Source organism: Kitasatospora sp. NPDC058184 (assembly GCF_042883725.1).
Taxonomy (GTDB): Bacteria; Actinomycetota; Actinomycetes; order Streptomycetales; family Streptomycetaceae; genus Kitasatospora.
In genome coordinates, this window is record NZ_JBHVVE010000007.1 from 371,354 (window position 1) to 426,099 (window position 54,746).

53 protein-coding genes (2 of these 53 running past the window's edge) are annotated in these 54,746 nt (G+C 74.0%); 31 read left to right on the plus strand and 22 right to left on the minus strand.

Going from position 1 to position 54,746, the window contains the following annotated elements:
- Positions 1-227, plus strand: partial view of an alpha/beta hydrolase family protein gene (locus tag ACFVXH_RS16580; RefSeq protein WP_387824129.1) — the 3' portion only. 1,057 nt of this gene lie to the left of the window's left edge; only the last 227 of its 1,284 coding nucleotides appear in the window; its start codon lies beyond the left edge, outside the window; the stop codon is at positions 225-227.
- A gap of 34 nt (positions 228-261) precedes the next feature.
- Here the strand turns inward: ACFVXH_RS16580 and ACFVXH_RS16585 are convergent, their stop codons facing one another.
- Positions 262-675: a helix-turn-helix domain-containing protein gene (locus ACFVXH_RS16585; protein ID WP_074003676.1), complete on the minus strand. Its 414-nt coding sequence runs from the start codon at positions 673-675 to the stop codon at positions 262-264.
- Between the two features lie 97 nt (positions 676-772).
- Here ACFVXH_RS16585 and ACFVXH_RS16590 point away from each other — a divergent pair, with 97 nt between their 5' ends.
- A complete protein-coding gene (locus tag ACFVXH_RS16590; protein WP_387824132.1) occupies positions 773-1,594 on the plus strand; it encodes an NAD(P)H-binding protein in 822 nt (273 codons plus the stop codon).
- 8 nt (positions 1,595-1,602) lie between these two features.
- Here the strand turns inward: ACFVXH_RS16590 and ACFVXH_RS16595 are convergent, their stop codons facing one another.
- Positions 1,603-2,361, minus strand: coding sequence for an SDR family oxidoreductase (locus tag ACFVXH_RS16595; RefSeq protein WP_049660627.1), 759 nt, complete (start codon positions 2,359-2,361; stop codon positions 1,603-1,605).
- Positions 2,362-2,553: 192 nt separating this feature from the next.
- Here ACFVXH_RS16595 and ACFVXH_RS16600 point away from each other — a divergent pair, with 192 nt between their 5' ends.
- The 4 genes from ACFVXH_RS16600 (at position 2,554) to ACFVXH_RS16615 (ending at position 6,030) form a co-directional block, all read left to right on the plus strand.
- A complete protein-coding gene (locus ACFVXH_RS16600; RefSeq protein WP_049660629.1) occupies positions 2,554-3,180 on the plus strand; it encodes a TetR/AcrR family transcriptional regulator in 627 nt (208 codons plus the stop codon).
- A 435-nt stretch (positions 3,181-3,615) separates the two neighbouring features.
- On the plus strand, positions 3,616-3,855 hold the full coding sequence (locus tag ACFVXH_RS16605) for an ABC transporter permease (RefSeq protein ID WP_234348641.1): 240 nt from the start codon (positions 3,616-3,618) through the stop codon (positions 3,853-3,855).
- Between the two features lie 18 nt (positions 3,856-3,873).
- The gene (locus ACFVXH_RS16610; protein ID WP_387824137.1) at positions 3,874-4,644 is read left to right on the plus strand and encodes a hypothetical protein; all 771 of its coding nucleotides are present in this window, start codon (positions 3,874-3,876) and stop codon (positions 4,642-4,644) included.
- Between the two features lie 6 nt (positions 4,645-4,650).
- Positions 4,651-6,030: a hypothetical protein gene (locus ACFVXH_RS16615; protein ID WP_387824140.1), complete on the plus strand. Its 1,380-nt coding sequence runs from the start codon at positions 4,651-4,653 to the stop codon at positions 6,028-6,030.
- Between the two features lie 92 nt (positions 6,031-6,122).
- Here ACFVXH_RS16615 and ACFVXH_RS16620 read toward each other — a convergent pair whose 3' ends face one another.
- The 4 genes from ACFVXH_RS16620 to ACFVXH_RS16635 all read right to left on the minus strand — a co-directional run bounded on the left by ACFVXH_RS16620 (position 6,123) and on the right by ACFVXH_RS16635 (position 9,316).
- Entirely contained in the window at positions 6,123-7,196 is a 1,074-nt protein-coding gene (locus ACFVXH_RS16620) for a M14 family metallopeptidase (RefSeq protein WP_387824143.1), read from the minus strand.
- Positions 7,197-7,210: 14 nt separating this feature from the next.
- Positions 7,211-7,540: a hypothetical protein gene (locus tag ACFVXH_RS16625; protein WP_049658719.1), complete on the minus strand. Its 330-nt coding sequence runs from the start codon at positions 7,538-7,540 to the stop codon at positions 7,211-7,213.
- Between the two features lie 94 nt (positions 7,541-7,634).
- Positions 7,635-8,357 (minus strand): TetR/AcrR family transcriptional regulator, encoded by a 723-nt coding sequence (locus tag ACFVXH_RS16630; protein ID WP_117486606.1) that lies wholly within the window; start codon positions 8,355-8,357, stop codon positions 7,635-7,637.
- A 344-nt stretch (positions 8,358-8,701) separates the two neighbouring features.
- Positions 8,702-9,316: a LysE family transporter gene (locus tag ACFVXH_RS16635; RefSeq protein ID WP_387824146.1), complete on the minus strand. Its 615-nt coding sequence runs from the start codon at positions 9,314-9,316 to the stop codon at positions 8,702-8,704.
- A gap of 203 nt (positions 9,317-9,519) precedes the next feature.
- On the opposite strand from ACFVXH_RS16635, the gene ACFVXH_RS16640 reads away from it, so the two are divergent.
- Positions 9,520-10,149, plus strand: coding sequence for a maleylpyruvate isomerase N-terminal domain-containing protein (locus ACFVXH_RS16640; RefSeq protein ID WP_387824149.1), 630 nt, complete (start codon positions 9,520-9,522; stop codon positions 10,147-10,149).
- A 110-nt stretch (positions 10,150-10,259) separates the two neighbouring features.
- Complete coding sequence (locus tag ACFVXH_RS16645) at positions 10,260-12,095, plus strand: M1 family aminopeptidase (RefSeq protein ID WP_387824152.1); 1,836 nt, start codon at positions 10,260-10,262, stop codon at positions 12,093-12,095.
- Positions 12,096-12,162: 67 nt separating this feature from the next.
- On the opposite strand, the gene ACFVXH_RS16650 is transcribed toward ACFVXH_RS16645, so the two are convergent.
- Complete coding sequence (locus ACFVXH_RS16650; RefSeq protein WP_387824155.1) at positions 12,163-13,083, minus strand: lysozyme; 921 nt, start codon at positions 13,081-13,083, stop codon at positions 12,163-12,165.
- Between the two features lie 356 nt (positions 13,084-13,439).
- On the opposite strand from ACFVXH_RS16650, the gene ACFVXH_RS16655 reads away from it, so the two are divergent.
- The 3 genes from ACFVXH_RS16655 (at position 13,440) to ACFVXH_RS16665 (ending at position 18,470) form a co-directional block, all read left to right on the plus strand.
- Entirely contained in the window at positions 13,440-14,018 is a 579-nt protein-coding gene (locus ACFVXH_RS16655) for a GNAT family N-acetyltransferase (RefSeq protein ID WP_049657166.1), read from the plus strand.
- A gap of 281 nt (positions 14,019-14,299) precedes the next feature.
- Positions 14,300-16,039, plus strand: coding sequence for a cellulose synthase catalytic subunit (locus tag ACFVXH_RS16660; protein ID WP_338016312.1), 1,740 nt, complete (start codon positions 14,300-14,302; stop codon positions 16,037-16,039).
- A gap of 136 nt (positions 16,040-16,175) precedes the next feature.
- Positions 16,176-18,470, plus strand: coding sequence for an acyltransferase family protein (locus tag ACFVXH_RS16665; RefSeq protein ID WP_387824158.1), 2,295 nt, complete (start codon positions 16,176-16,178; stop codon positions 18,468-18,470).
- Here ACFVXH_RS16665 and ACFVXH_RS16670 read toward each other — a convergent pair.
- Positions 18,461-19,072 (minus strand): hypothetical protein, encoded by a 612-nt coding sequence (locus ACFVXH_RS16670; protein ID WP_380776723.1) that lies wholly within the window; start codon positions 19,070-19,072, stop codon positions 18,461-18,463. The two genes, ACFVXH_RS16665 and ACFVXH_RS16670, sit on opposite strands and share 10 nt — an antisense overlap.
- A 126-nt stretch (positions 19,073-19,198) precedes the next feature.
- Between ACFVXH_RS16670 and ACFVXH_RS16675 the strand changes: the two genes are divergently transcribed.
- Together ACFVXH_RS16675 and ACFVXH_RS16680 are read left to right on the plus strand one after the other, a co-directional pair.
- The gene (locus ACFVXH_RS16675) at positions 19,199-19,429 is read left to right on the plus strand and encodes a hypothetical protein (RefSeq protein WP_049654693.1); all 231 of its coding nucleotides are present in this window, start codon (positions 19,199-19,201) and stop codon (positions 19,427-19,429) included.
- A 112-nt stretch (positions 19,430-19,541) separates the two neighbouring features.
- Positions 19,542-20,111 carry a hypothetical protein gene (locus ACFVXH_RS16680; protein ID WP_387824161.1) on the plus strand — a complete coding sequence of 190 codons (570 nt, stop codon included), beginning with the start codon at positions 19,542-19,544 and terminating at the stop codon, positions 20,109-20,111.
- A gap of 30 nt (positions 20,112-20,141) precedes the next feature.
- Here the strand turns inward: ACFVXH_RS16680 and ACFVXH_RS16685 are convergent, their stop codons facing one another.
- Positions 20,142-21,128, minus strand: coding sequence for a winged helix-turn-helix domain-containing protein (locus ACFVXH_RS16685; RefSeq protein WP_387824164.1), 987 nt, complete (start codon positions 21,126-21,128; stop codon positions 20,142-20,144).
- Positions 21,129-21,553: 425 nt separating this feature from the next.
- On the opposite strand from ACFVXH_RS16685, the gene ACFVXH_RS16690 reads away from it, so the two are divergent.
- Genes ACFVXH_RS16690 through pqqE form a run of 6 tightly spaced genes read left to right on the plus strand, consistent with a single transcriptional unit; the run spans position 21,554 to position 26,020 of the window.
- Positions 21,554-23,008, plus strand: a complete 1,455-nt coding sequence (locus ACFVXH_RS16690; RefSeq protein ID WP_387824167.1) for a glucose/sorbosone family PQQ-dependent dehydrogenase — start codon at positions 21,554-21,556, stop codon at positions 23,006-23,008.
- A 26-nt stretch (positions 23,009-23,034) separates the two neighbouring features.
- Positions 23,035-23,196, plus strand: coding sequence for a pyrroloquinoline quinone precursor peptide PqqA (locus ACFVXH_RS16695; protein ID WP_107418802.1), 162 nt, complete (start codon positions 23,035-23,037; stop codon positions 23,194-23,196).
- Positions 23,197-23,248: 52 nt separating this feature from the next.
- Entirely contained in the window at positions 23,249-24,061 is an 813-nt protein-coding gene (gene pqqB, locus ACFVXH_RS16700; protein ID WP_117486598.1) for a pyrroloquinoline quinone biosynthesis protein PqqB, read from the plus strand.
- Positions 24,055-24,729, plus strand: coding sequence for a pyrroloquinoline-quinone synthase PqqC (gene pqqC, locus ACFVXH_RS16705; protein ID WP_049654684.1), 675 nt, complete (start codon positions 24,055-24,057; stop codon positions 24,727-24,729). The genes pqqB and pqqC overlap by 7 nt, the downstream gene beginning before the upstream one ends.
- Positions 24,726-24,965 carry a pyrroloquinoline quinone biosynthesis peptide chaperone PqqD gene (gene pqqD / locus ACFVXH_RS16710; RefSeq protein ID WP_049654686.1) on the plus strand — a complete coding sequence of 80 codons (240 nt, stop codon included), beginning with the start codon at positions 24,726-24,728 and terminating at the stop codon, positions 24,963-24,965. Before pqqC ends, pqqD begins: the two co-directional genes overlap by 4 nt.
- Positions 24,953-26,020, plus strand: a complete 1,068-nt coding sequence (gene pqqE / locus ACFVXH_RS16715) for a pyrroloquinoline quinone biosynthesis protein PqqE (RefSeq protein WP_387824173.1) — start codon at positions 24,953-24,955, stop codon at positions 26,018-26,020. Before pqqD ends, pqqE begins: the two co-directional genes overlap by 13 nt.
- 63 nt (positions 26,021-26,083) lie before the next feature.
- Here the strand turns inward: pqqE and ACFVXH_RS16720 are convergent, their stop codons facing one another.
- The 3 genes from ACFVXH_RS16720 to ACFVXH_RS16730 form a co-directional block, all read right to left on the minus strand.
- The gene (locus ACFVXH_RS16720; RefSeq protein ID WP_387824175.1) at positions 26,084-26,680 is read right to left on the minus strand and encodes a TetR/AcrR family transcriptional regulator; all 597 of its coding nucleotides are present in this window, start codon (positions 26,678-26,680) and stop codon (positions 26,084-26,086) included.
- Positions 26,681-26,756: 76 nt separating this feature from the next.
- The gene (locus tag ACFVXH_RS16725) at positions 26,757-27,386 is read right to left on the minus strand and encodes a histidine phosphatase family protein (protein ID WP_387824178.1); all 630 of its coding nucleotides are present in this window, start codon (positions 27,384-27,386) and stop codon (positions 26,757-26,759) included.
- A 75-nt stretch (positions 27,387-27,461) separates the two neighbouring features.
- On the minus strand, positions 27,462-28,427 hold the full coding sequence (locus ACFVXH_RS16730; protein WP_387824180.1) for an oxidoreductase: 966 nt from the start codon (positions 28,425-28,427) through the stop codon (positions 27,462-27,464).
- 173 nt (positions 28,428-28,600) lie between these two features.
- On the opposite strand from ACFVXH_RS16730, the gene ACFVXH_RS16735 reads away from it, so the two are divergent.
- From ACFVXH_RS16735 to ACFVXH_RS16745, 3 genes are read left to right on the plus strand one after another with little or no spacing between them, the layout of a single operon-like run.
- Positions 28,601-29,500, plus strand: a complete 900-nt coding sequence (locus ACFVXH_RS16735) for a glycerophosphodiester phosphodiesterase (protein ID WP_387824183.1) — start codon at positions 28,601-28,603, stop codon at positions 29,498-29,500.
- 10 nt (positions 29,501-29,510) lie between these two features.
- Positions 29,511-29,906 carry a hypothetical protein gene (locus ACFVXH_RS16740; RefSeq protein WP_387824186.1) on the plus strand — a complete coding sequence of 132 codons (396 nt, stop codon included), beginning with the start codon at positions 29,511-29,513 and terminating at the stop codon, positions 29,904-29,906.
- Positions 29,907-29,921: 15 nt separating this feature from the next.
- Positions 29,922-30,944, plus strand: coding sequence for a hypothetical protein (locus ACFVXH_RS16745; protein WP_387824189.1), 1,023 nt, complete (start codon positions 29,922-29,924; stop codon positions 30,942-30,944).
- A gap of 10 nt (positions 30,945-30,954) precedes the next feature.
- Here the strand turns inward: ACFVXH_RS16745 and ACFVXH_RS16750 are convergent, their stop codons facing one another.
- A complete protein-coding gene (locus ACFVXH_RS16750) occupies positions 30,955-32,547 on the minus strand; it encodes a M4 family metallopeptidase (RefSeq protein ID WP_387824192.1) in 1,593 nt (530 codons plus the stop codon).
- A gap of 159 nt (positions 32,548-32,706) precedes the next feature.
- Between ACFVXH_RS16750 and ACFVXH_RS16755 the strand changes: the two genes are divergently transcribed.
- Both ACFVXH_RS16755 and ACFVXH_RS16760 read left to right on the plus strand, forming a co-directional pair.
- Positions 32,707-33,108 (plus strand): GNAT family N-acetyltransferase, encoded by a 402-nt coding sequence (locus ACFVXH_RS16755; protein WP_049659195.1) that lies wholly within the window; start codon positions 32,707-32,709, stop codon positions 33,106-33,108.
- A gap of 70 nt (positions 33,109-33,178) precedes the next feature.
- Positions 33,179-34,507 (plus strand): hypothetical protein, encoded by a 1,329-nt coding sequence (locus ACFVXH_RS16760; protein WP_387824195.1) that lies wholly within the window; start codon positions 33,179-33,181, stop codon positions 34,505-34,507.
- Positions 34,508-34,550: 43 nt separating this feature from the next.
- Here the strand turns inward: ACFVXH_RS16760 and ACFVXH_RS16765 are convergent, their stop codons facing one another.
- Positions 34,551-36,650: an amino acid adenylation domain-containing protein gene (locus ACFVXH_RS16765; protein WP_387824198.1), complete on the minus strand. Its 2,100-nt coding sequence runs from the start codon at positions 36,648-36,650 to the stop codon at positions 34,551-34,553.
- 202 nt (positions 36,651-36,852) lie between these two features.
- On the opposite strand from ACFVXH_RS16765, the gene ACFVXH_RS16770 reads away from it, so the two are divergent.
- From ACFVXH_RS16770 to ACFVXH_RS16790, 5 genes are all read left to right on the plus strand, one after another.
- The gene (locus ACFVXH_RS16770) at positions 36,853-37,677 is read left to right on the plus strand and encodes an ABC transporter ATP-binding protein (protein ID WP_387824201.1); all 825 of its coding nucleotides are present in this window, start codon (positions 36,853-36,855) and stop codon (positions 37,675-37,677) included.
- A gap of 175 nt (positions 37,678-37,852) precedes the next feature.
- Positions 37,853-39,001, plus strand: coding sequence for an iron uptake system protein EfeO (gene efeO / locus ACFVXH_RS16775; RefSeq protein ID WP_074003652.1), 1,149 nt, complete (start codon positions 37,853-37,855; stop codon positions 38,999-39,001).
- Between the two features lie 114 nt (positions 39,002-39,115).
- Complete coding sequence (gene efeB / locus ACFVXH_RS16780; RefSeq protein WP_387824204.1) at positions 39,116-40,417, plus strand: iron uptake transporter deferrochelatase/peroxidase subunit; 1,302 nt, start codon at positions 39,116-39,118, stop codon at positions 40,415-40,417.
- 48 nt (positions 40,418-40,465) lie between these two features.
- Positions 40,466-41,314: an iron uptake transporter permease EfeU gene (efeU, locus tag ACFVXH_RS16785; protein WP_387824206.1), complete on the plus strand. Its 849-nt coding sequence runs from the start codon at positions 40,466-40,468 to the stop codon at positions 41,312-41,314.
- Between the two features lie 252 nt (positions 41,315-41,566).
- A complete protein-coding gene (locus ACFVXH_RS16790) occupies positions 41,567-42,178 on the plus strand; it encodes a DUF4232 domain-containing protein (RefSeq protein WP_158077734.1) in 612 nt (203 codons plus the stop codon).
- 139 nt (positions 42,179-42,317) lie between these two features.
- On the opposite strand, the gene ACFVXH_RS16795 is transcribed toward ACFVXH_RS16790, so the two are convergent.
- The 3 genes from ACFVXH_RS16795 to ACFVXH_RS16805 all read right to left on the minus strand — a co-directional run bounded on the left by ACFVXH_RS16795 (position 42,318) and on the right by ACFVXH_RS16805 (position 48,052).
- Positions 42,318-44,879: an ABC transporter permease gene (locus ACFVXH_RS16795; RefSeq protein WP_387824209.1), complete on the minus strand. Its 2,562-nt coding sequence runs from the start codon at positions 44,877-44,879 to the stop codon at positions 42,318-42,320.
- A 62-nt stretch (positions 44,880-44,941) separates the two neighbouring features.
- On the minus strand, positions 44,942-45,712 hold the full coding sequence (locus ACFVXH_RS16800) for an ABC transporter ATP-binding protein (RefSeq protein WP_049655792.1): 771 nt from the start codon (positions 45,710-45,712) through the stop codon (positions 44,942-44,944).
- A 213-nt stretch (positions 45,713-45,925) separates the two neighbouring features.
- Positions 45,926-48,052 carry a restriction endonuclease gene (locus tag ACFVXH_RS16805; protein WP_387824212.1) on the minus strand — a complete coding sequence of 709 codons (2,127 nt, stop codon included), beginning with the start codon at positions 48,050-48,052 and terminating at the stop codon, positions 45,926-45,928.
- A gap of 307 nt (positions 48,053-48,359) precedes the next feature.
- Here ACFVXH_RS16805 and ACFVXH_RS16810 point away from each other — a divergent pair, with 307 nt between their 5' ends.
- A complete protein-coding gene (locus tag ACFVXH_RS16810) occupies positions 48,360-49,313 on the plus strand; it encodes a DUF2797 domain-containing protein (RefSeq protein WP_387824215.1) in 954 nt (317 codons plus the stop codon).
- A 105-nt stretch (positions 49,314-49,418) separates the two neighbouring features.
- Positions 49,419-50,363, plus strand: coding sequence for an alpha/beta fold hydrolase (locus tag ACFVXH_RS16815; protein WP_387824218.1), 945 nt, complete (start codon positions 49,419-49,421; stop codon positions 50,361-50,363).
- Between the two features lie 41 nt (positions 50,364-50,404).
- Here the strand turns inward: ACFVXH_RS16815 and ACFVXH_RS16820 are convergent, their stop codons facing one another.
- The 5 genes from ACFVXH_RS16820 to ACFVXH_RS16840 all read right to left on the minus strand — a co-directional run.
- Positions 50,405-50,773, minus strand: coding sequence for a hypothetical protein (locus ACFVXH_RS16820; protein ID WP_117486582.1), 369 nt, complete (start codon positions 50,771-50,773; stop codon positions 50,405-50,407).
- Positions 50,770-51,459: a DUF6232 family protein gene (locus ACFVXH_RS16825; RefSeq protein ID WP_387824222.1), complete on the minus strand. Its 690-nt coding sequence runs from the start codon at positions 51,457-51,459 to the stop codon at positions 50,770-50,772. The genes ACFVXH_RS16820 and ACFVXH_RS16825 overlap by 4 nt, the downstream gene beginning before the upstream one ends.
- Before the next feature lie 144 nt (positions 51,460-51,603).
- Positions 51,604-51,909, minus strand: coding sequence for a hypothetical protein (locus ACFVXH_RS16830; protein WP_074003642.1), 306 nt, complete (start codon positions 51,907-51,909; stop codon positions 51,604-51,606).
- A 338-nt stretch (positions 51,910-52,247) separates the two neighbouring features.
- The gene (locus ACFVXH_RS16835; RefSeq protein WP_387824225.1) at positions 52,248-52,985 is read right to left on the minus strand and encodes a succinate dehydrogenase/fumarate reductase iron-sulfur subunit; all 738 of its coding nucleotides are present in this window, start codon (positions 52,983-52,985) and stop codon (positions 52,248-52,250) included.
- Positions 52,982-54,746 carry the 3' portion of a fumarate reductase/succinate dehydrogenase flavoprotein subunit gene (locus ACFVXH_RS16840; RefSeq protein ID WP_387824275.1) on the minus strand. The gene runs 179 nt beyond the window's last position, so only the last 1,765 of its 1,944 coding nucleotides appear in the window; the start codon falls outside the window, past its right edge; it ends in the stop codon at positions 52,982-52,984. Before ACFVXH_RS16840 ends, ACFVXH_RS16835 begins: the two co-directional genes overlap by 4 nt.

Sequence of the window (54,746 nt, forward strand, 5' to 3'; positions counted from 1 at the left end):
ACGGCTCGTACACCGACGCCCAGCCGCTGCTCCCGCAGCTCGCCCGGCAGGGCGTGCTCGGCGCCGACCAGCTGCGCAAGGACGTCGGCGACATCCGCCCCGGCCGGGCCGAACTCGCCACCCGCAGCTACGTCGCGTCCTTCTTCGACCGCTGGCTGCGCGGCCAGGACGACCACCTGCTGGACGGGCCCTCGGCGCGCTTCCCGGAGATGGCGTACGAGCGGTAGCCGGGCCCGGCGTGCCGGGGGACACCGGACGGGGTCAGCGGATCCCGGAGCCCGGGTTGGCCCCGTCCCACCGCCGCCGGGAGTCGACGATCGCGTCGTGGTGGTCGTACGACCAGTCCGTCATCGCCCGCACCAGGTGGGTCAGGCTGTGGCCGAGCGGCGTCAGCTCGTACTCCACCTGCGGCGGGACGGTCGGGTGGACGGTCCGCGAGACCATGCCGTCCCGTTCCAGGCGGCGCACGGTCAGGGTGAGCATTCGCTGCGAGATGCCCGGCAGCGCGCGCTGCAGCTCGCGGAACCGCCGTACGCCCTGGGCGAGTTCGACGACGGTGAGGACGGACCACTTGTCGCCGAGGCGGTCCAGCAGGTCGCGGATCCCGCAGTCCACGCCGTCCTCGCACCAGACCACCGGGCGGGGGGTGGTTACCGCGGTGTGCCCTGCTGACATGGAAGTGCCTCCTTACGCCGGGCGCCCAGGCTATCGAGGATGGTCGCGAAGCCGACGAACGATCATCTGCTCGACCGACCATCCCTGGAGGAACCCCATGCTGCTCGTCACCGGAGTCAACGGAGGCCTGGGCGCGCTCGTACTGGAGCGGCTCGCCGGGCGGGAGGGCGTCGTCGCGGGCTCGCGCACACCGCAGCGGGTGCCGGCGGGCGTCCCGGCCCGGCTGGTGGACTTCGACCGCCCGCGGACACTGGCGGAGGCCTTCACCGGCGTGCGGACCCTGCTGCTGATCTCGGCCGGCGCCGCCGAGGACGACGTGGTGATCGCCCGGCACGGCGCCGCGATCGGGGCGGCGGAGCGGGCGGGCGTCGATCACGTGGTCTACACCAGCCTCTCCGGCGACGGCGACCACCTGCCCTACGCCCTCGCCCACCGCTGGACCGAGCGGCGGCTGCGCGCGTCCGCCACCCTGCGCTGGACGGTGCTGCGCAACGGCCTGTACGCCGAGTTCCTGGGCGCGATCGCCGCCCCCGGCCCGGACGGGGTGATCAGCGCCCCGCTCGGCGACGGGCGGCTCGCGGCGGTGGCCCGGGCGGACCTGGCCGAGGCGGCGGTGAACGTCGCCCTGGCGCCCGACGGGCACGCGGGCCGGACGTACGAGCTGGTGGGGGAGCGGGCGGTGGGCGGCGCGGAGGTGGCCGAGGCGCTCGGCGCCGCGTACCGGCCGGGACGGCTGACGGACGCCCGGGCGGCGGTGGCGGCCTCGGACGCGCGGGACTTCCAGGTGCCGATGGTGGTGGGCACCTACTCGGCGATCGCCCACGGCTTCCTCGCCGGCCCGGGCGGGCCGGGCGACCTCGCGGCCCTGCTCGGCCGCGCGCCCCGCCCGGCCCTGGAGGTCATCGCCGAGGGGCGGTGACCTCCGGGTCACATGCCGCCGCCCAGGGTGACCCCGCCGTCGACGACCAGGGTCTGGCCGGTGATCCAGCCGGCGTCGGGGGAGAGCAGGAAGGCGACGGCGCCGGCGATGTCCTCGGGGACGCCGAGGCGGCCGAGCGGGTAGGCCTTGGCGACCTTCTCCTCGCGGCCCTCGTACAGGGCCTCGGCGAACCTGGTCTTGACCACGGCGGGGGCGACGGCGTTGACCCGGATGCCCTGGGGGCCCAGCTCGGCGGCGAGTTCGGTGGTGAGCCGGATCAGCGCGGCCTTGCTGACGCCGTACATGCCGATCCCGAGCGAGGAGCGGATGCCCGCGATGGAGGCGACGTTGACGACCGAGCCGCCGTGCTCGCCCAGCCACGCGGCGTGCGCGCGGCGGGTCCAGGCCAGCGGGGCCAGCACGTTGACGGCGAGGATCTTGGCGGCGGCGGCCTCGTCGGTGTCGAGGACCGGCCCGTAGACCGGGTTGATGCCGGTGTTGTTGACCAGGTGGTCGAGCCGGCCGAAGGCCTCCAGGGTGCGGGCGACGGTCTCCTCCTGGTGCGCCGGGTCGTCGGCCTTGCCCGCGACGGCGATCGCGTTCTCCGGGCCGCCCAGGTCGCGGACGGCCTCGGCCAGCGGCTCCGGGTTGCGGGCGGTGAGGCAGACCCTGGCCCCGCGGTCGACCAGCTCGCGGGCGATGCCGAGGCCGATGCCCCGGCTCGATCCGGTGACGACGGCCACCCGGCCCTTGAAGGAGTGCACCACGGAGCGTCCTGCCTTTCGTGCGGGGGATCCCTGCTGTCAGCTGACTAAGCGCTTGCTCAGCATGCTGTCGGTGCGGGAGGCTGTCAACAGTCCGCCGACCGCTTGCCCGTCGCACGCCGGCCCGGGTCGGGGGTCGGGCCGAGGGGTGGCCGGCGCGAAAGCCTGTACGAGTTTCTCTGGGAGGATGACGCCATGACCAGCACCCCGCTCGCCGACCTCTGGCCGACCCTGCCCGGCGCCGACGCCCGCCCCGAAGCGGCGTACCGGCTGCTCCAGGCCGCCGTCGAGTCGTTCGCGGAGCGCGGCTTCCACGCCACCACCACCCGGGACATCGCCACGGCGGCGGGGATGAGTCCGGCCGCGCTGTACATCCACTACCAGTCGAAGGCCGCGCTGCTGGCCGAGATCAGCCGGGCCGGGCACGCCGCCACGCTGACCCTGGTCCGGGGCGCGGTGGCCGGCGGGGGCGGACCGGCCGAGCGGATGCGGGAGCTGGTCGAGCAGTTCACCGCCTGGCACGCCCGGGCCCGGACGGTCGGCCGGGTGGTCAACTACGAGCTGCACGCGCTGCCCGAGGACGCCTACGCGGTGGTCGCGGCGCTGCGGCTGGACATCGAGCGCGAGGTCAGCGCGCTGATCGAGGCGGGCGTGGCGGCGGGGGAGTTCCAGGTGGCGGAGGTGCGGACGGCGGCCCGCGCGGTCACCTCGCTGGGCATCGACGTCTCCCGCTGGTACACCGACAACTCCTCCGAGGCGCCGGAGGAGCTCGGGCGCCGCTACGGGGAGCTGGTCCTGCGGATGCTCGGCGCCCGGGTCTGAGCCGGCGCCCCGTGCCGCCCGTGCCGCCCGTGCCGCCCGTGCCGCCCGTGCCGCCCGTGCCGCTCCGGGCCCCTTGACCTGCTGCGACGAGGCGAGCAGACTCGTATACGCAGTACGTGTCCCTCGTACGTGTGCCTCGTAGACGTACGGCGCCGACGACGTTCGGTGCCACCCGGCCCCGAGAGACGGCCCCCCGCGCGGCCCCGCGCCGCGCCCCCAGCAGCACCCTCCCGCGGCGGCCACGCCCCCGACCGGCGGCGCCGACGGGAGCAGACCCCGACCCGGGCCGGTCCGGCCGGCCGTGTCGCGGGGCCCGTGCGGCCCGGCGGCACCGGGACGGCGCGCGTGGCGCGCCGGGCGCGGCCCGGGTGGAGGGAGAGGGGAGGCGCGGCAATGCCTTCCCAACAAGCCCCCGCCCATCGACGACCGAGCCCGGTGCGCCCGCGATTCTGGCTGGAGACGGCCCTCGGCGCGCTGTCCGGGCTCCTGTTCCTGCTCACCCTGGTGTGGCCGCAGTGGATCGAGACGCTGCTCGGCCTCGACCCGGACGCCGGCAGCGGCGCCGCGGAGTGGCTGGTGGTCGCGCTCGCGGCCGCCGTCACCGCCGGGTGCGCGCTCGGCGCGCGGACCGAGTGGCGCCGGGCGCACCCGGCCCCGGTCCGTGCCGCGCGGTGAGCGGATCGGAGGACCGTCATGACCGACACCGCACCCGCCGCCGCACCCCGGCTGACCGACCTCGTCCGGAGTGCGCCGCTGAGCTTCCTCGGCACCGTCACCAGGGTCGGCGGCACCTCGCTCGCCGCCCTGCCGGCCGAGGCCAGGAACGAACGGACCGCCGTGGTCCGGGTGGACCAGGTGCTGCACGCACCCGCGGCCTTCCGGCAGCTCGGCGGCAGCGAGGTCACCGTCCAACTGGCCGCCGACGCCGAGCTGTTGAAGGTCGGCGACACGGCGGCCTTCTTCACCAGGGGGATGGTCTACGGGGAGGGCCTGGGCGTGGCCGAGGTCGGCCGGCTGCCGGCCGACGCCGTCCGGCAGCACGTCTCGCTGGCCGCCACCACGGCCGACGAACTCCCCTTCTCCTCGGTGCAGCGGGAGATCCGCGACCAGGACCTGGCCGCGCACGCCGCCGAGGCGGACGCCGTCGTGGTCGCCACCGTGGTCGGCCTGGAGGACCTCGGCCTGGCCGAGTACTCCGAGCACGACCCGCACTGGTGGCGCGCCACACTCGACGTCTCGCTCGTCGAGTCCGGCGGCGCCGCCCCCGGACCGACCACCGTGCTCTACCCGGCCAGCGGGGACATCCGCTGGCGCGCGGTCCCCAAACCGACGCCCGGGCAGCTGGGCCTGTGGCTGCTGCACGCCACCGGGGGCGAGCTCGCCGCGCGGGCGCCGTACCGGCTGCTCCACCCCGAGGACTACCAGCCCGCGCAGAGGCTCGCCGTGCTGCGGGAACGGAGGTGAGCCGACATGCCCACCATCAAGGTCGTCAACATCACCCCGAAGGCGCTGAGCGGCGACACCAACCTGGACAGTGAGCCCAACCTCGCGGTCGACCCGGAGAACCCGCTGGAGATGGTCGCGACCGCCTTCACCCCCGACCCGATGAACGGGCCGCTCGCCCCCGTCTACGTCTCGACGGACGGCGGGGACACCTGGGTGCTGAACAGCGTCGTCCCGGGCAACGGGGCTCTCGGCACCGGGGACATCAGCGTCGGCTTCGGCGGGGCGGGGGGCCGGCTCTACACCGGCATCCTCAACGGCCAGAGCGGCGACCTGCAGATCCTGCGCGCACCGGACATCACCGCGAGCACGCCGATGGCCGTGCTCGTCGACCGGAGCGGGGAGGACCAGCCCTGGGTCGTCGCCACCACCGTCACGGCGAACGGCGGCAGCGGCGACCGGGTGTACATCGGCAGCAACGACGTCGCCCAGCCCGGCGGCACCGCCACCGTGGACGTCTCGAACGACGCCGGCACCGGGCCCGCTCCGGCCGGTTTCGCGCCCGTCAAGCTCGACCGGCACACCGGCACGCTCTTCGACGGGCCGCCGGTGCGGATCGCCGCTCACCCGGACGGCACGATCTACGTCGCCTTCCTGAGCGTGACCGCCACCGGCGCGGGGGCCCTGATCACCTTCGACGTCGTGATGACCCGTGACGACAAGGGCGGCGTCGGACCGAACCCCTTCGAGGACCTCCTCGACTCGGCCGTCGGCGACGTCGGCCAGCGCGTGGTCACCGGCCGCAAGGCCCGGTTCAACCCGCACCAGCGGTCGCTGGGCCAGGAGCGCACCGGTGCGGACCTGGCCGTCGCCGTGGACCCCACCGACTCCAACAGCGTCTGGATCGCCTACTGCGACAACCTCGGCGGAACCGCCCCCACCGACTACGTGCTGCACAGCCGTCACTCGGCGGACCGGGGCCAGACCTGGGCCGCGGCGCGCCCGGACGTGGTCAACGGCAAGAACCCGTCGCTGGCGGTCAACTCCGACGGCCTGGTCGGGCTGGTCTACCAGCAGCTGGTCCACAACCAGTGGTCGACGGTGCTGGAGCTGACCAGCGACGGCTTCGGGACCACGGAGAGCCATGTGCTGCACCAGGCCCCGGGCGACGTGCCGCCGGCCGGGACGCAGCTGCCGTACCTGGGGGACTACCTCCGGATGGTCACGGTCGGAAAGGACTTCTACGGCGTCTTCGCCGGAAACAACACCCCCGACCGGGCCAACTTCCCGGTGGGCGTGACCTACCAGCGCAACGCCAACTTCACCACCCACCAGCTGCTCAGCTCGGACGGGGTCACCCGGGTGCCGCCGTCCATCGACCCGTTCTTCTTCCACCGGGCCGCCTGAGCACCCGCGCACCCCCGCATCCCAAGGCGCCCGCCACGACCGGTCGTGGCGGGCGCCCTGCTGTCGGGCACTGTGGCTTTCGGGGCAGGGGTTCAGGCGGTGGCCAGGCAGAACCGCACCAGCCCGGCGTCCACGTCGAGGACGATCCGCTGCATCTCGGCCCACGGCGGGTGGAACTGCGTGCCCCACTCGACGGTGAAGCCGAGCACCTTCCCCTGCTCGGGGTCGACGAAGTGGCGGGCGAAGACGTAGTCGTCGCTGGTGCCGCTGGTCGGGTACAGGTGGAAGCCGCTCAGCGGCCTGTACGCCAGGCCGCGCACGCCGTGCAGGCCCTGGCAGAAGGCCTCGGCGAGCAGCACGGCGGTGTCGGCGTCGGTCTTGGGGATGTACTCCGCGTACGCGACGTCGCCGGGCAGACCGCGCTTGCCGTCGTACTGGCTGTTGCGGAAGTTCATGGCGGGGGTGACCGACTGGTTCTCGTCGTCGCCCCAGTTGTAGAGCATGTCCTGGGAGTAGCTGTGCACGTCGACGAACCACCCGGTCCGCGGGAACTGGTCCAGCAGCCAGCGGACGTTGCGGGTCTCGGGCTCGGAGAAGGCGCTCGGGCCCTCGTAGACCTGCTGGTCGCACGGGTCGGCCGACACCTGCGGGGTGGCGGTCGGGGCGAAGGCGGTGGCGAAGTCGAAGAGGAAGTCGTAGTTGCGGTTGACGTCGACGCCGACGCAGTCGGGGTTCGTGCTGCCGCCGGCGTTGGCCGGGTCGCGGTTCTTGCGCCACATCGGGTCGGCGGTCTGGCTGAACAGCCGGCCGTCCGGGTTGACCAGCGGGAAGAACACCAGGTCCAGCCGCTGGAGCAGGTTGCGGACCTGGTCGGCGGTGAAGACGGTGCCGCCGTAGCCGAGGCCGGTGCCGTCGCGCTGGGCCTCCAGCAGGTCGGCGGCGAGGTGGACGAGGATCTCGCAGCTGCCCCATTCACGGGCGTGCACACCGCCGATCATCATCACGCAGCTCTTGGGCACCGGGGCCGGTGCACCGATCCTGAGGGCGTGGGCGGTGCGGCCCTCGACGGAGGGCTCGGGGAGGGTGAGCAGTTCGGACGTGCCGGGGTAGGCGGTGGCCAGACTGGCCACGGCGGACTCGACCTCGGTGATGTTCAGGTACGGCATGACGACCTCCCGGCTCAGCCGGCGGGCTTGGCGGCGAGGCCGTGCGGGACGGCGTCGGCGGCGGCGAACCGGTCGCCGGTGCCGACCTCGGCCTGGGCGGCGCGGCCGGCCTCGCTGGCGTTGCCGATCCGGGTGACGGTGACGCCCTCGCGTTCGAGGGCGGCGATCCGGTCCTCCGGGGCGTAGACGTCGATGCCGACGCTGCCGTCCGGTTCGACGTGCGGGCGGCCACCGGTGTCGGGGCGGGCCTCGCGCAGCAGGGCGCGCAGGACCTCCGGGTCCCTGGCGGTGACGCGGAGTCGCAGGATGTCGGGTCGGGGCGGTCGGGTGGGAACGGCGGACATGGCGACCTCTTCTCGGGCGCCGGGGGAGCGCGGCCCACGGCCGGCTCGGCGGTGCCGGATTCGAGCGGATATGTCCGACGTGTACCTCGTATCCTCAGGATGCGTCGCCGCCGTAGAAGCCGTCAAGGGGCGGCTCGGGCATCCCGTCGAGCAGGCTGTCCAGGCCGCTCAGCATCTCGGCCTCGTCGTCGAAGTCGGAGAACCGGGGCACCAGGGCGCGCAGCCTGGGGTAGTCGGCGGCGGGCAGCCGGTGCAGGCCGAGCCGCAGGGCCGGGTCCGGCTCGTTCGGGTTGTCGACCACCTGGCGCTTGTCCACCAGCAGGCAGCCGAGGTTCCAGGCGACGAAGGTGCGGTAGACGGTCAGCGCGCCGGCGTCGTCGAAGCCGGCCCGGCCGAGCACGGCCAGGATGTGCTCGGTGAGCTCCAGCACCGAGGCCGGGCGGCGGGCCACCGGGACGGCCAGCGGGCGGGTCGCGACCAGCGGCAGGATCTCGGGGTGGGCGTGCGCGGTGGCGGCGAACGCCCGGGCGATGCGGCGCAGTTCGGCGCGCCAGCCGTCCTCGTGCGGGCCGCGGGCGGCGCCGGCCCGCAGCCGGGCGTTGATCTCGTCGAAGTAGGCCTCGACCAGGCCGTCGATCAGCGCCTCCTTGCCCGGGGTGTAGCGGTACAGGGCCATCGACTCCACGCCGAGATCGGCGGCCAGCCTGCGCATGGTCAGCGCGGCCAGGCCCTCGCGGTCGACCAGGGCCACGGCGGCGCCCAGTACCAGCGGGCGGCTCAGCCGGCCCCGCCTCTCGGGGGCGTCCTGCTCGGCCATCTCCGCACTCCTCCGGGTCGGTGGCAGCGTCGTCGGGCGGTCGGCTCGGCTTGGGCGCGGGGCCCGCTGCCGGGCTGGGTCTTCGGCGGATGTCACTCAGCGGATACAGAACCAGGATACAAGGGAGGAATAGGACGTAAACGGGCGTGCGGCCGCGCGGCGGCGGCGCTGCCGATCCCGCTGGTCAGATGACCGGGGGAGGGGCGGTGGGGGCGGCGACCGGGGTGGCGGGGCCGGTCGCGGTGTGTGACGCCACTCCGCACCCGCTCGCCAACCTCCTTCCGGTGCCCGGTCGCCGAGCGCGTCCGACCCGGCGGCGCCGGTCACCACGCCCGGCGCCGGCCTCAGTCGAGCAGCAGCCGGACGGCGAGCGCGGCGACCAGGGCGGCGGAGCCGAGGGCGGTCAGCAGCCGGCCGCGCGGGCCGGTGAGGGCCCGGCCGAGCAGGGCGCCGCCGGAGGCCAGCAGCAGTTGCCAGCAGGCGGAGGCGGCGAAGGCGCCGACGGTGAAGGCCGCCCGGGCGGGGACGCCGTCCTGGCTGCCGCCGCCGAGCACCAGGGCGGCGAAGTAGAGCACGGTGAGCGGGTTCAGCAGGGTGATGCCCAGCAGGGCGAGGAAGGCCCGGGCGGGGGTGGGCGGCGACGGCCGCGCTCCGGCGGCGGGGCCGGAGCGGCCGCGCAGTGCGGTGGCGGCCGTCCGTGCGGCCAGGGCGAGCAGCACCAGGGCGGAGGTGATCCGCAGCGGCCGGGCGACCGGTTCGAGCAGCGGTGCGAGGCCGGTGCCGCCGGCCGCCGCGAGCAGGGCGTACAGCCCGTCCGCGGTGGCCACGCCGAGGGCGGCGCAGGCGCCGGTGCGCAGCGAGGTGCGTGCGGTGAGCGACACCAGGTAGGCCCCGACGGCCCCCACCGGGACGGCCACGCCGAGCCCGGCGAGCAGCCCCGCGACCAGCGCGGCCCTCACGCGCGGGGGGCGTCGGGCCTCCGGGGGCGGCCGGGCTGCTGCTGGACCGGGGCCGGGCGGGTGGCGGCGGGTACGGGCAGCGGGCGGGTGGCGGAGACGGTCATGGGTCGATGGTGACGGCCCGGGGCGGGGGTGGCAAACGGCTTTCCGCGGGCCCGGGATAGCGTGGGGCGATCCCGTGATCACCGTCCCGAGGAGAGCCGATGAACAGTCAGAACGATCCCGTGCGCGTGCTGTTGGCGGAGGCCTGGTCCTCCTGGGCGGAGCGGGGCGCGGCCCTGGCCGCCGAGGGCTGGGACCGTCCCACCCGGCTGCCCGAGTGGACCGTACGGGAGCTGTTCGCGCACGTGGCGCCGGTGCCGGAGATGTTCACCGGGCTGCGCGCGGCCGTCCTGGACACGCCGGCCGAGGTGGCCGACGGGGTCGGCATCCTGCGGGCCTACAACCGGCCGGGCGGCATCGCCCACACCGCCGCCGGGCAGGTCGCCGAGGCGGCGAAGCGGACCGCCGAGGTGGCCGAACCCGCCGTGCTGATCGCCCGGTTCGGCGTCGAGGGCCCGGCGGCGCTGGCCGGCCTCGCGGACCTGCCGCCGGGGACCACGGTGGCGCACCCGCTGCTCGGCAGCGTGACGGTCGGCGCGCTCGGCGAGGTGGCGCTGATGGAGGCGACCGTCCACCTGCTCGACCTGATCGCGGCCGTCGGCGGCCCGCCGCCCGCCGAGGGGGCGCTGCACTTCACCCGCGCCCTGCTGGCGGAGGTGGCCGACCCGGTGGCCTTCATCGAGGCGGCGACCGGCCGTAGCGCCGAGGCGGTGCTCCCGGTGCTGCGGTAGGGCTTCCGTCGGGTGGGGTGAGGCGTATGCGTCTCATGTCATGAGCCTTTCAAAGGTGCGGGTTTGCTGTCACGCTGCTGCTCCCGGCCCGCTCCCCACGAGAGGCTCCGATGAGAAGACTCCTCCCTGCCCTGACCGGCGCCGCCCTGTTCGCGGCGACCGGCCTCGCGGCGCTCGCCACCCCCAATGTGGCGAGCGCCGCGGACTGCACACCCGCCCAGGTGGTGGCCAACGGCGGCTTCGAGTCCGGTGGTTCGTCCTGGTCGGCGCCGAGCGGCGCGATCACCGCCGACACCGGCCAGAGCGCCCACTCCGGCAGCTCCTACGCCTGGCTCGACGGCTACGGCTCCAGCCACACCGACACGCTCTCGCAGTCCGTCACCCTCCCCGCCGGGTGCGGCACCGCGACGCTCGGGTTCTGGCTGCACGTCGACACCGCCGAGACGACCGGCAGCACCGCGTACGACAAGCTGACCGTCAAGCTCGGCTCCACCACCCTGGCCACCTACTCCAACCTGGACGCGAAGGCCGGGTACGTGCACAAGACGCTCGACGTCTCCGCCTTCGCCGGCCAGTCCGTGACGCTCGCCTTCACCGGCGTCGAGGACGCCAGCCTGCAGACCAGCTTCGTGCTGGACGACGTCACCCTGGACGTCTCCGGCGGCGGCACGTCGCCCCAGCCCGGCGACCCGACCCGCACCCCGGTCGCGCCGACGTACACCGTCGGCCTCACCAGCGACTCCTCCGGCGGCAGTTGGACCGGGCACGAGAGCGTGACCTTCACCAACGCCTCGCCCGACCCGCTGAACGAGGTGTACCTGCGGCTGTGGGACAACGCCCACGGCAGCTGCCCCAGCACCCCGATCACGGTGACCAACGTGACCGGCGGCACGCCCTCACCGCTCACGGTGAACTGCACCGCGCTCAAGATCACCCTGCCGGCCCCGCTCGCCCAGGGCCAGAGCGGCACCGTCGCCTTCGACCTCGGCATCACCGTGCCGAGCGGCGCGGACCGCTTCGGCCACGACGGCGCGTACAACTTCCTCGGCAACGCCCTGCCCGTCCTGGCGATACGGGACGCGGCCGGCTGGCACCTCGACCCGTACACCAACAACGGCGAGTCCTTCTACTCGGTGGCCGCGGACTTCGCCGTCACCCTGGACCACCCGAGCGGTCTGCTGGTGCCCGCGACCGGCACCTCGGTGGACACCCCCGGCACGGCCGGACGGACCGTCACCAAGGCGACCGCGAGCAAGGTGCGCGACTTCGCCTGGGGCGCCGGGCCGTTCACGAAGATCTCCGGCACCTCCGCCGCCGGGGTGAAGGTCAACGTCTACTCGGTGGCGGGGATCAGCGCGGCCGACTCCCAGTCGATGCTCTCCACCGCGACCTCGGCGGTCGACGCCCACGCCCAGCGCTTCGGCGCCTATCCGTACGGCGAGTTGGACGCGGTGCTCGACAACAACTTCTGGTTCGGTGGCATGGAGTACCCGGGCTTCGTCCTCGACCTGGTCAGCACCACGGCGCTCACCCACGAGATCGGCCACCAGTGGTGGTACGGCATCGTCGGCGACGACGAGTACAACGGCCCCTGGCTGGACGAGGCCTTCACCGACTACGCCACCGACCTCGCCCTCGGCAAGACCGGCAACGGCTGCTGGAACAGCGTCTCCTGGGCCTCGTCGGCGGAGCGGATCACCAACTCGATGGCGTACTGGGACGCCAACTCCTCGCGCTACTCGACGGTCGTCTACGGCTACGGCAAGTGCGCCCTGCACGACCTGCGCCGGACGATCGGCGACAGCGCGATGACCACGCTGCTGCGGAACTACGCGCAGGCGCACTGGTACGGCGTCTCCACCACCGCGGAGTTCAAGGCCGCGGCCCAGGCCGCCACCACGGTGGACCTGAGCTCCTTCTGGAGCCAGCACCGCATCGACGGCTGAGCCCGGACATCCGTACCTCCCGGACGTCGCCCCCGGTTCCGGCCGGGGGCGACGTTCTTGCGCGGGGTCAGCCCAGGGCGAGGGCGCGGAGGCGGTCGGCCGCGCCGTTGAAGTAGTTCTGGTCACCGGGGAAGGTGCCGGAGTCGGCGAACTGCCAGAAGGTCTGGTAGCCCCAGCCGTTCGGCAGGGTGCCGACGGAGGAGGCGTAGCGGGCTATCCAGAGCGGATTGGTGGTGCCGAAGCCGCCGTTGTCGCCGGTGCACTGGCTCCACCAGTTGGTGGTGGTGTAGATGGTGGGGTAGCGGCCGGTGCGGGAGTGCACGGTGTTGCTGAAGTCGCGGATCCAGCTGACCATGGCGCTCTGGCTGAGGCCGTAGCAGGTGGCGCCGTAGGGGTTGTACTCGATGTCCAGCGCGGGCGGCAGGGTCTTGCCGTCGGCGGACCAGCCGCCGCCGTGGCTGACGAAGTAGTTGGCCTGGGTGGCGCCGGAGGAGGCGTTCGGCAGCGCGAAGTGGTAGGCGCCGCGGACCAGGCCGGCGTTGTACGAGCCGTTGTACTGCTGGGCGAAGGACGGGTTGGTGTAGCCGGTGCCCTCGGTCGCCTTGACGTAGGCGAACTTGGCGCCGTTGGCCGCCACCGAGGACCAGTTGACGTTGCCCTGGTAGCCGGAGACGTCCAGCCCCGGGGTCTGGGTGGCGGCGAGGGAGGCGAACGGGGCGGCGGTGCTTCGCCCCTCGCGGGCGGCGACGGTGGAGCCGGCGAAGTCCTGCTCGGGGTGGAAGCCGGGACGGCCCTCGGCGACGGGGGCGACCGGGGCGGGGTCGGCCGCGTACGCGGGGGCGGCGGCGCCGGCGACCAGGGCGGTCGCGGCGGCGAGGGCGGCCAGTGCGGGCAGTCGGCGGCGGGCCGGTCTGGCGGCCGCGGCGGTGCTCGCGGCGGTGCTCGCGATGGTGGCCGTGGTGCGGGCGGAGCGGGAAGAGCGGGGCATGAGCACTCCTCTGGTCCGAGCGTGGGGAAGGTCGAAATGACCCGGTTCGGCCGGGGTCTGACCGGCCGTACCGCAGAGTAGCCATGTACCTGGCACCGCCACCAGGCATCTTTTTTCACATGGTGAACGCACGTCACCTCGGTCGGAACGCCATGACCGGCAACCGGCGTTGCCGGTTCTGCCGGTGCGGCCGGCCCCGGGGAGGGATCGGTGGCGGGGGCGACGGAGGGGCCGGGAGAGGGGCCGGGAGAGGGGCGGGCAGCGGAGGCGGCGCCGGGTGCGGCGGGGGCGCTGTGGCACGATGCCCGCGGGCCGGCCACCACGGGCGGCCCCCTGCACGTGAGGAGAGACCACCCATGATCGAGACCGCCACCGACTCCGCCCGGCCCGCCGGGGAGCCCGTGTTCCGGCCCGCCACGCCCGCCGACGTCCCGGCGCTGGTCGCGCTGGTCGAGTCCGCCTACCGGGGCGACTCCAGCCGGGCCGGGTGGACCACGGAGGCGGACCTGCTGGGCGGCCGGCGCACCAACCCGGAGGCCGTCGCCGAGGCCGTGGGCCACCCCGACGGCGTGGTGCTGCTCGCCGAGCGGGACGGCGAGCTGGTCGCCTGCTGCCAGCTGGAGCGGCGCGGCGGCCTGGCCTACTTCGGCATGTTCTCGGTGCGTCCGGGCCTCCAGGGCGGCGGCATCGGCCGGGCCGTGCTGGCCGAGGCGGAGCGGGTGGCGGGCGAGGAGTGGGGCGTCGGCGCGATGGAGATGACGGTGATCGAGCAGCGCGCCGAGCTGATCGCCTGGTACGAGCGGCGCGGCTTCCGGCGCACCGGCGAGTTCAGCCCGTTCCCGTACGGCGACGAGCGCTTCGGCATCCCGCGGCGGCCGGACCTTCGGTTCGCGCACCTCGTCAAGGAGTTGAAGGCGGAGTCCGCGGGGAATTGACGTCCGTGTACGGAAGTTGACGGCTGAGTGGGAGCCGGGGTCGAGTCGTCCGGGCGGTCGTACCAGTAGTCGTACCGGTGGTTGACGGCCTCGGAAACGGCCCGCCCTCGGGGTTCGGTTCAGTTCCGCTGGACCGGGTTTCCGCAGGTGATCCGCCGTCAACTCGCTGAGCTGGGGCGATGCGGAGATGTCATACCTCGTTCATGATTGGTCTAGGCCAATGTGAGAGGCTGAGCGCGAACGGCCACGTTCCGTCCGCTGCCCAGGGGGGCCATTTCCGCATGCCCGTTCTCCATGGCACCGCCATGCCCGCACCCGACACCGGTCCGCGCCGGACACCCGCGGACCCCGACGACCACCGGCTGCCCAGCCCGCCCGACGACGAGGAGCTCTACTGGTACTTCGGCCCGCAGCGCCGCTGGGTGCTGCTCTGCGCCACCCTCTCCTACGCGGGAGCCACCGCCACGCTCGGCCTGTTCGCCCTCAGCAAGCCGCTGCTCTGGCCCTTCCTGGTGCTCACCGTGCTCAACGCGGCCACCTGGCTGCTCTCGCTCACCGACGGCCAGCGCGCCCGGCGCTTCACCCGCGACTCGCACGACCTGCTGCTGCGCGCCTGGAGCCCCGCCCGTGCCCCGAGCGTGGACCTGCTGCTGCCGACCGCCGGCGAACCGCTGGCCGTCCTGGACAACGCCTACCGGTACACCGCGGCCGTCCAGTGGCCCGGTGAGCTGACCGTCCTGGTCCTCGACGACGCCGGCCGCCCCGAGGTGCGCGAACTCGCCGAGTCCTACGGCTTCCGCTACCACGCCCGCCCCGACCGGGGCCGGTTCAAGAAGGCCGGCAACCTCAACCACGGCCTGGCCGAGGGCACCGGCGAGATCGTCGCCGTCCTGGACGCCGACTTCTGCCCCCGCCCCGACTTCCTGCACCACCTGGTGCCCTACCTCGACAACCCCGGGGTCGGCATCGTGCAGAGCCCGCAGTGCTTCGACACGGACGCCGACATGTCCTGGCTCGAACGCGCCGCGGGAGCCACCCAGGAGATCTTCTACCGCTGGATCCAGCCCTCCCGGGACGCGCAGGACGGCACCGTCTGCTGCGGCACCAACGCCCTGTACCGCCGCGCCGCGCTGCAGCGGATCGGCGGCTTCGCCGAGATCGACCACAGCGAGGACCTCTACACCGGCCTGGCCCTCGCCCGCGCCGGATGGTCCACCCGCTACGTCCCCGCGCTGGTCGCCAAGGGCATGTCGCCCACCGGCCTGCCCGCCTTCATCAGCCAGCAGTACCGCTGGTGCCTCGGCTCCCTGGCGCTCGTCCGCGACCCGGACTTCCGCCGCGGCCCGCTGCCGAAGTCCGCCCGGCTCTGCTTCTGGAACGGCATCCTCGGCTACGTCACCAGCGCGGTGAACGTCTTCGCCGTACCGCTGCCCGCCCTGATCATGCTGTTCTTCCGCCCCGAGGAGATCCAGCCCTGGCAGGTGCTGCCGTTCCTGCCGCCGATCTGGGTCGCCCTGGTGCTGCTGCCCGCGATGTCCCGCACCCGTTGGCGCTTCGAGGTCACCCGGGTCCAACTCCTCGGCGGGCTCTGCCACGTGGTCGCCATCGCGCACGCGCTGCGCCGCCGCTCCGCCGACTGGGTGCCCACCGGCGCCGTCTCCGGCGGCAGCACGCTCGCCCGCACCGTCGCCCGGATCGGGGTCGCCTGGCTCGGGCTCGTCGTCCTCGCGGGCGCCGCCGGGCTGGTCCGGGCCGCGCTGCTGTACGGCTGGCGGCCGTACTGGGCGCTCGCCGGGCTGCTCGCGCTCACCACCTACACCATGGTCCCGCTGATCCGGGAGCTGTGGCCGCTGCTGAACGGGACCAACGGGGGCAAGGGCGCCGCCGTCGGTGAGGTCGCCGCGCCCGCACCGGGCCGCTCCGACCTCGGGTTCGGACGGGCCGAGGCCGTCGCCGTCACCGCCGCGCTGCTGCTGTGCGGGCTGCTGGCCTCCGGCTGGGCCGACCCACTGATCTTCTGACGGACCGTCACTTCCACTGCAACACCTGCCTGTTGCGTTTCCTTGCGCGTCGCCCCACCGGCGCGGACACCGCCCGGCCGCCCCATCGGCCCGGCGGGCCCGACAAACCGCTGCCAGCCCTGCAAGGAGCACCGCCGTGTCAACGGCCGTACCACCACCGTCGTCGTCCTCCTCTTCCGCTGACGTCCAGCCCTCCGTTCCGACCTCCGCCGCGTCCGGCCCAGGCGTCGACCTGCTGCCCGGCGTCGTCCGGGTCGACCGGGAACTCGCCGCCCCGCAGCGCGCCACCGTCGCCGAGAGCGGGCAGGCCCGCCGGCGCACCGCCTTCCGCCCCGACATCGAGGGGCTGCGCGGCGTCGCCGTGCTCTCCGTCCTCGCCTTCCACTCCGCCGTACCCGGCCTGACCGGCGGCTTCGTCGGCGTCGACGTCTTCTTCGTCATCTCCGGCTTCCTGATCACCGGCCTGCTCGTCGGCCGCCCGCTCGGCCTGTGGGACTTCGCCGCCCGCCGCGCCCGGCGGATCCTGCCCGCCGCCGCCACCGTGCTGGTCGCCACCGCCGTCGCCGGCGGCGCCCTGCTCGACCCGCTGCGCGGCACCGACCTCGCCCGCGACCTGATCGCCTCCGCCGGGCAGTTCGCCAACTGGCGCTTCGTCGGCCAGCAGACCGACTACCTGGCCGCCGAACACGACCCCAGCCCGCTGCAGCACTTCTGGTCGCTGGGCGTGGAGAACCAGTTCTACCTGCTCTGGGGCGTGCTGCTGCTCGGCCTCGCCCGCTACCTGCGCGGGCGCCGCCGCACCCTCGCGATCACCCTCGCCACGGTGGCCGTCGGCGGCGTCTCCCTGGCGCTCTGCCTGCGCTGGACGGCCACCTCCGCGCCGCTCGCCTACTTCTCCACCGGCAGCCGGCTCTGGGAGTTCGCGGCCGGCGCCTGCGCGGCGCTGGCCGGCCCGGCCCTGCTCTCCCGCGCCGAGCGGCGCCCGGTGGTGTGGTCGCTGCGGGTGGTCGGCTGGCTCGGCCTCGCGGCCGTGCTCGCACCGGTGGTCCTGTACGACCGCGACACCCCCTTCCCCGGCACCGCCGCGCTGCTGCCCGTCCTCGGCACCGCCGCCGTCCTGCTCGCCGGACACGCCGCCGGGCACGACGGCCCCGGCGCCGCCGACGCCGGACGGCTGCTCGCCACCCGCCCGGTGCGCGCCGCCGGACGGCTCTCGTACGCCTGGTACCTGTGGCACTGGCCGGTGCTGACCATCGCCCAGGCCCGGTACGGCGCCCTGCCCTGGACCACCCTGCTCGCGCTCACCGCCGCCAGCGCGCTGCCCGCCTGGCTCACCCTGCGCCTGGTCGAACAGCCGCTGCGGTACGGCAGCAGCCCGGCACCCCGGCGCGGGCTCGCCGTCGGCGCCAGCGCCCTGGTCATCCCGCTGATCGCCGCGCTCACCCTCGGCGGCGGCACCGTACGGGCCCTCGGCGACCCCTCCTCCGGGCCCGTCGCGGCGCCCGCCGGAGCCGCCGACGGCCCGGGCCTGCTCGCCCCCGGCACCCGGGTGCTCACCCTGACGCCCTCGCTGGCCCGGGCCCGGGAGGACTTCCCGCCCGGCAAGGGCTGCGAGATCCCGCTCAACGCCGACAGCAGCCCGCGCTGCCTCTTCGGCGCCGAGGACAGCCCCGACCGGATCGTGCTGCTCGGCGACTCCCACGCCGGGCAGTGGATCTCCGCCGGCCTCGCCCTCGCCGAGCAGCGGCACTGGGCCCTGGAGGTGCTGGTCAAGCCCGGCTGCCCGCTGGCCACCCTCACCGTGCGCAACAACGTGCTCGGCCGGACCTTCGAGGAGTGCGACCGCTGGCGCGAGAACACCCTCACCCGGCTGGCCTCCGGGCCCAAGCCGCGGCTGGTCCTGATGGCGGGCCTCAACCGCTACGGCAGCCCGGAGGAGCGCACCGAGGGCTGGACCCGCACCCTGGACCGGCTCACCGCGCTCGGCGCCCCGCTCGCCTACCTCGGCGACACCCCGATGCCCGGCAAGGACATCCCGACCTGCCTGGCCGCCTCCGACGGGCGTTCCGACGCCTGCTTCTTCCCGCGCGACACCGCGTTCGAGCCCGACCCCGTACTGGACGGCGGACTCGCCGCCCGGTACGGGGTACGGACCCTCGACCTCGGTCCGCTGCTCTGCCCCGGCACCGGGCCCTCCTGCCCGGCCGTGCTGGAGGGCGTGGTGCTGTACCGGGACACCGGTCACATCACCGACACCCTGGCGCGGGTGCTGGCGCCGCGGCTGGACAGGGGGCTCCTGGGCGCCCCGGGGGCGTCCGTGGCACCGGCGGGTCCGGGCGCCTCGGCCGCGTCTGCGGCTCCCGGGCCGACGTCGGACCGGCCGGACCAGCAGATTCAGCCGGAGCTGCCGGGACAGCCGGGTCAGCCGTAGAGGCTGTGGCAGACCCGGGCCTGGTCCGAGCCGGGCGGCCAGTGGCCCGCCCGCTCGGCCTGGTCGCAGATGGTGTTCTGGCCGCCGCCCGCCCCGGTGCTCGCCGGGGCGGGCGCGCCCGACGGGCCACGGGCCGGCGTGCTGGTGTGCGGGCTGTGCCCCGGCTTGGGGCGCGCACTCGCCGAGGCATGCTGGGCGTCGGGCGTCGCGCTGCCCCCGGCACCGGACGCGGCCGGCGCCGTGCCCGGCCCGGTCACCGGGACCGCCGCGCCCGGGGTGGGCGGCGGCAGCGGTGACGGCGCCGGCGTGACCGGCGACGGGGAGACCGGCAGCAGCCGCGCCGCCGTCGAGTCCGAGGCGGTGGGCGAGGCGTCCGGCAGCGCCGCCACGCTGAGCTCGTCACCCGACCCCGGCCCGCACATCGCCAGGACGGACGCCAGCACGGCGCCCGTGCCGACCATCGCGGCCGTCCAGGCCTTGCGCGACAGGCGCCTCGGCGGTGTGGCGGTGGACCACGGCGGTAGCGGATCTGTCGGAACCGGCGGCGGCTGCCAAGCGTTCTGCGGCCACTGCCACTGCCCTCCGGTGGGCTGCCCAGTCATGTGCTCGTCCTTCCAGCGGCCCCCCTAGAACCTTGCTGTGCTCAACGAGCGCGCCGACGCCGGGACATGACCCGGAAGAGGGGTCTGGACGGGCGTTGATTGCCACCGCGCCACATGCTGGGGGGCATGGAGACCAACAGCACGGCCACCCCCCTGGTCGAGGTGGCCGAGTTCCGCACCGACAGCCGCTACCGCCTCGTCCGCTTCGAGGGCCACGGCTGGGAGCCGCTCGCACCGGAGGAGTTCGAGCCGCGCGTCCACCAGCTCTTCCCCGACCTCGACCCGCGCGACCCCCAACGGGTCCACTGGGCCGACCGCCCCTGGGAATGGCCCGCCTGGCACGCCGGCGAGGCCTGAACGCGGTCCGACTGGGCCCGAACGCGGCCTGACGGGGCCCGAACCCCGGTTTGACGAGGTCTGAACGGCTCGGCGCGGGATCGGCACCCCGCGACTTCGTTACGCTGGGCGGGTGAGTGTGGATCACTTCTGGCGCCGCCTGCCGGGTCAGGCCGTGGACACCTGCTCGCCGGAGGAACTCGGCGAACTCGTGCCCCGCGACCGCGACCTCCGGTACGACCGGCTGGCCGCCGCCGGGCTCGCCCTCGGCGTGCGGCGCACCGCCGTCCTGATGGAACTCGCGCTCACCGAGAACGGGCTGCACCCCGACCCGGCTGCCCGACTGCCCGTCTACGGCGGCGGGCGGCACGAATCGGACGGGGCACTGCCGGGCGGCGCCATGCCGGTGCTGCGCCCCGAACAGGTCGTGGCGGCCTCCGCCTTCCTGCGCGGCTCGGCGCTCGGCGAACTCGTCCGCCAGCAGAACAGCGTGCTCGCCCGCACGGCCGCGCACCTCGGGTACCCGACGCCCTGGTCCGAGACCTGGGCGGCGCTCGTCGTCCACGACCTGCGCGAGCTGCGGGACTTCTTCGCGAGCGCGGCCGCCGCCGGGGACGCGGTGGTCGTCCGGGAGGCCGAGGAGACCGGCCGGCCGGACGCGGCGCCGCAGCGGGTCAACTCGCCGTCCAGCACGGGGGCGTGAGCCTCGGTCCCGCCCGCACGGGGCCGGGCCTCAGCCCGTAGCGGCGGCGAGGAGCGTCAGCCCGGCCGCGGTGGCGGTGTGGATCGCCGTGTTGCGGTCCCGCAGGGTGGTGACCAGCCCGGCCGCCCGCAGCACCGTCGCGTGCTCGCTGGCGCTCGCCGCGGAGATGCGGACGGCGGCGGCGACGTCCCCGGTCGTACAGCCCTCCCGCTGCGCGACGGTCCGCAGCACGGCGGCGCGGGTGCGGCCCAGCAGTGCGTCCAGAGCCGGTGACGACCCGTGCGGCGCCGCCAACAGCCCTGCTCCGGTGGGCTGGTGCGCGGGATGGACCAGCATCGGCTGCGGCTCGGTGTCGTAGATCACGACGGGTGCGCCCGTGACGAAGACGGACGGGACCAGCAGCAGCCCCCGGCCGTCGAGGTGGATGTCCCGGTCCAGCCCGGAGGCCAGCTCGACGTGCAGGACCGGGGCCTCCCAGCGGATCCGGCCCGGCAGCAGCCGCTCGAAGAGCCGCTCCACGCCGCCGTGCAGCAGATCGCGTCCGCGGACCGCGCGGTCCGCGGCCAACGCGTCCTCGGCGGACGCCTGGTACGGGGCGAGCAGGACGTCGTGGACGTGGCCGAGGGCCTCCACCAGGCGGCGCATGAGGTCACGGTCCTCGCCGAGCGTACGGGCCCAGCCGGGTAGCGGACGGGTGGCCGCCGCGTCGGCGAGGTCCGCGCGGATCCGCCCGGCCGGCGTGGCGGCGACGCCCTCCAGTAGCTCCGCGACGCTCCGGGCCCCCGGCGGACTCAGGAAGCCGGGTGACACCCCGTGCACCGGCACCAGGTCGAGGACCATCCGGGCCTGCGGCCCCAGCCGCCCGCGCGCCGTCCGCCGCCAGGCCCCGAACCGCGCCTCGTGGTTGCGGTCCCGCAGGACGCGCACCGCCACGTTCAGCTCCACCATCGCCGCCATCGCCCCCGCGACCCTGGTGCGCGCCAGATCCTCGCCGGTGAAGTGGAACCGGAACGCCATCCCGCCTCCCGTGATGGGGAACTGACGGAGAGTCAGTTCCCGTCCATGATGCCAGTGGAAGCCGTGGACGGGAGGGGCAAGCGCAGCTGCGACGACCGGGGTGCGATCGGATGGATGCGAAGCGCCCGCGCCACGCGGTGATCCTGGCCCGCGCCATCGCGGCCTTTTCGCCGCGCTGCTGTCGAGCAGGACCCCGCCCCCCGGGCCACGCGACCGGGTCAACGAGGGGTGCGGATCCGGGGGGCCCGACCTACGGTGAGGATCGGGACGCCGGGCGGCCGTACGCCGCCGGTGGCGCCCCCCCCACCGTTGGCGATGGCCCGCTCGCCGGGCGCCCGCACTGTGCGGGTCCGGTCCCGTACGGAATCGCCGAATCCGGTCATTCGGAAACCAGACACTCGTCGCCATGACGAGTGGGAGGCATCATGAGAAAGCTCCCGGTCGCACTGGCCCTGATCCCCGCCGCCGCGCTGATCACGTCGTGCTCCGACAACGGGGGAGCGGCGTCCGGCGGCACCGCCGCGCAGAAGCCCGCTGTCGTCACCGCCGAGCCCGTGCAGTCCCAGGCACCCCAGTCCCAGGCCGCCCAGGCGCCGCAGACGCAGGTGAAGGTGGTGACGGACGGGCTGGGAGACCCGTTCGAGCTCGCCTACGCCCCCGACGGCCGGCTCTGGGTCAGCGAGAAGTCCGGGCTCAAGATCACCCGGGTCGACCCGCAGAGCGGCGCCAAGAGCACCGCCCTCGACCTCACGGGAAAGGCCTTCCACAGTCAGGACGGGCAGGACGGCGTCCTGGGCTTCGCGTTGCACCCGGACTTCGGCAAGGGCAAGGGCAGCGACTACCTCTACCTCGCCTACACCTACAAGAACGGCAACGACTCGGCCACGAAGATCGTCCGCTACACCGCGAAGGACGGCGTGCTCTCCGACGAACAGCCCATCCTGACGGGGCTGCCGGGGCACAACCAGCACCAGTCGGCCCGGATCCGGTACGGACAGGACGGCAAGCTCTACTACTCGATCGGCGACCAGGGCCACAACTACATGGCCGACTACTGTCTGCCGAACCACGCGCAGGACCTGCCGACCGCCGCCCAGGTCGCCGCCTCGGACTGGTCGCTGTACCAGGGCAAGGTGCTCCGCATCAACCCGGACGGCTCCGTCCCCGACGACAACCCCGAGCTGAACGGTGCCCGCAGCCACATCTACGCCTACGGCATGCGCAACCCGGACGGCATGGACTTCGGCGGCAAGGACCTCTACACGGCCGAGAACGGCCCGCTCACCGACGACGAGTTCAACCTCATCACGAAGGGCGGCAACTACGGCTGGCCCAACGTCGCCGGGTGGAAGGACGACAAGGCGTACGTCTACTCCAACTGGTCGCAGGCCAAGGGCGGTTGCGAGAAGCTCACCTACAACCCGGACCCGAACACGCCGCCGGCCGAGGTGCCGACGACGAAGGAGACGGACTTCACCAAGGACATGGTCTCCCCGCTCAGCACGTACGGGACGACCGTCGAGAGCGGGCACAACTTCGGCACCACGCCGGTCTGCCCCGACGCCGCCTCCGCCTACATGTGCTGGCCGACCATGGCGCCCGGCAGCCTCAAGGTGTACGGGGACGACGTCCTCGTCACCTCGTTGAAGAACGGCACCGTCTTCCGGCTCTCCAAGGACGGCAAGAAGTACGAGGAGCTCTTCCGGACCGTCAACCGCTACCGCGACGTCGCCCTCAGCCCGGACGGCAAGACGCTGTACATCGCCACCGACAGCGAAGGCCAGCACATGGTCCGCGGCGACGGCGGCACCCCGACCACCCACCTGGCGAATCCGGGCGCGATCCTCGCCGTCCCCTACGACCACAACACGACGCAGTGAAGCCCCGACACGGAGGTGAGACAGTCATGACCCGTCACGAGGAACAGCCCAGGCGTGCCCGGCAGTCCCGGGAGCGCACCACCGACCGGCCGAACACCCCGACGGAAGGCGCCCGTTGGCGCAAGCCGAGCTACCAGGTGGTGGAGGCGTCTCTGGAGGTCTCGGCGTACTACCTCGCCAAGCGGTAGCGGCCACCGCACCGCACCGGTAGGACCACCACTCGAAGAGGGAGGAAGCGCTGTGCGACTGCACGTACTCGGTACGGCAGCCGGCGGCGGTGTCCCGCAGTGGAACTGTGCGTGCCCCGGCTGTGCCGGGGCACGCGCGGTTCCGTCGCGCCGGCGGCTGCACGCGTCCGTCGCCGTGGAGACCGAGCCCGGCCGGGTGTACCTCGTGAACGCCACACCGGACATCGCCGAACAGATCGAGCGCTGCCCCTGGCTGCACCCCGAGGGCCGGCGCACCCGGCTGTCCGGCGTGATCCTCACGGACGCCGAACTCGACCACACGCTCGGCCTGGCGCGGCTGCGCGAGGCCGACGAGCTGGAGGTCATGGCGACCGACGCGGTCCGGGACGCCGTGCACAAGGGACTCGGCCTCGGCGAGGTCCTCGCGCCCTACACCCGCCTGCGCTGGCGGGACTTCGACGGCGTCGCGCTCGAACCGCTCTCCGGCAAGCGCCCCCGCTACGCCCGGGACGCCTGCGACGGGGACTGGGTGAGCGCCCTGCGGGTGGGCGGACTGCTCTACGCGCCGTCGACCGGCGTCTGGACCGACGGGTTCGGCGAGGACGCCGACCTGGTCCTGGTCGACGGCACCTTCTGGGACGACGAGGAGCCCCGCACCGCCGGGTTCTCCACGAAGTCCGCCACCGGGATGGGCCACCTGCCCGTGCTCGCCACCCGCGACCGGCTCGCCGCCCTGTCCGCCCGGTGCCTCTACACCCATCTGAACAACACCAACCCGCTCGTCGACCCGGACTCCCCCCTCCACGAGGAGCTGGCGGACCGAGGCCTCGGGGTGGCCGCGGAAGGAGCGGTCCTCACATGGTGACGACCTTCGAGAGCGAGCTCAGGGCCGTGCCCGAGCGCCGCTACCACCACCGGCACCCCTTCAACCTGAGGATGCACCAGGGGCTCCTGCTGCCGGAGGAGCTGCGCACCTGGATCCTCAACCGGTTCCACTACCAGCGGCACATCCCGGTCAAGGACGCGCTGATCCTCGCCAAGCTGGAGGACCCCGCCCTGCGCCGGCTGTGGATCCGTCGGATCACCGACCACGACGGCGGCGACGGCGACGAAGGCGGCATCGAGCGCTGGCTGCGGCTCGGCGAGGCGGCCGGTCTCGACCGCGCCGACCTGCTCTCGGGCCGCGGGGTGCTGCCCGGAGTGCGGCTCGCCGTCGACGGCTACGTCAACCTCTGCCGCCACGGAACGCCCCTGGAAGCCGTGGCCGCCTCGTTGACCGAACTGTTCGCGCCGGACCTGATGGCCACCCGGATCGCCGCCTTCGAGCGCCACTACACCTGGATCGAGCCCGTGGGCCTCGCCTACTTCAGGACCCGCGTCGGCCAGGGCCGCCGGGACAGCGACGAGGCGCTGTCCCTGGTGTTGTCCTGGGCCCGCACCCGGGCCGAGCAGGAGGCCGCCATCGCGGCGCTCTCCTACAAGTGCGAGCTGCTGTGGACCCTCCTCGACGCCGTCGAACGGGCCCCGGCGTGACCTGGCGACCGGCCCTGAGCGGCTACGCGCGGCTGCGCCACTGCCCGGTGCGGAACAGCACGCTGCTGGTCGTCCCGGAGCGCATCGTCGTCCTCAGTGCCGAGGCGGCCGCGATCGTCGGACTGTGCGACGGCACCCGGACCGTACCGGAGATCACCACCGAGTTCCCGGCCGAGGGGGCCGACGACGTCGTGGTCTTCCTCGACGACCTGAAGGAGCGGGGATGGCTGCGGTGAACCCGCCCTGGGCCATGCTGGCCGAACTCACCCACGGCTGCCCCCTGCGCTGCCCGTACTGCTCCAACCCGCTCGAACTCACCGCCCGCAGAGCAGAACTGACGACAAGTCAATGGCTGGACGTGCTGACGCAGGCCGGTGAACTCGGGGTCGCGCACGTCCACCTGTCGGGCGGCGAACCGCTGTTGCGGCGCGACCTGACCGAGATCGTCGCGGGGGCCGACCGCGCCGGGATCTACGCCCAGCTCGTCACCAGCGGACTCGGCCTGACCCGGGAGCGGCTGGCCGCGCTGACCGCGGCCGGGCTGCCCAGCGTCCAGCTCTCCGTCCAGGGCGCCGACGCCGCCTCCTCCGAGCTGATCGCCGGACGGCGGTCGTTCGCGGCGAAGGAGCGTGCCGCCGCGCTGGTCCGCGAGGCCGGACTGCCGCTGGGCCTCAACGTCGTCCTGCACCGCCTGAACCTCGACGACATCGACGCGATCGTGGACCTCGGCATCGCCTGGGGCGCGGTGCGCATCGAACTCGCCAACACGCAGTTCTACGGCTGGGGGCTGGCCAACCGGGCCGCCCTCATGCCCACCCGGGACCAGCTGGCCCGCGCCCGGGAGGCCGTCGAGCGCCGACGGCGGCGGACCGGCGTCGAACTCGTCTGGGTCGTCCCCGACTACTTCGACGGCGTCGCGAAGCCCTGCATGGGCGGCTGGGGCGCGGTCTCCCTGACCGTCGCCCCCGACGGCCGGGTCCTGCCCTGCCCCGCCGCCTACGACCTCCCACTGGACCTGCCGAACGTCCGCGACCACGCCCTCGCCTGGATCTGGTCCGAGTCGTCGGCCTTCCGGGCCTACCGCGGCACCGACTGGCTGCCCGAGCCCTGCGCCTCCTGCGCCCTCCGGGAGGTCGACTTCGGCGGCTGCCGCTGCCAGGCCTTCGCCCTCACCGGCGACCCGGGGCGGACCGATCCCGCGTGCGCGCTGTCGCCCGACCACGGCCTGATCGCGGAGCTCGCCGCCCGGCAGGGCGGGGAGCTCGTCTACCGGGATCCGGCCGGCCGCTGAGGCTCCGCTCCGCAGGCCGTCGTCCCCGGTCCGGCCGGCCCGTCGCCCGTCCGGTGTTCGGGTTCAGGTGGCGCTTGCGTGGTCCTGCGTGGCGCCGAGCAGCCGCCGGACGGCCTGCCGGGCGTGGTCCAGCGGTTCGGGGTCGCGCCGGACGGAGGCGAGCAGGACGGCGCCCTCCACCAGGGCGAGGGTCTGCCCGGCGGCGACCCGGGCCTCCGCCGGGCCGAAGCCCTCGCCCTCCAGCCGGTCGGCCAGGATCCGCTGCCAGCCCGCGTACAGCTCGGCGCAGAGCGCCCGCAGCGCCTCGTTGGTGCCGGACACCTCCAGGGCGACGGTGGCGATCGGGCAGCCGCTGGTGTACCGGGAGCGCTCCAGCCGTTCGGCGAAGGCGTCGATCAGCCGCCCGGCGAGGGCGACGGTGCCGGCGCCCTCGCCGGCCAGGGAGGCGAGCAGCGCCTCGACCTCCTGGCCGGCCTGGGTGAGCGCGGCGGCCACCAACTGGTCCTTGCCGCCGGGGAAGTGGAAGTAGAGCGAGCCGCGCGGGGCGCCGGTGGCGGCGACGATCCGGTTGAGTCCCGTCCCGAAGTAGCCCTGCGCCTCGATCAGTTCCCTGGTGCCGGCGATCAGCCGGGCCCGGGTCTCCTCACCCTTGACTCCCATGCGGCGATAGTAGACCGGTCTGCATATTCGTGTCGACGGGCCTTCGAGCCTCCCTTGAGCAGTGGTTGACCGATCGTCAGAAACGGTACTGGGGCGGGTAGCCGGTCCAGTGCAGCTCCTCCGGCAGGTGGCCCTGATCGTTCAGCAGCAGGACGGCGGGCGGCCGTCCGGGCGTGTAGCGCAGGACGGTCAGTGCCGCGTTGGCGGCGTTGGCGCCGAGCCACCGCCAGGCCGGGGCGTCCAGGGCGTGCCGGACCAGCCAGCCGACCAGGAAGGCGTGGGTGACGACCAGTTCGTGCCGCTCCTCGCGGCCCGGCACCGGCCCGGTGAACCGTTCGACGGCCCGCCGCGCCAGCACCGCGCCCTCCTCCCGCTCCGCCGCCGTGGTGCCCCCGAGGAAGTCCAGCAGGAACCGCGCGCTGTCGTCGGGCAGTTCGTCCCGCGCGGGCACGTACGGAACGAAGTCCCCGGCCTCCTCGCAGGGTTCCGGCCGCACGCCGGTCAGCTGCTCCGCGACCAGCCGCGCGGTCTCGGCCGCCCGGGGCAGCGGACCGTGGTGCAGCACCGAGACCGGGCGGCCGGCCAGCCGCCGGCCCAGCAGCGCGGCCTGCCGGCGCCCGGCGGCCGTGAGTCCGCTGTCGTCGCCGTGGGACTCGGCCTCGCCGTGGCGGGCCAGGTAGAGGTAGCGGGTGGCGGTGTCGGTCATGCCGTGGGACTCCTCGGGAGGGACGAAGATCATGTCGTCCCGAGTGACACGCCGGGGGCCGCGCCCGGTTCCGGCTCAGCCCGTGGGGGCCGCGTCCGCGTGGGCCCGGCCCGTGTGGGCCTCGTCCAGCAGCGCCAGCTCCTCCGCCGACAGCCGCAGCGCCCCGGCGGCGATGTTCTCCTCCAGGTGCGCCACGTCGCCGGTGCCCGGGATGGCCAGCACGTGCGGGCCGCGGTGCAGCGTCCAGGCCAGCCGGACCTGGGCGGTGCTCGCCCCGCGTGCCTCGGCCACCGCCCGGACCTGGGCGGGCTCGGCCTCCCCGGCGCCGTCCTGCCGTCCGGCCCCGGCGATCGCGTAGAAGGGGACGAAGGCGATGCCCTGCTCCCCGCAGATCCGCAGCAGCTCGTCCTGCTCCGGCGTGGCGCCGATGCCGTACGGGTTCTGCACGCAGACCACCGGCGCGATGGCCTGAGCCTCGGCGAGCTGGTGCGGGTGGACGTTGGACAGGCCCAGCTGCCGGATCAGCCCGGCCTCGCGCAACTCGGCCAGCGCGCCGAAGCGTTCGGCGACCGAGTCGGTGCCGAGGATGCGCAGGTTCACCAGGTCGAGGTGGTCGCGGCCGAGTTGGCGCAGGTTCTGCTCGACCTGGGCGCGCAGCCGCGCGGGGGTGCGGGCGTGCTCGACCCACTCGCCGTCGATGCCGCGGCCGGGGCCGACCTTGGTGGCGATCACCAGGTCGTCGGCGTACGGCGCGAGCGCCCGGTTGATCAGCTCGTTGGCGGAGCGCAGCGGGGAGAAGTAGAAGGCCGCCGTGTCGATGTGGTTGACGCCCAGCTCGACCGCGCGGCGCAGCACCCGCAGCGCCTGCTCACGGTCGCGCGGGACGGCGTGCGGGACGAGTGCCGGGCCGGTCTGCGACAGGCGCATCGTGCCGAAGCCGATCCGGTGGACGGTGCGGTCGCCGAGCTTCCAGGTGCCGGCGGCGGCTGCGGCGGCGGCTGCGGTGGTGGCGGGGGTGGTGGCGGACGTCATGCCGGTCATGATCGCTACTGAACCGGCCTGACCGCCAGTGATTCGAACATGTCCATGAGGGTGGGGGGCGGTGGCCGGGTTGGGGGAGGGGTGGCCGGGCGTTCCGCCGTCCGTCGTCATGTCGGCCGGGCACACCGGTGTCGGCGGCGAGGGCGCGTCCCGCCGACCGTAGCGTGCGGGACATGACACCCCAACGGCACCCCCGGCACCGCCGGCACCCCTACACCCGACGGGCCGTCCTCGTCGCCGCGCTGCTCGGGGCCGCCCTCGGCGCCGTCGCGCTCACCGGGGCACCGGCACGACCGTCCGCCGCCCGGCTGCGCCCGACTAGTGCGCCGCCGACCGTGTACGCGCACCGCGGCGCCTCCTCCGCCGCGCCCGAGAACACCCTGGTCTCCGACGAGGTGGCCCGCCGGGCCGGCGCCGAGTGGATCGAGGACGACGTCCAGCCCAGCAGGGACGGCGTCCCGTACGTGCTGCACGACGACACGGTGGACCGCACCACCGACGGCACCGGCCGGATCCGCGAGCTGACCGCCGCCCAGCTGGACGCGCTGGACGCCGGCTCCTGGTTCGCCCCCGCCTACGCGGGCACCCGGCTGCCGACCCTGGCCGCCCAGCTGGAGGACCTGCGCACCCGCGGCGGCAGGCTGCTGCTGGAGATCAAGGGCCCGCACAGCCGCGACGAGGTCGCCCGGATCGTCCAGGAGGTGCGCGACCACGGCATGGCCGACCGGGTCCTCGTCCAGAGCTTCGAGGTGGACGCCCTGCGGTACGCCCGCGAGCTGGCCCCCGAGCTGCCGCTCGGCCTGCTCCGCTCCACCCTGGACGCCGACCCGGTGGCGGTCGCCCGCGACCTCGGCCTGGCCGCCTACAACCTCGCGGACGACGCGCTGTCCGCCCGCCCCGGCGTGGTCGGGGAGCTGCACGCCGCCGGGGTGGCGGTGAACATCTGGACGGTCGACCGGCCCGCCCGCTGGCAGGTGCTCGCGGCGGCGGGCGTGGACGGGATCATCACCAACCGACCGGCAGAGCTGGCCGGTTGGAGCGCGGCCTGGTCGGCGCGGGGCGCCGCCGGTTAGGCTGCCGGGCGTGGAGCAGGAGAACGCGGCGGGCGCCCGGCCGGTGGACGAACAGGCCGGGGCGGACTGGATCCGCCGGCATCTCGGCGTGGTCCTGGAGCCGCAGGGCTCGCTGACCGCCTTCGACGGGCGCCTCGTCATCGACCTGGACACCCAGGTCGTCACCGTGGACGGCCGTGAGGTCCGGCTCCGCCGCTCGGACGTCAAGCTGCTGCGCGGCCTGATCGAGCTGGGCGAGGGCGCGCACGCGCCGGACACGATCCTGTGGAAGGTCTACGACGCGACGCTCCACCCCCACGAGCTGAGGTACCCGATGGCGCTGCTGCGGGCGAAGCTCGGCGAGCCCGACTGGATCGTGCGGACCGAGGAGGGCCGCTACGGCCTGCGGCCCCCGGAGCTGCCCTAGCCGCATACTGACGGCATGACGGGTGGAGACGGCGGCCGGGGTCCGGACCGGCGCGGGGTGCTGCGGGCGGGCGCGGCGGCGGCGCTGGCGCTGGGTGCGGCGGGGTGCACGGGCGGGAGCACGTCACGGGCGGCCGGGCCGAGTCCGAGCGCGACGACGCCCGCGACACCGGCCGGAACGCCGACCGAGAAACCCACGGTTACCCCGCTGCCCCGCCCGCCCCTCTGGCAGCCCGGCCCCGGCGAGATCCAGCCCGACGTCAAGCGCCGCGCCGTCGAGCTGGTCGCCGCGCTCGGCGCCTGGCCGCCCGGCGGGCAGGGGGTGGAGGCGGCCCGGGCCCGGGTGGCGGCGCTCGGCCTGCCGCCCGCGCTGGCCGACGCCGCCGGTCCGTTGGCCCCGGCGGCGTCGGAGGCGGGCCTGGAGGTGGTGGTCGCCCAGTACGGCGGCATCCTCGACGACTCGGCGAGCGTGCTGGTGGTGTGCCGCCAGTGGACCCGCGGCCCGGACGGCTCGGTGGCCGAGGGCGGCACCACGGTGGACGTCCGGCTGGGCCGGGCCGAGCCGCGCTGGACCGTCACCGACCTGCGTCCGGGTGTCGCGGGCCCGGCCGCCGCCGCGCCGTCGCCCGCGGTGGCCCGGGTGCTGGCCGAGCCCCGGATCGAGCTGCCGCCGGAGGCCGCCGCCGACCTGCGCGGCGGCACGGTCCACGACAGCGTGCTGGAGGCGATGCTGCGGCTGGCCGGCCCGTACACGCTCTCGGTGAGCGTGGTGCGGACCGGCCACCCGCTGGACGTCTTCGGGACGACCCGGCCCAGCGACCATCCGCTGGGCCGGGCCTTCGACGTCTGGCGGATCGACGGCCTGGCGGTGGTGGACCCGGGTACGTCCCGGCAGCTGGTCGAGTCCTTCATGCGGGACGCGGCCGCCGCCGGTTCGTACAACGTGGGCGGTCCGGTGGCGGTCCCGGGCGGCGTCGGCAACCAGTTCTTCACCGACGACACCCACCACGACCACTGCCACGTGGGCTTCAACCACTAGGCACCGTACGTCAGTTGACGTTGACGCCGCTCCAGGCTGCCGCGACCGCGTTGTACTCGGCGCTGCCGGCGCCGTACAGGTCGCGGGCCGCGTTCAGGGAGGCGGAGCGGGCGCCCTTGTAGGTGGTGGTGGAGGTCATGTAGACGGTCAGCGCGCGGTACCAGATCTTGGCGACCTTGGCGTTGCCGATGCCGGCCAGCGTGGAGTTGTTGCAGGTCGGGCTGGTGTAGGTGACGCCGTTGACGGTCTTGGTGCCGCTGCCCTCGCTGGCCAGGTAGAACCAGTGGTTGCCGACGCCCGAGGAGTAGTGGACGTCGAGCTTGCCGACGCCGCTGCTCCAGCAGTCGGCCGAACGGCCGTCCAGCGAGGGCTTGTCGAAGCGGCGCAGCCACGGCGGGGTGGACTGGTCGCTGAACAGGTAGTCGCCCTTGTCGACGCTGTTGTTGGCGTACCACTCGACCATGGTGCCGAAGATGTCGCTGGTGGACTCGTTGAGGCCGCCGGACTCGCCGCTGTAGCGCAGGTTGGCGGTGGCGCTGGTGACGCCGTGGGTCATCTCGTGGCCCATGGTGTCGAGGTCCACCTGCTCCGGGTCGGTGGTGCCGTCGCCGTCACCGGTCATCATGCAGAAGCAGGTGTCGGACCACTGGGCGTTGTCCCAGTTGGTGCCGACGTGGACGAAGACGGTGGCGCCCTTGCCGTCGTTCTTGATGCCGCTGCGGCCGTGGACGTTCTTGTAGTAGTCGTACGTCCAGGCGGTGTTGGCGTGGGCGTCGACGGCGGCGGTGGTGCGGTTGGAGGAGAACTTCTTTCCGTCGCCCCAGACGTTGGTGGTGCTGGTGATCGCGGTGCCGGAGGAGGCCTTGAGCGAGCTCGCGGCGACGTTGTTGGCGTCCTTGGTGACGTGGCCGCGGACCGGGTCGGTCAGGGTGTAGCCGCCGTTCGCGGCGGTGGTGTCGATGGTGACCGTGCCGGTGTACTCGGAGTTCCCGGTGCCGGCGGCCTGGTGCTCGGCGTCGTAGGACTCGATCTGCTCGCCCGTGGTGGCGTCGGTGACGACCACCTTGCCCGCCGGCTGGCCGTGCTCGCCCGTGCCCTCGACGGTGGTGCGCCAGGCCAGCCGGGGGGTGCCGTCGGCGGCCCAGACGACCAGCTCGGGGCTGCTGACGGCGTCCTTGACACCCGGGGCGGCGGCCAGCGCGCCGGCCGCGCCGGACTGCGCGGTCACCTTGGGGACGGTCGACTTCACGGCGGCGTCGTGGGCGGCCGCGCGGGAGGAGTCCTTGAGCCGGCCCTTGGCGTCCTGGTGGACGACCAGGTCGCCGCCGACCACCGGCAGGCCCTGGAAGGTCCGGTCGAAGCGGACGTGGGTGGCACCGTCGGCGTCGACCACGACGTCCTTGAGCACGAGGTCCTGGCCGGCGCCGAAGCCGAACACCCCCGCGTTGTGGGCGACGTTGGCGCGGGCCTGGGATATCGCGGCCTCGCGCATGCCGGGGGCGGCGGAGGCGGTGGCGGCCGGGACGGTGGCGCCGGCGAGGGCGGCGACGACCACGAAGGCCGCGGCCATGCGGGCACGGCGGGAGGAGGACGTGGGGATCACTCGGACTCCAGTGGGGGTAGCTGTGCAGGGAAAGGAGCTGCGACCGAGATTGACGGGGGTCAGTCAGATTGAGCTAGAGGAAAGGTCATAACTTTGCCAAGTCGTGTCCTTGGTCGATAAAAAATGATCGGAAGTTAACAAGGGCTCTACAGTGCCGTCGTGACGATCGACTACCTGTGGCGCGGCCCGCTCACCGATCCCGAACTCGACGCCCTGCACGCCGAGGCCTTCGGCCACCCCGTGGAACCCGGCGGCCGGCTCGCCCGGCTGGAACGGCACAGCCTCGGCTGGGTCACCGCCCGCCGCACCGCCGACGGCGCCCTGCTCGGCTTCGTCAACCTCGCCTGGGACGGCGGCGCCCACGCCTTCCTGCTCGACACCGCGGTCTCCCCGGACACCCGGCGGCAGGGCGTCGCCACCCGGCTGGTCGCGGAGGCCGCCGACGGCGCCCGCGCGGCCGGCTGCGCCTGGCTGCACGTCGACTTCGAGCCGCACCTGCGCCCCTTCTACCTCGACGCCTGCGGCCTGCGCCCCACCGACGCCGGGCTGTTGGCGCTCTGACACCTTGCCGCCGGCCTCCGATGCTCCGACACTGGGCGGCCGGCCCTCCCAGGCTCTACGCTTCCGCCCCATGGGCGGATGGGTGGGGGCCTGGACCGGCGGCCGGGCGGCGGTCCACGTGGGCGACGTCGCGGACTTCAACGCGCAGTTCCTCGCCCCCGGCATGGACCCGGCGCAGCGCCTACGACGGCTGCGGCACGCCCACCACTACGCCTGCCTGGCCGCCTGCTACAGCCCCGAACCGGCGCTGCTGGTGCTGCCGGCCGAGGTCGCCCCGGAGTGGACCGACTGGCTGGCCCGGGAGTTGGCCTGGGGCCCGGTCGAGGTGCACAGCGGCGTGGCACCGGACCGCACGGTGGCCGAGGCCCTCGCCGACCGTCCCGCCCTGGCGGCCCGGATCGCCGACTCCGGCCGTCCGGTGGTGGGGTGGGGCCGGACGGCCGCGCAGGGCGAGGGGCCCGAGCTGGCCGCCGTCCGCCGCTACGAGTCCAAGGCCGCCGCGCACGACCTGTTCACCGCCCTCGCCCCCGGGCACCCCGGCATCCGGGTGCCGCACCAGGAGCGCCCGGGCGGCCGGCGCCGGGCGGCCCGCCGGCTGACCGCCCGCGCCGTCCGGGGCCTGACCACGGTGCTGAAGAGCCCGTACGGCGTCGGCGGCTACGGCACCGTCGTGGTGGAGCCCGCCGAACTGTTCGCCGCGGGCGGCGGCCGGGCCCTGCTGCGGCGCCTGGTCCGCACCGAACTCCTGCCTGCCGAAGGGGAGTTGCTGCTGGAGGAGTACGTCGACGCCGGCCCGTCCGCCCGGCTTCGCGACCTCACCCAGGACGCCCTGGTCGGCCCGGACGGTACCGTCCACCCGGTCGGCGCGGGCGCCATGGAGGTGGCCGGCACCCGCTACCAGGGCGTCACCGTCGGCCCCGGCGCGGTGCCGGGGGACGCCGCCGACACCGCCCGCCGGTTCGCCGTGGCGGTGGGGGAGCGGCTGGCCGCCGAGGGCTACCGGGGCTGGTACGACGTCGACTTCGTCACCGACCGGGAGCGCCGGCTCGCCCCCACCGAGATCAACCTGCGGCTCACCGGGCCGGCCGTCGCCCTCGTGCTGCGCGCCCGCCTCGACGCGGTGCGCGGCCCCGGCCACCTGGTCCGCACCCTGGACGCGATGCCGCTCGGCGCCCGGCTCGACCAGGCCGCGCTGCACGACCACCTGGAACGGCTGCGGCCGCGCTGCGCCCGGCTCGGCGTCACCCTGCTGCCGCTGATCCCGACCGCCTCCCGTGAGCCGGAGCCCTTCGTCGGCCTCGCCCTGGCCGGGCCGGACACCGAGTCGCTGGACGCGGCCGAGGCGCTGGTCGCCGCCGCGAACCACGGGCTGGCCCGGATGTTCGAGGCGCTGCGCTGAGCCGCCGGCGAGGTGCGCCTGAGCAGCCGCCGGCGGGGTCCCGTCACTCCTTCCCGGTCGGCGGCCGCCAGAGCACGAAGCGCACCAGTACCAGCGCCGCGAGCATCAGCGGGACGTTGAACGCGAACACCATCGCCGTCTCGCGCGGCCAGTCGGTGGCCCTGGTGAGCCGGTAGAGGTTGTCCTGCGGCCACCAGTTGACCAGCAGCCAGGCGATCGCCAGATGGGTCAGCACCGACAGCCCGAACGGCCTGCCCAGCCGCAGGACCGCCTCGAAACCGATGGTGAGGTAGACGATCCCGGCCCCGAAGGCCAGGTTCTCGCAGAGGTACAGCAGCTGGAAGAAGCCGCGGTACGGGGAGGGGACGCCCGTGAGGTCGGTCGAGCCGGGGAAGAGTGCGAAGGTCATCGCCCAGGCTGCGAAGGCGAACACCAGGACGCAGACCACCGCCGCGCAGCCGCCGGTGAAGCCCGCGTCCCCGGAACGCCGGCCCCCGGCCTTGCCGCCGCCCTTGCCGCCGCTCCGCCCGCCCGCCTTGGCGGAGCGCGGGGCGGCGTGCTCCGGCGGGGCCGGCAGCGGCAGTGCCGCGCGGTCCAGCTTGCCCGCCCGGGTGCGCGGCAGCTCGCGCAGCGTGACGACGGCGGCGGGCACCGGGCGGCCCCTGAGCTTCCTCTCCAGGTACTGGGAGAGCGACCAGCCGTCCGCCCCGTACACGGCCGGATCGGTCACCGCGTAGCCGACCAGCCGCCGCCGCCCCGGTACCGGCTCCACGTAGACGACGGCCGCCTCCCGCACCGCCGGGTGCCCGCGCAGCGCGCCCTCCGCGTGGACCGCCGCCCGCACCCGCGCCAGCACGCCGGTCGGCCGCTCCGCGCCGAGCGGGCCGACCACGGTCGCGGCCCGGGCGGTGAACTCCAGCACGCCGTCCGCCCGCAGCACCCCGAGGTCGCCGGTCAGCAGCACCCGGCCGTCCGGGTCGAAGTCCGCCCGGACGAAGCGGCGGGCGGTGTCCGCCGGCCGGTTCAGGTAGCCGCGGGCCAGGCCGGCGCCGGCGATCGCGATTTCCCCCGTCATGCCCTGCTTGGCGGGGGTGCCGTTCGGGCCCAGCACGTACACCCGGGTGCCGGGGAAGGGCCGGCCGACCAGCGAGACCCGTTCGGCGCCCTCGGCGGCCGCGGTGCCCCGGGCGTCGAACCAGGTGCTGTCCACGGTGGCCTCGGCCAGCCCGTAGACGTTCAGCACCCTCGCCTCCCCGCCGAGCAGCCGCTGCAGGCCCAACTGCTCGTCCAGGTACCACTTCTCGGCGCCCACGGTGAGCAACCGCACCCCGGGCAGCCTGCCGCCGGTCCGCGTCAGCAGGGCGGTCAGCCGGCGCGCGGTGCGGACGTTCAGCTCCAGGACGGTGATCCGCTCGGCGGCGACCAGGGCGGGCAGCGCGCCGAGGTCGGCGGCGCGGTCCAGGGTGAGGTTGAACGGGGTGACGACCAGGGTCGCGCCGGTGCCGAGGGCCCGGACCCAGTCGGCGGTGAAGACGTCGAACTCCAGGCTCGCGGTCTGCAGGATCCGGTCCTCGGCGGTGAGCCCGTACACCTCGCGCCAGCCCTCGTACGCGGCCAGCAGGTTGCGGTGCTCGATCAGCGCGCCGAGGGGCAGGCCGGTGGAGCCGGAGGTGTAGAAGACGCAGGCGAGGTCGGCGGCGGTGACCTCGGGCGGCTCGAAGGGGGCCCGCGCGGGGGCGGCCGTGTCGACGCAGACCAGCGGCGCCCCGCCCGCGTCCGCCAGCCGGACCCGGTGGCGCTCCTCGGTCACCACCACGTCCGGTGCGGCGTCCGCCAGCACGTGCCGCAGCAGCGCGTCCGGCGCGGTGGGCTCCAGCGGCACGAACGCCGCGCCCGCCGTCAGCACGGCCAGCAGCGCCACGTACACCTCGGTGCCCCGGCCCAGCGCGACCGCCGCCCGGCCGCCCGGGGCCAGGCCCCGCTCCGCCAGCACGGCGGCCAGCCGCCCGGCCCGCTCCACCAGCTCCCCGTACGTGAGCTCCTGCCCGCCGCAGCGCACGGCCACCGCGGCCGGCGCCCGGCGGGCCCGTTCCTCGACCAGCCCGTGCAGCGTGCCGGCGGCCCGTTCCCCGTCCGCGGTCATCGAGTCCCCCCTCGTCCCCCCTCGGAAAGGGCACCATCCTCCTCCCAACTCCCGCCGGGCGACAGGGTTCTGGCGCGTCCACCCCTCGGACGCCCCGACCTCCCGCGACTCGACGGTTGTACTCTGCACGCGGACGGACGGCGCCGGACCGTCCCGTGCGGCGCCCCGCCCGCACCCTGCCCGGCACCGTGATCGGAGTCCCATGAACTCATCCGCCCCCGACGTCGCCGGGCCGGTGCTGCGCACCCGCGACGTGGACGTCGTGCGCGACGGCCGCCACCTGCTGCGCGGGATCACCCTGGAGATCCGGCCCGGCGAGCACTGGGCGCTGCTCGGCCCCAACGGGGCCGGCAAGTCCACCCTGCTCGCGCTGCTCGGCGCCGTCTCCCACCCCACCCGCGGCGAGGTGGACGTGCTCGGCCGCCGGCTCGGCCGGGTGGACGTCCGCGAGCTGCGCGCCCACCTCGGGCACGTCAACCCGCGCCACCCGCTGCGCTCGCCGCTGAGCGTGCGCGAGGTGGTGCTCACCGGCTACACCAACACGATCGAGCCGGAGTTCCACCGCAAGCCGGCCCCGGAGGCGCTGGAGCGGGCCGAGCAGCTGATCGACACGCTCGGCATGCGCGCGATGGCCGAGGCCGCGTGGACGACGCTGTCCCAGGGCGAGCGCGGCCGGGCCCTGATCGCCCGCGCGCTGATGCCCAGCCCCCGGCTGCTGCTGCTCGACGAGCCGGCCACCGGGCTCGACCTGACCGCCCGGGAGCTGCTGCTGGACAGCCTGGACCTGCTGCGCCACCAGCACCCGGAGCTGGCCAGCGTGCTGGTCACCCACCACCTGGAGGAGCTGCCGGAGAGCACCACCCACGCCCTGCTGCTGCGCGGCGGCGAGTGCGTGGCGGCCGGGCCGGTGGACGAGGTGATGACCACGGAGCTGATCAGCGAGACCTTCGGCCACCCGATCCGGATCAGCCGGCACGAGGGCCGCTGGACGGCCCGGGCCGCGGCCCGCCGGACGCCGGGACGGTAGTCGCCCGCCGGGCAGGACGGCCGCCCGCCGGACACCGGGACGGTAACGGTTCAGGGGGTGGGTGTAGACGGAAAATCGTCTTTACGTAAGGTATGCCTTAGCTAATGATGGTCTGCTGGTCCCCGGCCGGCCGCACTGCCTTGGCACACCCATGCCCTTTCCCGTTGGAGCCCGCATGTCCGCCCGTCGCCGTTCCACCGCAGCCGCGCTGCTCACCCTCGCCGTGGCGACCGCAGCCCTGGCCGGCTGCGCGTCCAAGAAGGACGACAAGGCCGGCGGCTCCGACGCGGTCAAGGTGAACGCGACCGACACCGCCTGCGAGGTCTCCAAGACCACCTTCCCGGCCGGCCACGTCGTCCTGGACATCAGCAACAAGGGCTCCAAGACCACCGAGGTCTACGTCTACGGCGACGGCGACAAGATCGTCACCGAGCGCGAGAACATCGGCCCCGGCACCAAGGCGAGCATCAACGCCGAGATCAAGGCCGGCTCGTACGAGATCGCCTGCAAGCCCGGCATGGTCGGCAACGGCATCCGCCAGAAGATCACCGTCACCGGCGAGGGCGGCAGCGCCGCGCCGGCCGACCCGCGCCTGGCCGCCGCCGTCGACTCCTACCGGAAGTACGCCCAGGAGCAGGCCGACGCCACCATCCCGGCCGTCGAGGCCTTCGCCGCCGCGATCAAGGCGGACGACCTGGAGAAGGCCAAGTCGCTGTACGCGCCCTCGCGCACCGGCTGGGAGCGCACCGAGCCGGTCGCCGAGAGCTTCGGCGACGTCGACCCGAAGACCGACACCCGCGAGGACAAGCTGGAGCCGGGCCAGGCCTGGACCGGCTGGCACAAGCTGGAGAAGTCGCTCTGGGCCGACGCGAAGATCGGCGACGACGAGAAGAAGCTCGCCGACCAGCTGGTCGCCGACCTCAAGGACTGGCAGAAGAAGATCCCCGAGGCGGAGATCACCGCGACCAGCATGGCCAACGGCGCCAAGGAGCTGCTGGACGAGGTCGCCACCAACAAGATCACCGGTGAGGAGGACCGCTACAGCCACACCGACCTGGCCGACTTCCACGCCAACGTCGAGGGCGCGCAGAAGGCCTACGAGCTGCTGAAGCCGGTCGCCTCCGAGAAGGACGCGGAGCTGGCGAAGACGCTGGACTCCGAGTTCGCCGCCATCAACACCCTGCTGGCCAAGTACAAGCAGGCCGACGGCACCTTCACCTCCTACGACAAGGTCACCGAGGCCGAGCGCAAGGCCTTCTCCGACGCGGTCAACTCGCTGGGCGAGCCGCTGTCGAAGCTGGCCGCCGCCGTGGTCGTCAAGTAACCGGCCACCCCACCCCGAAGTACCCCGCCGACGCCGTGGCGGCCCGCGATCCGGGCCCCACGGCCTCCGCGGGTCAGCGCAGAAGTCCAGCACAGTAGAAGGGCCCGCCCGCCGATGGACGCGGAGAACGAGCAGCAGAACGGGACGCCGGCCGCCGCCGACGCCACCGGGACCAGGGGCGCGGTCAGCCGACGCGCCGTCATCGGCTGGGCCGGCGCGGGCGTCGCGCTCGGCGCCGCCGCCGTCGGCTCGGTCGCCGCGGCCACCCGGCAGGACGACGCCGTCCCGGTCGCCGCCCCCGTCGGCGCCGAGGTGCCGTTCTACGGCGAGCACCAGGCGGGCATCTCCACCCCGGTCCAGGACCGGCTGCACTTCGCCGCCTTCGACGTCTCCGAGAAGGCCACCCGGGAGTCCCTGGTCAAGCTGCTCAAGGAGTGGACCAAGGCGGCCGCCGCGATGACCGGCGGCCGCGAGGTCGGCACCGGCGCGGTGCCCGGCTCGCCGGAGGCGCCGCCGGACGACACCGGCGAGGCCCTCGGCCTGCCCGCCTCCCGGCTCACCCTGACCATCGGCTTCGGGCCGAGCCTGTTCGAGAAGGACGGCGTCGACCGCTTCGGCCTCCAGGCCAAGCGCCCCGAGGGGCTGATCGACCTGCCGAACTTCAAGGGCGACAAGCTCGACCCGGCCCGCAGCGGCGGCGACCTCTGCGTCCAGGCCTGCGCCGACGACCCGCAGGTCGCCGTGCACGCGATCCGCAACCTGGCCCGGATCGGCATGGGCACCGTCAACATCCGCTGGTCGCAGCTCGGTTTCGGCAAGACCTCCTCGACCACCCCGGACGAGCAGACCCCGCGCAACCTGATGGGGTTCAAGGACGGCACCCACAACATCGCGGGCACCGACGGCGCGAAGCTGGCCGACCACGTCTGGGCCGCCCCCGGCGACGGCCCGGAGTGGATGACCGGCGGCTCCTACCTGGTCGCCCGGCGGATCCGGATGCACATCGAGACCTGGGACCGCGCCTCGCTGAAGGACCAGGAGGACACCTTCGGCCGCACCAAGGGCGAGGGCGCCCCGTACGGCAAGGGCAAGGAGCACGACGCGCCGGACCTCGCGGCGATGCCCGCGACCTCGCACGTCGCCCTCGCCCACCCGGACGCCAACAGCGGCCTGATGATCCTGCGCCGCGGCTTCTCCTTCACCGACGGCACCGACGGCCTCGGCCGCCTAGACGCCGGGCTGTTCTTCCTCGCCTACCAGCGCGACACCCGCAAGGCCTTCATCCCGCTCCAGCAGAAGCTCGCGGCGAGCGACAAGCTCAACGAGTACATCCAGCACGTCGGCTCCGCCCACTTCGCCTGCCCGGCGGGCGTGCGCAAGCCGGGGGAGTGGTGGGGCCAGGCCCTCTTCGGCTGACACCCCTCCTGTTCTCCCGTACCATCTCGACACCCCTCAGGAGCCCGCGTGTTCGGCAACTACCTGATCGGCCTGCGCGAAGGCCTCGAAGCCAGCCTGGTCGTCTGCATCCTGATCGCCTACCTGGTCAAGACCGGCCGCAAGGACCGGCTGCCGCCGGTGTGGATCGGCGTCGGCTCGGCCGTGGCGCTCTCCATGGCCTTCGGCGCGGTGCTCCAGTTCGGCTCCTCGCAGCTCACCTTCGAGGCCCAGGAGGCGCTCGGCGGCTCGCTGTCGATCATCTCGGTCGGCCTGGTGACCTGGATGGTCTTCTGGATGCGGCGCACCGCCCGGCACCTGAAGACCGAGCTGCACGGCAAGCTGGACGCGGCGATCGCGATGGGCACCACCGCCCTGGTGGTCACCGCCTTCCTGGCCGTCGGCCGCGAGGGCCTGGAGACGTCCCTGTTCATCTGGACCGCCGTCCAGGCCACCGGCGACGGCTGGAACCCGCTGATCGGCGCCGCGCTCGGCCTGCTCACCTCGGTGGTGCTCGGCTGGCTGTTCTACCGGGGCGCGCTGAAGATCAACCTGGCCAAGTTCTTCACCTGGACCGGCGCGATGCTGGTCGTGGTCGCGGCCGGCGTCCTCGCCTACGGCGTGCACGACCTCCAGGAGGCCGGCTGGCTGCCCGGCCTGCACAACACGGCCTTCGACATCTCCAGCACCATCCCCAAGGACAGCTGGTACGGCACCCTGCTGAAGGGCGTGTTCAACTTCCAGCCGGACCCGACGGTGCTGCAGCTGGTGGTCTGGCTGCTCTACCTGGTCCCGACCCTGGCGGTGTTCTTCAACGTCCTCGGCGGCGGCAGGAGCAAGAAGCCCGCCCAGCCGGTGGCCGCCAAGCCGGCCGCCTGATCCGGCCGTTCGGCCTGTTCCACCCGTAGCACCCGCTCCACCCCGCTCCACCCGTACCGCCCCGTCCGGCACCCGCCGGCCGGGGCGGTTTCGTAGGAGCGGAGCCAGTTCTCGCCAGGAGCGGTCGGAACCAGTCAGGAAGACGACGAAAACGGTCAGCTCTGACAAACTGCAGTCCCAGTGGAACCGTTGCGCCACCACCTTCGTACTTAGGGTGACAGCACCATGCCATTACCCATACATGGGGGGAACATGACCGTTCGCAGGCCTGCCAGGTTAGTCGCCGCCGGTGTCGCCGCCCTCGCGGCGACCGTGTTGCTGACCGCGTGCGACGACGTGAAGTACACCGACGACAAGCCGGGCGACCCGAAGGCGAGCGCCGCCGGGGCCACCGTCCCGGGCGACCCGATGGCCGGCCAGGCGGCCGGTTCGCGCTGCAAGAGCGACGACATCACCGCCACCGTGCAGCTCAAGGGCGCGGGCTCGGCGATGCTGACGATCAAGAACAAGAGCAGCCACAACTGCACCCTGTACGGCTACCCGGGCTTCGGCGGCCTGAAGGCCGACAACAGCGCGGACGCGCTGGCGGCCAACCGCGAGTCGCACCCCGGGCCCGCGGTGCTGGTCACCCTGAAGCCCAACAAGTCCGGCTACGCGGGCCTCAAGTGGAGCGCCTGCGACAAGTCGGACGCGACCTGCCACGTGCTCACCGGCCTCCAGGTCACCGCGCCGGACGAGACCACGGCGGTCAACGCCGAGGTGCTGGGCACCGACGGCAAGCCGGCCGGCCAGCTGCTGGTCTCGGCCGCCGGGCTAACCACCGGCACCCTGCAGCCGAACAACGAGAAGGTGCTGTTCAACTGATCCGGTTCACCCGATCCGGTTCACCTGATGCAGTCCGGTTGACGATGTCCACCTGATGACGCTCGCCTGATGACACGACGGAGCCCCCGGGCCGGTTCTTCCGAACCGCCCCGGGGGCTCCATCTGTTCCGGGCCCGGACTACTGGCTCTTGATCGAGTCCAGGATGTCCAGCTTCGCCGCCCGGTGGGCCGGCCAGAGCGCGGCCAGCAGGCCGATCACGGCGGCCGCGAGCAGGAAGCCGACGGTCTGCACCGGCGGCACCACGGTGGTGATGCCCTTGAGGCTGTCCGCCAGCGTGCGCACACCCGCCCAGGCGACCAGGATGCCGAGTCCGACACCCACCAGCCCGCCGAACAGCGCGATCAGCAGCGACTCCAGCCGGACCATCCGGCGGATGCCGAGCCGGTCCAGGCCGATCGCCCGCAGCATGCCGATCTCCCGGCGGCGCTCGAACACCGACATGGCCATGGTGTTGACCACGCCGAGCACCGCGATGACCACGGACATGCCGAGCAGCCCGTACATCATGTTCAGGATGCCGGTGATCATCTGGCGGTTCTCCGCCTTGATCTCCTTCGCGCCCTTGACCGCGATCAGCGGGTTGCCGCCGGTCGCGTCGCGCAGCGCCTGCTTCAGCTCCTCGGTCGCGCCGTTGGTGCCCTTGACCAGGACCTTCTCCAGGCCGGTGGCGGGCGCCAGGTGCGGGGCGACCACGGCCTCCGGGACGATGACCGAGGCCAGCGCGGTGTTGGCCTCCAGGATGCCGCCGACGGTCAGCGAGCCCTTGGCGCCGTCCGGGTAGGTGACGGCGAGGGTGTCGCCGACCTTGTAGCCGGCGCGCTCGGCGCGGCCCGAACTGACCAGCAGCCTGCCCTGCTTGAGGGCGTCCGGGGAGCCCTCCTTGACCTTGACGGTGGCCAGCTGGTCGATGGTCGCGGCGTCCACCGCGGTCATCCACTCGCTGTCCTCGCCGTTCTGCCCGGTCTTGACGGTGACGTTGCGCTCGGCGCTGATCACGCTGACGCCGGGCGCCTTGGCGATCTGGGCGGCGACCTCGGGGGAGAGCTTCGAGAAGTTCTGCATGGCGACGGTGTAGTCGGCCTTGAGGTCGGTCTCGGCGGCCTTGTCCACGGCCTGGTTCACCGAGGCGCCGATCACCGTCAGCGAGGTGATCAGGGTGACGCCGATGGTCAGCGCCGAGGCGGTCGCGGCGGTGCGGCGCGGGTTGCGGACCGCGTTCTCCTGGGCCAGCTTGCCCGGGGCGCCGTACACGGCGCGCAGCAGCGGGGCGAACAGCGCGATCAGCGGCCGGGACAGCAGCGGGGTCAGCACGAACACGCCGATCAGCAGCGTGCCGGCGCCGAGGCCGACCAGCTTGACCTCCTTGCCGGCCACACCGCCGGCCAGCGCGGCGAGGCCGGCCAGGGAGAACAGCAGGCCGATGGTGTTGCGGATCCGCAGGCCCTTCTGGGTCGCGGGCTGCTCGGCCGAGCTCATCGCCGCCACCGGGGCGATCCGGGAGGCCCGGCGGGCGGGCAGCCAGGCGGCCAGCACCGTCACCAGCACGCCGACCGCGAGCGCGGCGACCACCGTGGTCGGGGCGATGATCAGCGGGCCGTCCGGCAGGTTGGCGTCCATCGGGCCGTTGAGCAGCGACTTGAGTCCGGCGGCGATGCCGATGCCCGCCAGCAGACCGGTCACCGCGGCGGTCAGGCCGACCAGGACGGCCTCGATCAGCACCGAGCGGGTGATCTGGCGGCGGGTGGCGCCGACGGCGCGCAGCAGCGCCAGCTCCTTGGTGCGCTGGGCGACCAGCATGGTGAAGGTGTTGGCGATGATGAAGATGCCGACGAACAGCGCGATGCCCGCGAAGCCCATCAGGACGGTGGTCAGGACGGTGGTGCCCTTCCGGATCATCTCGTCCTGCTCGGCGGCGAGTTCGCGGCCGGTCTTCGCCTCGATGGAGTCGCCCTGCGGGACGGCCTGCTTGACGGCGGTGAGCAGCGCGGCGTCGTCGGTGCCCGGCTTGGACCTGACGTCCAGCTCGGCGTAGCGGCCCGGGGTCAGGTAGAGCTGCTGGGCGGTGGCGGTGTCGAAGGCGGCGAGCGAGCCGCCGGCCACCACGCGCGGGTCGTTGGTGGTCAGGGTGCCGGTGAGCTTGAGCTTCATCACCGGGCCGTTGACCGCGACCCGGACGGTGTCGCCGACCTTGTAGCCGCCCTTGTCGGCGGTCTTGCGGTCCAGCGCGATCTCGGTGGCGTCCTTCGGGCCGCGGCCCTCGACCAGCGGGTAGCGCGGGTCGGTGCCGTCGGCGCCCGGCACGTAGTTGGTGCCGGTGGTGGAGAAGCCGTTGCCGATCAGCGCGCCCTTGGTGTCGGCGATGCCGGCGAAGCCGCTGACCACGCCGCGGACCTCGGCGACGCCGGGCACCGCGGCGACCTTGGTGCGGGTCTCCTCGGTGAGGGTCGGGCCGGCGATCCGGCCGCCGTCGTCGTCGCTGAGGTTGCGGGCCTCGCGGTCGGCGACCGTGACGGCGACGTCGGTGTAGCTCTTGGAGTTCTGGGTCCTCAGCGCGTTGCCGAAGGTGTCGGAGAAGACCAGCGTGCCGGACACGAAGGCGGTGCCGAGCATGACGGCCAGTACCGTCATCAGCAGCCGGCCCTTGTGGGCGAGCACATTGCGCAGTGCGGTGCGGAACATGAGGGAGTGTCAGTCCTGGGGGTACTCGGGGGACGGGTGGCTTCGGGCCTCGGTGGGCCGGATCAGCTGGTGCGGCCCTTGGCGTCGAAGCGGCGCATGCGGTCCAGGACGGTGTCGGCGGTGGGCTGGTGGAGTTCGTCGACGATGCGGCCGTCGGCGAGGAAGACGACGCGGTCGGCGTAGGAGGCGGCGACGGGGTCGTGGGTGACCATGACGACGGTCTGGCCGAGCTCGCGCACGGAGTTGCGCAGGAAGGAGAGGATCTCGGCGCCGGAGCGGGAGTCGAGGTTGCCGGTGGGCTCGTCGGCGAAGATGATGTCGGGCTTGCCGGCGAGGGCGCGGGCGCAGGCGACGCGCTGCTGCTGGCCGCCGGAGAGCTGGGAGGGGCGGTGGCTGAGGCGGCCGGAGAGGCCGACGGTGTCGACGACGCGGTCGAGCCAGGGCTTGTCGACCTTGCGGCCGGCGATGTCCATGGGGAGGGTGATGTTCTCCAGGGCCGTCAGCGTGGGGAGCAGGTTGAAGGCCTGGAAGATGAAGCCGATGTGGTCCCGGCGGAGCTGGGTGAGCTGCTTGTCCTTGAGGCCGACGAGCTCGGTGTCGCCGATGGTGGAGGAGCCGGAGGTGACGGTGTCGAGGCCGGCCATGCAGTGCATGAGGGTGGACTTGCCGGAGCCGGAGGGGCCCATGATGGCGGTGAACTCGCCCTGGGGGAACACGACGCTGACGTTGTCGAGGGCGACGACGCGGGTCTCCCCCTCCCCGTAGACCTTGTTCAGGCTGGTGGCTCGGGCGGCCGCGCGGCCGGTGTGGACGGCGGTTGCGGGGAACGTCACGTGGACTCCTCGGGCTGATTAACGGAATGTTTAACTCCGTAACATCATCCCAAGCTGTTCGAATGCGATTCGTATGCCACGCGGAGGGTCGGCCCCCGCCGACCCGGCGGGACGGCGGGGGGCCTTCTCCTCCTCAGGTATGACGCCGGACCCTGAGGACCAAGGGCCCCGGCAGGCTCCGGACGGTTCCGGAAGGGGCCGGGGCCCGGCCGACTACTCGACCGCCACGCCGAAGGCCGCCGCCAGCCCGGCCAGGCCGTTCGTCACCGCCCGCCCGGACGGGCTGAACTCCCAGCCGCCGGCGGCCCGGCGGAACGCCCCGAGCAGCATCGCGCTGTCCGGCACCCCGCCGGTCGGGCCCGTCCAGGCGTCCGGTCCGCCGGCGCCCGGCCCGTACGCGGCGGCGAGCGCCAGCCCGTGCACGTAGCCGAGCGGCAGCGCCGGGTGGTCCTCCTCCTCGGTGGAGACGGCGACCACCACCTCCTCGACGGCGGCCGGCAGCCGGTGCAGGTCCAGGGCCAGCCGGGCCGCCCGGGTCGGCTCGCCCGGCACCGAGCGGGTCGGGTGCAGCCGCACGGCGCCGTCCGGGTCCTGCGGGCTGTTGAAGAACACGAAGTGCTCGTCGCTCAGCACCCGGCCGCCGGCGCACAGGAAGGCGGTGACGTCCAGCTCCACCGCGTCCCCGCCGGCCGTCCGGCTCTGCCAGCTCACCGTGAGGGCGGTCTCGCGCGCCTCCTCGGACCGGTCGTTCGCGACGGCCGAGGCGGCGGCGGAGGAGCCGTCGCCGCCGAGCCGGCCGCGCAGGCCCTGCTCGGCGAGCAGGGCGACCAGCTCCGGGCCGCTCACCAGGGCCAGCGGCTTGCCCTCGATGTAGCTGTACGAGCCGCGGCCGAAGCCCGCGGTGGTGACCAGGATGCCCTTGATCGCACCGTGGTGGCGGACGGTCGACTCCAGGTCGCGCACCGCCGTCGGCGGGACGGTCTTCTTGTAGCGCTTCGCCTGGATCACGATCGTGCCGCCGGTCACCGGGTCCAGGTCCTCGGCCACCACGTCCACCCCGACGTCGCCGCTGCGGGCCGTGGTCATCACCCGGAAGCCGCGCAGCCGGAACAGCTCGGCGATCAGCTCCTCGAAGTCCAGCGGGTCCATCTCGAACAGGTCCGGCTCGTCCTCGCCGCCGTGCCCGGCCAGGCTCCCGCCGACGCTCTCCGGCCGCCGGTCCGGCCGCACCTCGTCCAGCCGCTCCGGGCGCGCCGACAGCCGGCCGCCCAGGCCCTGGAAGCACTCCACCGGGTCCACCCGGTCCAGCGCCAGGGCGGCGAAGCCCGCCCGGGTGGCGGTCAGGGTGGAGAGGAAGCGCTCGGCCTCCCGGCCGGTCGCCGGGTCGATGCCGAGCACGAAGCCGTTCAGCACCACCGAGTCCAGCAGCCCGTCCCGGTCCGCCCGGAACAGCTCCACCGCCACCCGCAGCGCCGACTGCGCCAGCACCTCCCGGTACAGCGCCTTGCGCTCCGTCGCCGGGCGGGCCACCTCGGCCTCGCGGTCGTCCGACTTCACGTACCGCACCCGGCCGGCGGCCGGCACCACGTCCGGCCCGGGCAGCTCCCAGTCCACCACCAGCTGGCGGCTCCCGGCGTCGAACGCCGCCGCCAGCCGGTGCGGGAAGCCCTCCGGCCAGGCCGCCGAGGCGTACAGGCCGGCCGTGAAGTACTCCTGCACCGCCTCCGGCTCGCCCGCCCGCAGCCGGCGCAGCAGCTCCTCGGTCCGGGCGGCCAGCTCCTCCTGCTGCCGGCGGGAGTGCTCGACCCCGGCCAGGTACTCCTGGTGGTACGCGGCCAGCCGGTGCTGCCGGTCCACCTCCCGGGCCTGCGCGGCGTACCAGTCCTGCTCGAACCGGGCCCGGGCCTGGGCCAGGTACTGCTCGTACTGCTGCCGCACCCCCGGGTTGCGGGCCTGCACCGGGTCCGGTGGCGGCACGAAGTACCGGGCCGAGGACTGGTCCGGCATCGGCACCGGCTCGCCCAGCGGCCCCGGATCGAACGGCGGCACCGCCCGCGGCGCCAGCAGGGCCTGCGGGCCGAAGGCCGGCGCGGCCAGCCCGGCGGCCAGCAGCCCCCGCAACTCCTCGACCCGGGCGTCCAGTTCGGCCGTCCGCCGGGCCACCTCCGCCTCCCGCGACTGCTGGTAGGCGCGCTGCGCCTCGCGCTCGCCGCGGGCCGCCGCCTTCTGCACCTCCCGCTGCTCCCGCTCCCGGCGGCGCTGCTCCGCCGCCTCGGCGCGCCACCGGGCCTCCTCCCGGCGCTGCTGCTGTCGCTGCGCCTCCGCCCAGATCGCCAGCACCCCGCTGCTCCGCCGCCCCGACACCGTCCGCCCACCCCATTCGCCTCGCGCCCGATGCGGCCGCCGCGGCACCGCCTCCCGACCGCGCCGCCGACCGCGCCCGCCACAATAGAACGTGAACACCCCGCCCGGCCAAGCGCCGGTGACCTGCGGGGCTTTCGGGCGGGGAGGAGGGGCCGGCCGCCACGGACCTGACGCCCTGTCGAGGGGGCCGGCGGGCGGGGTGGCAGGGGTGTGGCGGCGTCGGGCCGCCCGGCCTGTCGGTGGCACCGGGTAGTCTCGTCGGCTACCGACAGCCAGGAGAAACGTGACGATCCCCCCGCAGCCCCCGCAGACCCCCGAGCACCGGGCCCGCCCCGCCGGCTGGGTCTCCACCGGCCTGAGCTGGCGGGACGGCCGCGCCGTGCTCGGGGCCGCGCGCGGCGCGCAGGTGCACGAGCGCGCCGTGGCGCCGGGGGTGGAGGTCGGCTGGCTGCTGGGCGGCCCGCGCCGCTGCGTGGGGGCCTGGCTGGCCGGGGCGACGGAGCGCACGCCCTGCCCGCACCACGCGGTGATCGACCCGGGCGGCGGTGCGACGCAGTGCCCGGCCTGCCAGAGCGTGGACCGCGGCCTCGCCCTCGCCCGGGACCAGATCCTCGACGACGGCCGCACCTACCTGCTCTACCTCGCCTGGTTCGGCGAGGGCCTGCTCAAGGTCGGCCTGACCGCCGAGCAGCGCGGCGACAGCCGGCTGCTCGAACAGGGCGCGCTGGCCTACGCGTTCACCGCCCGCGGCGCCCTGCCGGCGGTCCGGCGCGCCGAACTCACCGTCGCCGCCTCGGGCCTGGCCCGCGAGCGGTACAAGTCCCGGATCAAGACCGAGCAGTGGTGGTCGCACGGCGACGTCCCGTACCGCCGTACGGTGCTCGGCGACGCCCGCGCCCGGGCGCACCGGCTGCTGGACGGCCACGCCGTGGAGCTGCTCGCCGACCGGCCGGTGGTCGACCACGTCGAGCGCTACGGGCTGGCCGGCGGCGCCCCGGAGGCGTACCGGGAGATCGCCGGGCTGGCCGACGGCGCGGTGCTCGCGGGCCGGCTCCGCGCGCCGGTGGGCCGGCACCTCTTCCTGGACCAGACGGACGGCTCCGGCCCGCTGCTGCTGGACACCCGGCTGCTCACCGGCTGGACGCTCAGCCCGGTCACCGGCCGCGGGTCCGAGGGCATGGTCCTCCAGGAGCGTCTGCGCCCGCCGGAGCCGGACACCCAGGAGGCGCTGTTCTGAGACCGCCAATGACCGCTCCGACCAGCATGGTTGCGTAATAAAACCGCAAGGCCTAGCCTCGGCCTTGCGGTTTTAAGTTGCTACCACCTTGGAGCGAGCCCGACCATGATCGCCGCCCACGAGACCTTCGACGGCACCTTCCCGTACCGGCCGCACTTCAGCACCGCCGCCGGCTTCCGCCAGCACTACGTGGACGAGGGCAGCGGCCCCGTGGTGCTCTGCCTGCACGGCGAACCCACCTGGGGCTACCTCTTCCGCGACCTGGTCCGCCGCCTGGCCCCGACCCACCGGGTGGTCGTCCCCGACCACATGGGCTTCGGCAAGAGCGCTACCCCGGCCGACCGGACCTACTGGCTGCAGGACCACGTCGACAACCTGGAGGCGCTCGTCCTGGACCTCGGCCTGCGCGAACTCACCCTGGTCCTGCACGACTTCGGCGGGCCGGTCGGCATGGGCCTGGCCGCCCGCCGCCCGGAGCTGATCGCCCGGGTGGTGAGCGTCAACGGGCCCACGCCGTTCGGCCAGCCCGGCCTCGGCGCGGCGCTCGCCGCCAACGCGGCCGAGTCCCCGTGGTTCGGCTGGATCGCCCGGGCGCACGCCGACGGCAGCCTGGACGCCGTCCTCGGCGAACTCCGCCACACCGTCCTCAGCACCCTGAAGCTCAACGGCTTCGAGAACAACGCCCTGATCACCGACACCTGGCTGGCCGCCTACGGCGCGGCCTTCCCGTCCCCCGCGGAGGCCGCCGGGGCGATCGGCTGGGCGAAGGGCTTCGCCACCGGGGCGCACACCTTCGAGACCCCGGGCGCCGAGGCCCGCGCGGCGCTCGCCGCCCTGCCCGCGCTTGCCCTCTGGGGCGCGGCCGACCGCACCCTCGCCGCCCGGCACTTCCTGCCCCTGTTCGCCGAGGCGTTCCCGCGCGGCCGGGCCGTCGAACTGCCCGGCGTCGGCCACTACAGCCCCGAGGACGCCCCGGAGACCGTCGTCGAGCTGGTGGAAGGCTTCCTCACCGAGACGGCGGCGGAGACGGGGGCAAGGGGTACGGCGTAGGCCGGCGCCCGCCCGCGAGTGGGTGGGCGCCGGCCGGTCGGTCAGCCGCTGAGCAGGGCCAGGAGCTGGTTCGCCAGGCCCAGCGCGGGCGCGGCGGCCTCGCCGACGCTCTGGGCCAGGCCGGCCAGCAGCAGCAGGGTGTTGCGCCGGCTCCTCGGCTCCTCGGCGGCGGGGCTGGTCAGCACCGGCAGGGCCTCGGCGAGGCTCTGCCGGTCCGCCTCGTGGAGCCGCCCGTCCCGGGCCAGGTCGGTGACCACGGCGGCGAGCCGCGCGAACAGCGCGGCGACCTCCGGCGGCAGGGCCTGGTCGCCGACCGCCCCGTTGTTGTGCTGGATGCCGACGTTGCCGCTGCCGCCGTGGATGGTGACGCGGTCGCCGTACTGGACGTCCGGACGCTCGTTGTCGTTCACTTGCTGACTCCCGTGTTTCCCTGGCCGCCGTAGATGTTGACGCTGTCGCCGAACTGGTACTGCCGCAGGTCCACGCTGATGGTCTGGACGATCTGCTGGAACTCGGCCTGCGGGTTCTCGATCGCGCGGGTGATGGTGGCCTGCAGCTCGAACGCCGGCTCCGCGGTGAGCCAGGCCAGCACCGCGGTCGGCGGGCCGGCCGTGTCCACGGCCAGCACGTACAGGTCGGGCCGGCGCAGCACCGGCCAGGTGAAGATCAGGAAGTAGAGCGCCACGAGGATCATCGAGACGAGGAACAGCGTGCCGGACCCGGAGTCCGAGGACGATCCGTCGGTGGCCTGCGCGATCACGAGCACCGGCAGGAAGACGACCAGGCCGAAGGCGAGCAGCCGCAGGAGCGCGCGGCGCCGGCCGGGCACGATCAGGGAGGTACCGACCCGGGCCACGTTGGCGAGCGGGTACGCGGCCTGCCCGATCCAGAGGATGCGGTTGGTGACCGCGACGCGGGTGGTGGTCGGGGTGCCGGCGGGACCGCTCGTGAAGGCCGGCGGCGGGGTGGTGGGCGGCGGCGGCCCGAACGGGGCCGGTGTCGGCGGCCCGCCGGGCGGAGGCGGCGGAACGAACGGGAAGGAGCCGGTCTGCCCGGCCCGGGTCGAATCGGAAGGATCGGTCGGCTGCATGGCCATGTCCCCCAAGGCTGTCGTGCGAGGGAGGACAATGTGCCAGCAGGCTCCGGGTCCGCACAAGTTCATTGTCGTGGCGGATAACTGACGCACCGTCGGTTCGTGTGCCCCGGCCCTGGTCCCGCCGACCCGTCGTCCCGCGGGCCGTCAGCCCAGCTTGCCGCGCAGCACGCCGGGGCCGGAGCGGGCCCGGCGGGACCGCGGCGGGCGGGACGGGCGGACGTCGGGGCGGGCGGGCTGCTCGGCCGCCTCCGCGGCCCGCCGGGCCAGTGCGGCCCGGGCGGCGGCCAGCGCGACCCGGGCGAGCAGCGGGTCCTCCCGGACGCCGGCCGCGCGCTTGGCGCTCTGGCAGGCGGTGCACCAGACCGGCGAGGCCGGCCCGTCCGGGTACACCATCTCCTCGGGCGGCAGGTAGTGCCCACCGCACTCGACGCATTCGAAGACGAACCTCATCCGACGATCACCGTTCCGGATCCGTGGCACCGGCCGCAGGGCGACCAGAAGGTGTGGACACTGGGCACCATGCTTCCTTCCTCGTCCAGTTCGACCGTGGCCTCGGTCTTCTGGGTCCCCCCGGACCCGCCGCAACCGGAACAGGACTGAACCTCGGGCATATGCCGTCCTTCCGTAGCGGACACCACCGTAGCGCGATTCCCCGTCAGGAAGCACGGCCCCGGGCGATCCACCACCCGTACGGGTAGCGCGAACCGCGACCGCACGCCCTGTTCCAGAACGGCGTCGGCCCCTCGCCTGAGCACCAGAGCGAGGGGCCGACCGTAGCGGGGGAGTCGTCAGCCGCGGGCGGCCCGCAGGAACTCCCGGTTCATCGCCGCGATGCTGGGCAGCGGGATGCCCTTGGGACAGGCGGTGGCGCACTCACCGGTGTTGGTGCAGCCGCCGAAGCCCTCGGCGTCCATGGCCGAGACCATGTCCCGTACCCGGGCGGCCCGTTCCGGCGCGCCCTGCGGCAGCACGTTGAGGTGCACCACCTTGGCGGAGGTGAAGAGCATCGCCGAGCCGTTCGGGCAGGCCGCCACGCAGGCGCCGCAGCCGATGCACTCGGCGTGCTCGAAGGCGGTGTCGGCGGTCTCCTTGGGGACGGGCGTGGCGTGCGCCTCGGGGGCGCTGCCGGTGGGGGCGGTGATGTAGCCGCCGGAGCCGATGATCCGGTCGAAGGCCGAGCGGTCCACCACCAGGTCTTTGACCACCGGGAACGCCGCCGCCCGCCAGGGCTCGACGTCGATGGTGTCGCCGTCCTGGAAGTGCCGCATGTGCAACTGGCAGGTGGTGGTGCGCTCGGGGCCGTGCGCCTGGCCGTTGATGACCATGCCGCAGGCGCCGCAGATGCCCTCGCGGCAGTCGTGGTCGAAGGCGACGGGCTGGTCGCCGCGGGTGATCAGCTCCTCGTTGAGGGTGTCCAGCATCTCCAGGAAGGACATGTCCGGGCTGATCCCGCCGACCCGGTAGGTGGTCATCGAGCTGGGTGCGTCCGGGCCCGCCTGGCGCCAGATGCGCAGGGTGAGGTTCATGCGTAGCTCCGCTGGGTGGGGTGGACGTACTCGAAGTCGAGTTCCTCGCGGTGGAGGACGGGTGCCGCGCCGGTGCCGGTGAACTCCCAGGCGGCGGCGTAGGAGTAGTCCTCGTCGCGGCGGGCGGCCTCGCCGTCGGGGGTCTGGCTCTCGGTGCGGAAGTGGCCGCCGCAGGACTCGGCGCGGTGCAGCGCGTCCAGGCACATCAGCTCGGCCAGTTCGAAGTAGTCGACCAGCCGGTTGGCCTTCTCCAGCGACTGGTTGAGCTCCTGCCCGGTGCCCGGCACCTTGATCCGGCGCCAGAACTCCTCGCGCAGCAGCGGGATCCGCTCCAGCGCCCGGCGCAGTCCGGCCTCGTCGCGGGCCATCCCGCACTCGTCCCAGAGCAGTTCGCCGAGTTCGCGGTGGAAGGAGTCCGGGGTGCGGTCGCCGTCCACCGCGAGGATCAGGTTGAGCCGGTCCTCGACCTCGGCCTCCACCTCGGCGAGCACCGGGTGGTCGGCGGGCACGGCCGGCAGCGGGTGGCGGGCCAGGTAGTCGTTGATGGTGGGCGGCAGCACGAAGTAGCCGTCGGCCAGGCCCTGCATCAGGGCGCTGGCGCCGAGCCGGTTGGCGCCGTGGTCGGAGAAGTTGGCCTCCCCGATCGCGAACAGGCCCGGGACGGTGGTCTGCAGGTCGTAGTCGACCCAGAGCCCGCCCATCGTGTAGTGGATCGCCGGGTAGATCCGCATCGGCACCCGGTACGGGTCCTCGGCGGTGATCCGCTCGTACATCTCGAAGAGGTTGCCGTACTTGGCCTCGACGGTGTCCCGGCCCAGCCGGCGGATCGCGTCGGCGAAGTCCAGGTAGACGCCCTGGCCGCCGGGGCCGATGCCGCGGCCCTCGTCGCAGACGTTCTTGGCGGCCCGGGAGGCGATGTCGCGCGGCACCAGGTTGCCGAAGGAGGGGTAGATCCGCTCCAGGTAGTAGTCCCGCTCCTCCTCCGGGATCTGCCCGGGCGGCCGGTTGTCGCCCTTCGCCTTGGGCACCCAGATCCGGCCGTCGTTGCGCAGCGACTCGCTCATCAGGGTGAGCTTGGACTGGTGGTCGCCCGAGCGCGGGATGCAGGTCGGGTGGATCTGGGTGAAGCACGGGTTGGCGAAGTACGCGCCGCGCCGGTGCGCCCGCCAGATCGCGGTGGCGTTGGAGTTCTTGGCGTTGGTGGAGAGGTAGAAGACGTTGCCGTAGCCGCCGCTGGCGAGCACCACGGCGTCCGCGGTGTAGGAGCGGATCTCGCCGGTGACGAGGTCGCGGGCGACGATGCCGCGGGCCCGGCCGTCGACCACCAGCAGGTCGAGCATCTCGGTGCGCGGGTGCAGCTCCACGTTCCCGGCGGCGACCTGCCGGGAGAGCGCCTGGTAGGCGCCGAGCAGCAGCTGCTGGCCGGTCTGGCCGCGGGCGTAGAAGGTCCGGGAGACCTGGACGCCGCCGAACGACCGGGTGTCCAGCAGGCCGCCGTACTCGCGGGCGAAGGGCACGCCCTGGGCCACGCACTGGTCGATGATCTCCACCGACACCTGGGCCAGCCGGTGCACGTTGGACTCGCGGGCCCGGAAGTCGCCGCCCTTGACGGTGTCGTAGAACAGCCGGCGGACCGAGTCGCCGTCGTTGCGGTAGTTCTTGGCCGCGTTGATGCCGCCCTGGGCGGCGATCGAGTGGGCGCGCCGGGGGGAGTCCTGGAAGCAGAACTGGACCACGTGGTAGCCCTGTTCGGCCAGGGTG

What these genes read in the sequence shown, in the direction of transcription:
- ACFVXH_RS16585 (WP_074003676.1), bottom strand. Translation starts at nt 675, where the DNA reads ATGTCAGCAGGGCACACCGCGGTAACCACCCCCCGCCCGGTGGTCTGG.
- ACFVXH_RS16590 (WP_387824132.1), top strand. Translation starts at nt 773, where the DNA reads ATGCTGCTCGTCACCGGAGTCAACGGAGGCCTGGGCGCGCTCGTACTG.
- ACFVXH_RS16600 (WP_049660629.1), top strand. Translation starts at nt 2,554, where the DNA reads ATGACCAGCACCCCGCTCGCCGACCTCTGGCCGACCCTGCCCGGCGCC.
- ACFVXH_RS16610 (WP_387824137.1), top strand. Translation starts at nt 3,874, where the DNA reads ATGACCGACACCGCACCCGCCGCCGCACCCCGGCTGACCGACCTCGTC.
- ACFVXH_RS16615 (WP_387824140.1), top strand. Translation starts at nt 4,651, where the DNA reads ATGCCCACCATCAAGGTCGTCAACATCACCCCGAAGGCGCTGAGCGGC.
- ACFVXH_RS16620 (WP_387824143.1), bottom strand. Translation starts at nt 7,196, where the DNA reads ATGCCGTACCTGAACATCACCGAGGTCGAGTCCGCCGTGGCCAGTCTG.
- ACFVXH_RS16625 (WP_049658719.1), bottom strand. Translation starts at nt 7,540, where the DNA reads ATGTCCGCCGTTCCCACCCGACCGCCCCGACCCGACATCCTGCGACTC.
- ACFVXH_RS16630 (WP_117486606.1), bottom strand. Translation starts at nt 8,357, where the DNA reads ATGGCCGAGCAGGACGCCCCCGAGAGGCGGGGCCGGCTGAGCCGCCCG.
- ACFVXH_RS16640 (WP_387824149.1), top strand. Translation starts at nt 9,520, where the DNA reads ATGAACAGTCAGAACGATCCCGTGCGCGTGCTGTTGGCGGAGGCCTGG.
- ACFVXH_RS16645 (WP_387824152.1), top strand. Translation starts at nt 10,260, where the DNA reads ATGAGAAGACTCCTCCCTGCCCTGACCGGCGCCGCCCTGTTCGCGGCG.
- ACFVXH_RS16650 (WP_387824155.1), bottom strand. Translation starts at nt 13,083, where the DNA reads ATGCCCCGCTCTTCCCGCTCCGCCCGCACCACGGCCACCATCGCGAGC.
- ACFVXH_RS16655 (WP_049657166.1), top strand. Translation starts at nt 13,440, where the DNA reads ATGATCGAGACCGCCACCGACTCCGCCCGGCCCGCCGGGGAGCCCGTG.
- ACFVXH_RS16660 (WP_338016312.1), top strand. Translation starts at nt 14,300, where the DNA reads ATGCCCGTTCTCCATGGCACCGCCATGCCCGCACCCGACACCGGTCCG.
- ACFVXH_RS16670 (WP_380776723.1), bottom strand. Translation starts at nt 19,072, where the DNA reads ATGACTGGGCAGCCCACCGGAGGGCAGTGGCAGTGGCCGCAGAACGCT.
- ACFVXH_RS16675 (WP_049654693.1), top strand. Translation starts at nt 19,199, where the DNA reads ATGGAGACCAACAGCACGGCCACCCCCCTGGTCGAGGTGGCCGAGTTC.
- ACFVXH_RS16685 (WP_387824164.1), bottom strand. Translation starts at nt 21,128, where the DNA reads ATGGCGTTCCGGTTCCACTTCACCGGCGAGGATCTGGCGCGCACCAGG.
- ACFVXH_RS16690 (WP_387824167.1), top strand. Translation starts at nt 21,554, where the DNA reads ATGAGAAAGCTCCCGGTCGCACTGGCCCTGATCCCCGCCGCCGCGCTG.
- ACFVXH_RS16695 (WP_107418802.1), top strand. Translation starts at nt 23,035, where the DNA reads ATGACCCGTCACGAGGAACAGCCCAGGCGTGCCCGGCAGTCCCGGGAG.
- pqqC (WP_049654684.1), top strand. Translation starts at nt 24,055, where the DNA reads ATGGTGACGACCTTCGAGAGCGAGCTCAGGGCCGTGCCCGAGCGCCGC.
- pqqE (WP_387824173.1), top strand. Translation starts at nt 24,953, where the DNA reads ATGGCTGCGGTGAACCCGCCCTGGGCCATGCTGGCCGAACTCACCCAC.
- ACFVXH_RS16720 (WP_387824175.1), bottom strand. Translation starts at nt 26,680, where the DNA reads ATGGGAGTCAAGGGTGAGGAGACCCGGGCCCGGCTGATCGCCGGCACC.
- ACFVXH_RS16725 (WP_387824178.1), bottom strand. Translation starts at nt 27,386, where the DNA reads ATGACCGACACCGCCACCCGCTACCTCTACCTGGCCCGCCACGGCGAG.
- ACFVXH_RS16730 (WP_387824180.1), bottom strand. Translation starts at nt 28,427, where the DNA reads ATGACCGGCATGACGTCCGCCACCACCCCCGCCACCACCGCAGCCGCC.
- ACFVXH_RS16735 (WP_387824183.1), top strand. Translation starts at nt 28,601, where the DNA reads ATGACACCCCAACGGCACCCCCGGCACCGCCGGCACCCCTACACCCGA.
- ACFVXH_RS16745 (WP_387824189.1), top strand. Translation starts at nt 29,922, where the DNA reads ATGACGGGTGGAGACGGCGGCCGGGGTCCGGACCGGCGCGGGGTGCTG.
- ACFVXH_RS16760 (WP_387824195.1), top strand. Translation starts at nt 33,179, where the DNA reads ATGGGCGGATGGGTGGGGGCCTGGACCGGCGGCCGGGCGGCGGTCCAC.
- ACFVXH_RS16765 (WP_387824198.1), bottom strand. Translation starts at nt 36,650, where the DNA reads ATGACCGCGGACGGGGAACGGGCCGCCGGCACGCTGCACGGGCTGGTC.
- ACFVXH_RS16770 (WP_387824201.1), top strand. Translation starts at nt 36,853, where the DNA reads ATGAACTCATCCGCCCCCGACGTCGCCGGGCCGGTGCTGCGCACCCGC.
- efeO (WP_074003652.1), top strand. Translation starts at nt 37,853, where the DNA reads ATGTCCGCCCGTCGCCGTTCCACCGCAGCCGCGCTGCTCACCCTCGCC.
- efeB (WP_387824204.1), top strand. Translation starts at nt 39,116, where the DNA reads ATGGACGCGGAGAACGAGCAGCAGAACGGGACGCCGGCCGCCGCCGAC.
- ACFVXH_RS16790 (WP_158077734.1), top strand. Translation starts at nt 41,567, where the DNA reads ATGACCGTTCGCAGGCCTGCCAGGTTAGTCGCCGCCGGTGTCGCCGCC.
- ACFVXH_RS16795 (WP_387824209.1), bottom strand. Translation starts at nt 44,879, where the DNA reads ATGTTCCGCACCGCACTGCGCAATGTGCTCGCCCACAAGGGCCGGCTG.
- ACFVXH_RS16815 (WP_387824218.1), top strand. Translation starts at nt 49,419, where the DNA reads ATGATCGCCGCCCACGAGACCTTCGACGGCACCTTCCCGTACCGGCCG.
- ACFVXH_RS16825 (WP_387824222.1), bottom strand. Translation starts at nt 51,459, where the DNA reads ATGGCCATGCAGCCGACCGATCCTTCCGATTCGACCCGGGCCGGGCAG.
- ACFVXH_RS16830 (WP_074003642.1), bottom strand. Translation starts at nt 51,909, where the DNA reads ATGAGGTTCGTCTTCGAATGCGTCGAGTGCGGTGGGCACTACCTGCCG.
- ACFVXH_RS16835 (WP_387824225.1), bottom strand. Translation starts at nt 52,985, where the DNA reads ATGAACCTCACCCTGCGCATCTGGCGCCAGGCGGGCCCGGACGCACCC.